The following is a 56,789-nucleotide window of genomic DNA, read 5'->3' as shown; positions in this document are numbered from 1 at the left end:
TTCCGCCCGGCCCTCCGCGCATGTCCTGCCCCGCGCATGTCCTGCCCCGCGCATGTCCCGCCCGCGCATGCCCCGCCCGCGCATGCCCTGCCTCGCGCGCGTCCTGCCCCCGCGCGAGGGGCAGGACCTCCAGGCGCCCCGCCCCCGCGCGAGCCCGCTCCTCCACGCGCCCGCCCTTCCTTGCGCGCGCCCGCCCCTCCTTGCGACCGCCCGTCCTTCTTTGGGCGTTCGGCCCTCGAGACTACGGAAAGCGACGCTTCTCGACGCCGAATGCGTCGGTTTGCGTAGTCTCGGCGGCCCCGCGCACGCGAAAGGCCCCCGCGCGGTGCGCGGGGGCCTTTCGATGCGGGTATCAGCCGCCGCGGCGCGCGCGGAGGGCGGCGAGTGCCTCGTCCAGGAGGGCAGCGCCGTCCTCCTCGGAGCGACGCTCCTTCACGTAGGCGAGGTGAGTCTTGTACGGCTCATTGCGCACTGGCGACGGCGGGTTGGCTTTGTCCTGACCGGCGGGGAACCCGCAGCGCGGGCAGTCCCACGTCTCGGGCGCGTCCTCGGCGGCCTCGGCCGCGAAGCTCGGGCGGCTCTCGTGGCCGTTCGCGCACCAGTAGGAGATCCACACGCGCGGGGCCGCCTCGCCCCGTTCGGCTTCACCCATCGGACCCGCACCGACGCGGGATCCGCGAATCGCGCTTCCGCTTGCCATGGTGTCAGCTCACCCGGGCGATCAGGCCGAGCAGGATGACGGTGAGCGCCCACAACAGGCTGACCCCGACGGTGATCCGGTTCAGGTTGCGCTCGGCGACACCGGAGGATCCGGCGCTGCTGGAGATGCCACCGCCGAACATGTCGGAGAGGCCACCGCCCTTGCCCTTGTGCAGGAGGACGAACAGGACGAGCAGCAAGCTCGTGGCCACCAGGAGGACCTGGAGGACGATGCGCAGGGCAGTCACGGTGGTGTCGTGTCTCTCGATCAGGGCCGACGGGACTGTCGGCCGGGGGGTCGAACTCGGCCCAGGTTAGGCGACATCCGCCGTGATGGGCCAGCTCCGTGCGGCGTGGCGGGCTCGGCAAGGCCGATCAGTCACGCCGCCCGAGTGGTCTCCGGCCGGTGCGCAGGCGATGGTCGCGCACCGGCCGGGTACCGGGATCGTCTGGGTCAGGCGTTGAACCGGGCGATCTTGGCGAACTCCTCGGCGTCCAGCGAGGCACCGCCCACCAGGGCACCGTCCACGTCAGGCTTGCCGATGATCTGCGCGGCATTGCCGGACTTCACCGAGCCGCCGTAGAGCACGCGCACGGCGTCGGCGACCTCAGCGGAGTACAACTCGCCGAGCTTGACGCGGATGGCGGCGCAGACCTCCTGCGCGTCCTCCGGGGTGGCGACCTCGCCGGTGCCGATGGCCCACACGGGCTCGTAGGCGATGACGACGGTCGCAGCCTGCTCCGGGGTGACCCCGGCCAGGGAGCCCTCCAGCTGCGCGAGGGTGTACTCGACGTGGGTGCCCGCCTTGCGGATCTCCAGTCCCTCACCGACGCAGACGATCGGGGTGATCCCCGCGCCCAGTGCGGCAACGGTCTTGGCCGCCACCACCGCGTCGGTCTCGTTGTGGTACTCGCGACGCTCCGAGTGACCGGTGGCCACGTAGGTCACGCCGAGCTTGGCGAGCTGAGTCGCGGAGACCTCACCGGTGTACGCACCGGAGGCGTGCTGCGACACGTCCTGCGCGCCGTAGCCAATCTCCAGCTTGTCCGCATCGACCAGGGTCTGCACGGAGCGGATGTTGGTGAAGGACGGCAGGACGACGACCTCGGCCTGCGAGAAGTCGTGCTTGGCATCCTTGAGGGTCCACGCGAGCTTCTGCACCAGGTGGACAGCCTCCTGGTGGTCCAGGTTCAGCTTCCAGTTGCCCGCGATCAGGGGGGTACGTGCCATCAGAATCAGTCCTCCAGGACAGCGATGCCGGGGAGGGTCTTGCCCTCCAGGAGCTCCAGCGACGCGCCGCCACCGGTGGAGATGTGGCCGAAGCCGGCCTCGTCGAAGCCGAGCAGCCGAACCGCCGCGGCGGAGTCGCCACCGCCGACGATGGAGAAGCCCTCGGTGTCGACCAGTGCCTGCGCGACGGCCTTGGTGCCCTCGGCGTAGGCCGGACGCTCGAACACGCCCATGGGGCCGTTCCAGGCGATGGTCTTCGCGCCCAGGATGGCCTCACGGAACAGCTGGCCGGACTTGGGGCCGATGTCGAGACCCATCTTGTCGGCCGGGATCGCGTCGACCGCCACGACCTCGTAGTCGTCCGAGCCGAACTCCGGCGCGACCAGGGTGTCGACCGGCAGCACGATCTCGACGCCGGCCTCCTTCGCCTGCGCGAGGTAGCCCTTCACGGTGTCGACCTGGTCCTGCTCCAGCAGCGAGGAGCCGACCTCGTGGCCCTGGGCCTTGAGGAAGGTGAACATCATGCCGCCGCCGATGAGCAGCTTGTCGGCCTTGGTGATCAGGTTGCCGATCACGCCCAGCTTGTCGGAGACCTTGGCCCCACCAAGCACGACCACATAGGGGCGCTCCGGGTCCTCGACGGCCTTGCGCAGCGCCTCGACCTCGGTCAGCACCAGCTGACCGGCGGCGTGCGGCAGGCGCAGCGCCACGTCGTAGACCGAGGCCTGCTTGCGGTGCACGACGCCGAAGCCGTCGGAGACGAAGGCGTCGGCCAGCGCAGCGAGCTCGTCGGCCAGCGCACCGCGCTCGGCCTCGTCCTTAGAGGTCTCCCGCGCGTCGAAGCGGATGTTCTCCAGCAGCGCGATCTGTCCGTCCTGCAGCGCGGCGACGGTGGCCTTGGCGGACTCGCCGACCACGTCACCGGCGAGGGCGACGTCCTGGCCGAGCAGCTCACCCAGACGGGCGGCGACCGGGGCGAGCGAGTACTTGGCGTCCGGCGTGCCCTTCGGGCGACCAAGGTGCGCGGTGACAATGACCTTCGCGCCGGAGTCGAGGAGGCGCTTGAGGGTCGGCAGCGCGGCACGGATTCGGCCGTCGTCGGTGATGGTGGTGCCGTCCAGCGGGACGTTGAAGTCGGAGCGGACGAGGACGCGCTTGCCGCGCAGGTCGCCCAGGTCGTCGATGGTCTTCATGCTGCTACTCCTAGGGGGAGGTGCCGTGCGTGGTTCAGAACAGGGCCGGACATGCCGCGTCCGCGGACACCGGGCCGTGATGACCCGGCATCCGCGGACGCATGCTGTTCGACCTGAGGGGGTGCGTCAGAGACGCTCGCCCACGTACTCGGTCAGCTTGACCAGCGAGGAGGAGTAGCCCCACTCGTTGTCGTACCAAGCGATGATCTTGACCTGGTCGCCCATCACCTTGGTGAGCTTGGAGTCGAAGATCGACTGGTGCGGGTCGGTCACGATGTCCGAGGAGACGATCTCGTCCTCGACGTAGGACAGGGTGCCCTTCATCGGGCCCTCGGCGGCAGCCTTGACCGCAGCGTTGACCTCCTCGACCGTGACCTCACGCGAGGCGGTGAAGGTCAGGTCGGTGGCCGAGCCGGTGATGGTCGGCACGCGCAGCGCGAAGCCGTCCAGCTTGCCCTTCAGCTCCGGCAGCACGAGCGCGACGGCCTTGGCGGCACCGGTCGTGGTGGGGACGATGTTCTGCGCGGCGGCACGGGCACGACGCAGGTCGCGGTGCGGGCCATCCTGCAGGTTCTGGTCACCGGTGTAGGCGTGGATGGTGGTCATCAGACCACGCTCGATGCCGATGGCGTCGTTCAGCGCCTTGGCCACCGGGGCCAGGCAGTTGGTGGTGCAGGACGCGTTGGAGATGATGTGCTGCGTCGCGGCGTCGTAGTCGGTGTGGTTCACGCCGACGACGAAGGTCGCGTCCTCGTTCTTCGCCGGAGCGGAGATGATGACCTTCTTGGCACCGGCGTCGATGTGCGCCTTGGCCTTGGTGGCGTCGGTGAAGAAGCCGGTGGACTCGATGACGATGTCCGCACCCAGCTCGGCCCAGGGCAGGTTCGCCGGGTCGCGCTCGGCCAGCGCACGGATCTTCTTGCCGTCGACGATGATGTTCTCGTCATCGAAGTCGACGCTCAGCGGGAAGCGGCCCAGCACGGTGTCGTACTTGAGCAGGTGCGCCAGCGTCTTGTTGTCCGTCAGGTCGTTGACGCCGACGATCTCGATGTCGGCACCGGACGCGACGATCGCCCGGTAGAAGTTGCGTCCAATACGACCGAAGCCGTTGATACCGACCTTGATGGTCACTTGCCCTCCTCGGCACGCGCCGACCCGTGTCGGCACACACGTATAGCGGTGATGGACTGCGCACGACGGTGTACGCGACTGTCGGAAACCTCACGGTCATCTGTTCTTGACCGGAGCAAGGCCTCCGAATGGTTCAAAGCCTATACCCGCTCGGACAGTGGTGCAGGGACCAAGGTCTGCCAGCGACGACGGGTCGTGCGGTTCGGGCGATCCGGGTTCAGAGGTCCAGCAGATCGGGGCTGAGACCGGCCTCGGTGTCCGGGATGCCGAGCTCCTGGGCGCGCTTGTCGGCGGTGGCGAGCAGGCGACGGATCCGCCCGGCCACCGCATCCTTGGTCAGCTGCGGGTCGGCCAGCTTGCCGAGCTCCTCCAGCGACGCCTCCTTGTGCGCCAGCCTGAGCTCCCCCGCCTGGCGCAGATGGTCGGGCACGTCAGCGCCGAGGATCTCGAACGCCCGCTCGACCCGTGCTCCGGCGGCCACAGCGGCCCGTGCGGAGCGGCGCAGGTTCGCGTCGTCAAAGTTCGCCAGGCGGTTGGCGGTGCCGCGGACCTCGCGACGCACCCGTCGCTCCTCCCAGATGAGCAGCGCCTCATGCGCACCGAGCCGGGCGAGCATCGCGGAGATCGCGTCCCCGTCCCGGATCACCACCCGGTCGATGCCCCGCACCTCACGGGCCTTGGCGGGAATCTGCATCCGACGGGCCGCGCCCACCAACGCCAGCGCCGCCTCGGGGCCGGGGCAGGTGACCTCCAGCGAGGACGAGCGACCCGGCTCGGTCAGGGAGCCGTGCGCCAGGAACGCCCCCCGCCAGGCGGCCTCGGCCTCCGCGATCCCGGCGGCGACCACCTGCGGAGGCAGACCGCGGACCGGACGGCCCCGGTTGTCCAGCAGGCCGGTCTGCCGGGCCAGGGACTCACCGTCCTTGACGACCCGGACCACGTACCGGTTCCCGCGGCGGATGCCCGCGCCGGTGACCACGATCAACTCGGACTGGTGCCCATAGACCTCGGCGATCGCCAGCCGGAGTCGTCGCGCGGCGGCGGCGGTGTCCAACTCGGCCTCGATCACGACCCGGCCGGAGATGATGTGCAGTCCCCCGGCGAACCGGAGCATCGCGGCGACCTCCGACTTGCGGCACGAGGTCTTGTCCACCTGGAGACGAGCGAGTTCGTCCTTCACCTGTGCCGTCAGAGCCATGGGCGTCATCTTGCCATTCCCCCCGAGGTGTCAGCGGCCGGATGGGTACCGGTGGGGGTAGGGCTTGCGGGTGCTCCGACGTCACCCAGGTAGTCCTGCACCACATCACTGATGGCAGCGGCCAGCCGTAGGGGGTCATGTTGGGGGGTGCCGTCGCCGCGCCGGACCTGGCGCAGGAGCAGTCGACCCCCGAATCCCTCGGTGCGCTCGGCAAGCTCGTCGACGTCCTCGACCGCACGCGGGTCAGCGATCACCGCATCCAACCGCAGGTCAGGGGCGTGCTGACGGAGCGCGTCCAAGTGCTCGCACGGCCCCATCCCCTCGGTCTCCGACTCGGACTGCAGGTTCATCACGACGATCCGGCGGGCGGGGGTGGTGAGCAGGGCGTCCGCCAGCTCCGGCACCAACAGGTGCGGGATCACCGAGGTGTACCAGGAGCCCGGACCGAGCACGACCCAGTCCGCCGCCCGCACCGCCGCCACCGACTCGGCCAGCGCAGGTGGGCGCTCCGGGGTGAGCCGGACCTGCGCGATCCGGTCCGTGGTGAGCGCCACCTTGGACTGCCCGCGCACCACCCCGTGCGTCCCGTCCGCGTGCACCACATCCGCCTCGATGGCGAGCGGCACCGCGGCCATCGGCAGCACCCGGCCCTTGGCATCCAACAGCCGACCGACCCAGTCCAGGCCGTCGACGGTGTCCCCCAACAGCTCCCACAGCGCCACGATCAGCAGGTTGCCCACCGCGTGCTGATCCAGGTCACCGGCGGAGGTGAAGCGATGTTGGAGCACGTCACGCCAGGTGCGTCCCCAGTCGGAGTCCTCGCACAGCGCGGCCAGCGCCATCCGCAGATCCCCGGGTGGCAGCACATCCAACTCGTCGCGCAGCCGACCGGAGGAGCCTCCGTCGTCGGCGACGGTCACCACCGCGGTGATCCGGTCGGTCAGACGGCGCAGCGCGGACAGGGTGGCACTGAGTCCGTGGCCGCCGCCGAGCGCGACGAAGGCCGCCGGGGTCATTCCTTGCCCAGATCCCGGGCCGCGACCGTCACCCGCTGTCCGCGCTGGCGCAGCCGCTCCGCGATGGCCTCGCTGATCGCCACCGACCGGTGCTTGCCGCCGGTGCAGCCCACCGCAATGGTCACGTAGCGCTTCTCCTCCGCCAGGTACCCGGCCAGCACCGGCTCCAACGCGTCGACGTACCGGTCGACGAAGGTCAGCGCGCCGGGCAGGCCGAGCACATAGTCACGCACCGGCGCGTCCCGGCCAGACATGTGCCGCAGCTCGGTGATCCAGTACGGGTTGGCCAGGAACCGGACATCCACCACGTGATCGGCGTCCAACGGAATGCCGTACTTGAAACCGAAGGAGGTGACGTTGATCCGCAGCTCCTCCTGCTCGGAGCCGGCCACCGCCTCCCGAACCAGACGGGCCAGGTCGTGGACGTTGGTCTCCGAAGAGTCGATCAGCAGGTCGGCGCGCTCCCGGATGTCCTGCAGCAGGTCGCGCTCGGCGGTGATGCCATCCATGATCCGACCATCGCCCTGCAACGGGTGCGGGCGGCGAACCTGCTCATAGCGGCGGACCAGCACCTCGTCCGAGGCATCCAGGAACAAGATCTTGTAGTCGACGCCAGATTCGCGCAGCTGCGCCAACACCTGGGTGATGTCCGGGAAGAACTCGCGCCCACGCACATCCACGATGGCGGCCAGACGCAGGTCCGCCGAGGGCGGGGCACCGTGAGTGAGCATGCCCACGAGGTGGGTCAGCATCTGGGCGGGCAGGTTGTCGACGACGTACCAGCCCATGTCCTCCAGCACCGCGCCCGCCCGGGAGCGGCCCGCCCCGGACATGCCGGTGATGATGATCAGGTGCGGTTCGGTCACACGCGGGGCAGCCGTGGCCGCCTCCATCGCGGGGATGCCGTGCGGGACGGTGATCGGCGAGGTCTCGTCGCTCATGGGTCCAGCATGCCAGTCGCCGGTCACGATGCCGACGGGGTGGTGCCCACCGGCGCGGTCGCCGGGCTCGCCAACGCGTCCACTACGGTCTGGGCGGTCTTGGGTCCCATGCCGGGCACAGCGGCAACCTCCTCCACGCTGGCCGCACGCAGACGCTTCACCGAGCCGAAGTGCTGCAACAGCGCCGCGGCGCGGGACGGTCCCAGACCCGGCACGTCGTCCAGCACCGAGGCGGTCATCCCCTTGGAGCTCTTGCGGCGGTGCGCGGTGATCGCGAACCTGTGCGCCTCGTCGCGGAGCCGCTGCAGCAGGTACAGCCCCTCTGAGGAACGCTGCAGGATCACCGGGTAGTCGTCATGCGGCACCCAGACCTCCTCCAGGCGCTTGGCCAGACCACACAGCGCCACGTCGTCGATGCCCAGCTCGTCCAACGCTCGCTGCGCGGCGGCGACCTGCGGCGGGCCACCGTCGACCACCACCAGGTTCGGTGGGTACGCGAAGCGCTGTGGCTTGCCGGTGGTGGGATCGACCGGGCCGGAGCGCACCGCACCCAGGTCGGCGTCGGCCAGCGCCTCGGCGGTCTGGTCCTCCCCCAGGCCCAGCTCCAGGTCGTCGGCCTTCTCCCGCTCGGCCAGGTACCGGCGGAAGCGTCGGGTGATCACCTCGTGCATCGCCTCGGTGTCGTCCCGTGCACCGTCGCCCTCCGCACCGCGGATGGTGAACTGCCGGTACTCGCTCTTGCGGGCCAGCCCGTCCTCGAAGACCACCATCGAGGCCACCTGGTACGTGCCTTGGTTGTGCGAGACGTCGTAGCACTCGATCCGCAGCGGTGCGGATTCCAGCCCCAATGCCTCCTGGATCTCCTGCAACGCCTGCGACCGGGTGGTCAGGTCACCAGCGCGACGGGTGCGGTGCAGGGCGAGGGCGTGCTCGGCGTTCTTCTGCACCGTCGCCGCCAGCTCGCGTTTGTCGCCACGCTGCGGGATCCGGACCTGTACCCGGGAGCCACGCAGACCGGTCAACCAGGTCTGCACCTGCTCCAGGTCCTCCGGCAGCGTGGGAACCAGCACCTCGCGCGGGACAGTGCCGGTGACACCGGGCTCAGCCTCGCCGTACACCTGCTGGAGCAGACGCTCGATCATCTGCGCGTCGGTGACGTCCTCGACCTTTTCCACCACCCAGCCGCGCTGACCCCGAATCCGGCCATCCCGCACGTGGAAGACCTGCACCGCGGCCTCCAAGTCGTCACCGGCCAGGGCGAAGATGTCCGCATCCGTACCGTCGGAGAGCACCACGGCGTTCTTCTCGGTCGCGCGTTCCAGGGCGGCGATATCGTCCCGGAGCCGAGCGGCCCGTTCGAAGTCGAGCTCCGCGGCGGCCTCCTTCATCCGTGCGGTCAGCCGCCGGGTGAACTTGGCGGTGTCCCCGGCCATGAAGTCGGCGAACTCCTCAGCCAGGACGTGATGGTCTTCTTGACTGATCCGGCCGACGCAGGGCGCCGAGCACTTGTCGATGTACCCCAACAAGCAGGGTCGACCCTGCTGTCCGGCGCGCTTGAACACTCCGGCCGAGCAGGTGCGCACCGGGAAGACCCGCAACAGCAGGTCGACGGTCTCCCGGATCGCCCAGGCATGGGCGTAGGGCCCGAAGTACCGCGTGCCGGGCCGTTTGGCACCACGCATCACCTGCACCCGGGGAAACTGCTCGGCCAGCGTCACTGCCAGGTACGGGTAGGACTTGTCGTCCCGGTACTTCACGTTGAACCGCGGGTCGTACTCCTTGATCCAGGAGTACTCCAACGCCAGAGACTCGACCTCCGTGCCGACCACGGTCCATTGCACGGAGGCGGCGGTGGTGACCATCGCCTGGGTGCGGGGGTGCAGCCCGGCGACGTCCTGGAAGTAGGAGTTCAGCCGCTGACGCAGGCTCTTGGCCTTGCCGACGTAGATCACCCGGCCGTGCTCATCGCGGAACCGGTACACCCCGGGCTGGTCCGGGATCTCCCCGGGCGCGGGACGGTAGGTCGCGGGATCAGCCATGACGTCGAGGGTAATCAGCCCCACCGACACCGGTCGCCTCGGGGGCGGTGGCGTACGACACCCTCTACCGTGTCGGCATGGGGCTGCTGCACAGCTACGACGTCGACGTCATCTGGACCGGAGCCGGCACCGAGGGCACCACCGGGTACACCACGTACACCCGCGACCACGACGTGCGGGTGGAGGGGAAACCAGTGCTGCGCGGATCGGCGGATGCCGCGTTCCGTGGCGACCCGACTCGGCACACGCCGGAGGATCTGCTGGTCGCCTCGCTGTCCCAGTGCCACATGCTGTGGTTCTTGCACCTGGCCGGGGCTGACGGCCTGGTGGTGGTCGACTACGCGGACCGGGCCACCGGGACCATGCGGGTCGAGGCGGCCGGCCACGGCGCGTTCACCGAGGTGGTGCTCCGTCCGCGGGTTCGATTGCGCGGCGACCTGCTGCCCGGTGCGGAGCTGGACGCCCGCCTGGCGGGTGTGCACGAGCGGGCACATGAGCACTGCTTCATCGCGCGCTCGGTGAACTTCCCGGTGCTGGTGGAACCCATCCCCGCGCTGGTGGAGCACTCAATTCGCTGATTCTGCACTCATCGATCGCAGCACAGCACTCACCCGAACCTCCTCGGGCCACGACGCCCCTAACGTGACGCGTGCCCGCGCCCGATCCGGTGTGGGGGAACCGGATGTAAGGGACGCTTCCGCAGATGACCGAGCAGGACGGCGGCACACAGCCGCCCACGCCGCCGTACGATCCGACGCCGACGCCGTCGGCCAACACCACACCGCAGGCACCGAGCGCGCCGCAGTTCTCGGAGCCCACGGCACCGACGCCCGCTGCACCGGAGGCACCGACCGCGCCGCTCTTCTCGGCACCCGCGGCCTCGGCCTACCCGCCGCCGTCGACTCCGCCCGCCTCGGAGCCCACCGCCCCTCAGTACCCGTCACCCACCGGGGCGGGCGTCGGCTACTCGGGCTCCACTGGCACCAGCTACCCGAACGCGACCGGGACCCCCACCGGGTCCGCCTTCCCGGGTGCGACCGGGGCAGCCCCGACCACCCCCGCTGGGTCCGGCGACCCGAGCACCCCGGGCATGTCCAGCAATACGGGCGCGACGTACTCCGACGCGGCAGCCGGGTCACAGCCGCCACAGTGGTCCGCGCCGATGGGTGCCCCCGGGTCTTACCCCGGCCCCTCCGATGGCACCGACGGTGTCGCGCTGGCCTCGCTGATCACCGGTGTGCTGGGCACCGGTCCCGTCGCCTTGGTGCTCGGCATCATCGGACTGAAGCGGACCGGCCCGGGACAGAAGGGTGGCCGCGGCTTCGCCATCGCCGGCACCGTCCTCGGTGGCCTGGGCATGCTCGGCTGGATCATCGTCGCGATCCTGATGATCACCGCGGTGAACACCGTGGACAACGCCATCGAGGAGGCGAACCAGAGCCTCACCGACCTCAACAACGAGTACACCGCCGAGTACGCCGAGGGCTGCCGCTCCGGGGACATGATGGACTGCGACACGCTGTACGTCTGGGCTGAGCCCGGCAGCGAGGAAGAAACTCTCGCCGAGACCTGCAACGGGCGTGGTGACCGCAGCGAGCACGGCAGCTGCTACGCACTGGGCAACGAGCTCGACAAGCCGAGCTCCTACGGCGACGACGCCGAGATGGACGCGCTGTACGACTCGTGCAAGTCCGGTGACATGGCCGCCTGCGACGACCTGTACTACGAGGCCCTGTTCGATTCGCCGGACGATTCCGAGTACCTGGAGTTCAGCTCCACCTGCGGCAACCTCACCACCGCCGAGGACGGGTCGGGGTTGTGCCAGTACCAGAGCGATCTGGGCGCGACCGGTGGTTCCTCGGACTCGGCCGATGCGCTGGACACCTATGACTCGACCTCCGGGGTGTCCTACGAAGAGTGGTTGCAGCTGGTGAAGAACCTGGCGTCGATGGGCGGAACTCCCGAGGCCAGCCAGACCTATGGCGACAACTCGGTGCTCGACGTGTGGTGGGACTCCTGCGCGGAGGGTGCGGACAGCTCGTGCATGACGCTGTGGTTGACCTCCGCTGAGGGCAGCAACTACCGCGCGCACGCCGCGAGCTGTGGTGGTCGCGGCGCTCAGCCGGGTGTCTGCTCGTTCTGATCAGGCAGTAGCCGCTGGTGCCACACACAAGGGCCGCCCCGTTCGGACAGAACGGGGCGGCCCTTGTCATGTGCGGGGTCAGGCGCTCACGGATTCCTGACTCTGTTCCAGCACCTCGGCCAGGAACCGGCCGGTGTGGCTGGCCTCCACAGTGGCCACGTGCTCCGGGGTGCCCTGAGCGACGACCATGCCACCGCCCGAACCGCCCTCCGGGCCCATGTCGATCAGCCAGTCGGCGTTCTTGATCACGTCGAGGTTGTGCTCGATCACGATCACGGTGTTGCCCTTGTCGACCAGTGACTGCAGCACGCCGAGCAACTTGCGAATGTCCTCGAAGTGCAAACCGGTGGTGGGCTCGTCCAACACGTAGACGGTGCGACCGGTGGACCGGCGCTGGAGTTCGGTGGCCAGCTTCACCCGCTGGGCCTCACCGCCGGAGAGAGTGGTGGCGGGCTGCCCGAGACGGACGTAGCCGAGACCGACGTCCACCAGCGTCTTCAGGTGGCGGCTGATCGCGGGAACGGCGGCGAAGAACTCCGCTGCCTCCTCGATCGGCATGTCCAGGACGTCCGCGACGGTCTTGCCCTTGAAGTGCACCTCGAGGGTCTCCCGGTTGTACCGCGCACCGTGGCAGACCTCGCAGGGGACGTAGACATCCGGGAGGAAGTTCATCTCGATCTTGAGCGTGCCGTCACCGGAGCAGGCCTCGCAGCGCCCGCCCTTGACGTTGAAGGAGAACCGGCCCGCGGTGTAGCCGCGCACCTTGGCCTCGGTGGTCTCGGCGAACAGCTTGCGGATCCGGTCCCAGACGCCGGTGTATGTCGCCGGGTTGGACCGTGGGGTGCGGCCGATCGGTGCCTGGTCGACGTGCACCACCTTGTCCAACTGGTCCAGCCCGGTGATCCGCTTGTGTCGACCGGCGACCCGACGGGCGTGGTTCAGCTCGTTGGCCATCACGGTGTACAGGATCGAGTTGACCAGCGTGGACTTGCCGGAGCCGGAGACCCCGGTCACCGCGGTGAACACCCCGAGCGGGAAGCTCACGTCGATGTTGCGGAGGTTGTTCTCCTTGGCACCGATCACCTTGACCTGGCGCTTGCTGTCCGGCTTGCGTCGGCTGGCGGGCATCGGGATCGAGCGCCGCCCGGACAGGTAGGCGCCGGTCACGGACTCCTGCGAGTCCAGCAGGCCCTGGTAGTCACCGGAGTGGATGACCCGTCCGCCGTGCTCCCCCGCCCCCGGGCCGACGTCGACGATCCAGTCGGCGGCGCGGATGGTGTCCTCGTCGTGTTCGACCACGATCAGGGTGTTACCGAGGTCGCGCAGCCGGGTCAACGTGTCGATCAGTCGGCGGTTGTCCCGCTGGTGCAGGCCGATGGACGGCTCATCGAGCACATAGAGCACGCCGACCAGTCCGGACCCGATCTGGGTCGCCAAGCGGATGCGCTGCGCCTCGCCGCCGGACAGGGTGCCGGCCGGTCGCGACAGGCTGAGGTAGTCCAGTCCGACGTCCAGCAGGAAGCCCAGCCGGGCGTCGATCTCCTTCATCACCTGTGCGGCGATCTGGGCCTCGCGCACACCGAGTTGCAGTCCGGTCAAGAAGTCGCGGGCCTCGCCCACCGGGAGGTTCGTCACCTCGGCGATGGACATTCCACCGACCTTGACCGCGAGCACCTCCGGCTTGAGGCGCGCACCACCGCAGACCGGGCAGGGCACCTCCCGCATGTAGGCCTCGTACTTCTCCTTCGACCAGTCGGACTCGGTCTCCTCGTGCCGACGGTGCAGGAAAGTGATGACGCCCTCGAACCCGGTGGAGTACTGACGCTCGCGCCCCCACCGGTTCTTGTACTTGACGTGCACCTGGTGGTCCTTGCCGTGCAGCACGGCATCCTTCGCGCGCTGTGGCAGCGCCCGCCACGGGGTGTCCATCGAGAAGCCCAGGTCATCGGCCAGCGCGCTCAGCACCCGCTGGAAGTACTCCGACGAGGTCAGGTGCCACGGAGCGACCGCACCCTCGGCCAGCGACAGGTCCTCATCCGGCACCACCAGGTCGGGGTCGACCTCCAGTCGGGAGCCGATGCCCGTGCACTCCGGGCAGGCACCGTAGGGCGCATTGAAGGAGAAGGTGCGCGGCTCGATCTCGTCCAGCGACAGCGGGTGGTCATTCGGGCAGGCACGCTTCTCCGAGAACCGCCGGAACCGCTCCGGGTCATCGGCCTCAGCGTCGACCAGCTCGATCACCAGGAGCCCGTCGGCCAGGCCCAGGGCGGTCTCCACCGAGTCGGTCAGGCGGCGCTGGACGCCTTCGCGCGAGACCAGGCGGTCGACGACCACCTCGATGTCGTGCTTGAGCTTCTTCTCCAGCTGCGGCGGGGACGAGAGTTGGACGACCTCACCATCGACCCGCACCCGAGCGAAGCCCTTGGCCTGGAGGTCGGCGAACAGCTCCGCGTACTCCCCTTTACGTCCGCGGATCACCGGGGCCAGGACCTGGAACCGGGTGCCTTCGGGCAATTCCAACAGCCGGTCCACGATCTGCTGCGGCGTCTGCGCGGTCACCCGCTCACCACAGACGGGGCAGTGCTGGGTGCCGGCCCGGGCGAACAGCAGACGCAGGTAGTCGTAGACCTCGGTGATCGTGCCGACCGTCGACCGGGGATTGCGGTTGGTGGACTTCTGGTCGATCGACACCGCTGGGGACAGCCCCTCGATGAAGTCCACGTCCGGCTTGTCCATCTGTCCGAGGAACTGCCGGGCATAGGCGGACAACGACTCCACATAGCGTCGCTGCCCCTCGGCGAAGATGGTGTCGAAGGCCAACGACGACTTGCCGGACCCGGACAGCCCGGTGAAGACCACCAGCTTGTCGCGCGGGAGGTCCAGGTCGACGTTGCGGAGGTTGTGCTCTCGGGCCCCCTGGACCACCAGTCGATCGTTCACGCCGAGCATGCTACGGCTCGGCACCGACATTCGCACACTCGTTCGAACGACATCACGGGTGACGCGGCGAGCCGCATTCACTCACTGGCAGCCTGCAGTCACGGGGAACCGCGGAGACGATCACTCACCGCCGCCCAGCTAACGCCCGTTCCCCGAGCCAGGGCCACCTACCGCTAGGCGGTCGGGTACTCAATTGCCTGGCCAGGCGGCCACGCGAGCCGGAGTCGTTGCTGGTCGTCGCTACCGTGCGGTCGAGTTCGGGAGTGCCCCGGACAGCATCCCGATGATCTGGAGCCCCTGCGCGCATGAGCAACGACGCCACCCCGACGACCCCTGATCCGTACGGCGGCGGGACACCGCAGGAGCCCACCGCTCCGCAGTACCCCGGCGCGGAGTCGACCCCGGCACCCCGCTTCGGCGCGGACACTCCCGCCCCGAGCTATGGCTCCGACGCCCCGGCCCCTGGCTACGGCACCGGCGCGCCGGCCTCGCAGTACCCGGGCAGCCCCGCGCCCGCCCCGTCCGGCGCGACGGCACCGCAGTACGGCGGCGCTCCCACGGGCAGCCCCACTGCTGGACAGGCCCCGCAGTTCTCCGGCGCGAGCCAGTACCCGGCACCCGGAATGCCCACGCAGCCGTTCCAGCCCCCTGCCAAGCGGCCGACCGACGGCATGTCCATCGCAGCCCTCGTCGTCGGTCTGATCGGCGGCTCGCTGATCGCAATCGTGCTCGGCATCCTCGGTCTGCGCCGCACCAAGAACGGCGAGCGCGGCGGACGCGGTATGGCGATCGCAGGCATCATCCTCGGTGCGGTGACCACCGTCGTCTGGACGATCGTCATCATCATCGCGATCGCCGCCTCCACGGCACTGAGTAACGAACGAGCCGAGCTCCGCGACGAATGCGCGTCCGGCGAGATGTCCTCCTGCGACGTGCTGTACCTGCGCGCGGACGCCACCAACGCCGACGAGGAGTTCGGAGCGACCTGCGGCGACCGGACCGGCAGCAGCGACCTCGACATCACCCCCGGCACCTGCTCCTGGTATCAGGTCGAGAACGGCGAGCTCGTCGACCCGCTGGACTTCGGCGACCTGGGCACCGACCTCGGCAGCGATGACACCGCTGACGACCTGGACGACAGCACCGATCTCAGCGACTACGCCGGCATCCTCGACGCCGAGACCTACGGGGACAACGCGGTCCTCGACGGTTACTGGGACGAGTGCGAGGCCGGGGACGACAGCTCCTGCGACACGCTGTACATGGTGGCGCCGTCGGGCTCGGAGTACGAGAGCTTCGGTGACACCTGTGGCGGTCGCCAGGAGGCGAGCACCGGGGAGTACTGCTCCTTCTGATTGTTCTGATTGCGTGACCCAGGGCGCGCCCTTCCCACCAGGAGGGGCGCGTCCTGGCGTCTGGGCACCGGCCACCACCGATCAGACGCACTCACACCGGGGATCGACACCACCAGCGATCCGGATAGACCTACTCAACTCCGGGGCCGCTGTTCTGTGATGGCTCAGGTCGGGCCGACTGACCCCCTACGGTCGAGGTCAGAGCGGTTCTGCCGTGACCGGCCTCGCGATGATCTGGAGCACTGAGCGCATGAGCGACGACGCCACCCCGACGAGTCCTGAGCCTGCTGGCGAGGGCGTCCCCGACGTTCCCAGTCCGGCCACGCCCCCGGGCTACAGCGTCCCGCCCTACCCCAGCGTCCCGGGGCGCTCGGGCGACATCCCGTCGCTGTATCCAGCCGAACCGACGCCACCCCCGTATCCGAGTGCGGGCGCGTGGTACCCGCACGCAACAGCACCGCAGTACACGGGCGTGGCAGGACCGGGCTACGCCGACACCGGCGCGACCTATGGCGGTATGCCGCCCACCGGTGCCTCCGGTTATCAGCCGGTCGGTGCGCCGTATCCCCCGCCCCACAGTCACACCACCGACGGGGTGTCGATCGCCGCGCTGGTCACCGGCATCATCGGCACCGGTCCCGTGGCCCTCGTGCTCGGCATCATCGGCCTCCGTCGCACCGGGGCCGGGCGGCGTGGCGGACGTGGATTCGCCATCGCCGGGACGGTGCTCGGTGCCGTGGGCATCCTCGGCTGGATCGTTGTGGGCCTGTTCGCCCTGTTCGTTTGGAACACCGCCCACAGCGTCATGGACAACTACCGCACCGAGTGCGCCGACGGCGATCTCTACTCCTGCGATTCGCTCTACCTGATGTCCGGCGCGGGCAGCGACAACGAGCACTTCGGCAACACGTGCGGCGAACGAGCGGACAGCAATCAGTACGGGTCCTGCTACCGCTATGACATCGACGAGAACGGCCAGCTGGTCGACCCGTGGGACACCGACGACGCCTCCACCGAGGCGGACGCCTACGGTGACGACCCTGAGCTCGATGCCCTGTGGGGTGCCTGCGACGCCGGCGACGGCGATGCGTGCAACGACCTGTACTTCGACTCCCCGGTGGGATCGGAGTACGAGGAGTTCGGGGACACCTGTGGCGGCCGCCAGGAGGGCGGTGGCTGGTGCAGCTGATCTGCTGACCACCACGACGCGGCACATCCGGCCTGTTTCGGGCGGACGCGTGGCCGTGTTCTGGGCAGGATGAGCGCATGCCCTCCGGATCAGGACCCATCCCGATCGGTGACTACGCGGTGCTCGGCGACGGTCGCACGGCGGCGCTGCTGTCCCGTACGGGCTCCGTGGACTGGTGGTGCCCGCCTCGATTCGACTCCCCGGCGTGCTTCGCGGCGCTGCTCGGCGGGCCGGAGCACGGCCACTGGTCGCTGACCGTTCCGGACGCCATCGAGCGCACCCGACGCTGGCTCGGCGACTCTTTCGTGCTGGAGACCACGGTGCGGACACCGACCGGAGTTGCCGTGCTCATCGATGCCATGCCCGCACGGGAGGATGGTGCGGAGATCGTGCGGGAGCTGCGGGTCACCGCCGGGCACGTCCGGGTCTCGCACGAGTGGGTGGTGCGCCCGGGTTACGGTGCCGTGCTGCCCTGGGTGCATCGAGTGCAGGACGGGAACGGCGCAGCGGTGCAGGCCGTGGCCGGACCGGATCGTCTGCTGCTGCGCGGTGACCGATTGCCGCACCCGGTGACCGAAAGCGGTCAGCACGCGCACCGGGATGAGTTCACCGCGGTAGCGGGCGATGAGCTGCGCTGGTCCCTGCTCTGGACGCCGTCCTGGCAGGCCATCCCACCGCCCGCCGACGGCCATGGTGAGGTGCGGGCCGCCCAGGACGCGTGGGGCCAGTGGGCGCGCCGCAGCCACTACCGGGGGTCATACCGGGAGGAGGTGGTCCGCTCGTTGTTGGTGCTGCGTCTGCTGACCGACCGGGACACCGGCGGGATCGTCGCAGCGGCCACCACGTCACTGCCCGAGGACCCCGGTGGTGTGCGCAACTGGGACTACCGGTTCTGCTGGCTGCGCGATGCGGCGATGACGCTGCACGCACTCCTCGAGCACGGCTACCGCGAGGAGGCCCAGGCCTGGCGGCAGTGGTTGCTGCGCGCGGTGGCCGGTGACCCCGCGGATCTGCAGATCGTCTACGGGGTGGACGGTCGACGGGATCTGGCCGAACGCGAGCTGAGTCACCTGCCGGGCTATGCCGGGTCGACGCCGGTCCGGGTGGGGAATGCTGCCGTCGGACAGGTACAGAACGACGTGCTGGGCGAGGTGATGTGCGCCCTTGCTCTGGCCCGCGATTGCGGCATTCCGGAGAGCCCCGATTCCTGGTCCCTGCAGGTGCATCTGGTCGAGGCGTTGATCGCGACCTGGGACCAGTCGGACCGGGGGATCTGGGAGGTCCGGGGGGCACCACGGCGGTTCACCCACTCCGCGGTGATGGCATGGGCCGCGCTGGACCGCGTGGTGGCGGCGGTGACCGACCACGGCCTTCCCGGTCCGGTGGACCGGTGGACACAGGTCCGGGACCGCATCCGTGCGGAGGTCATGGACTGGGGATGGAATGCGGAACTCGGCACCTTTGTGCAGTCGGCGGGGGCCAGGCACACCGATGCCGCCCTGTTGCAGCTGAGCCAGGTCGGGTTCCTCCCGGCGGACGATCCCCGGATGCGCGGCACCGTAGCCGCGATCCGTGCCGAGTTGGAGGTGGCCCCGGGGTTGCTGCTGCGCTATCGCACGGCATGCGCCGACGACGGCCTGCCGGGCACCGAGCACCCGTTCCTGGCCTGCTCCGGCTGGCTCGCCGACGCCCTGGCCAGAGCCGGAGATGTCGACGGAGCCGAACTCGTGCTCGGCACCCTGACCCACATCGCCACCGACCTCGGTCTGTTGGCCGAGGAGTTCGACCCGAGCACCGGACGGATGATCGGCAATGTGCCGCAGGCGCTCTCCCACCTGGCCTTCGTCCGGGCGGTGCATCAGCACGACCTCGCCACCGGGATGCGGCGATGATCCGCGGCCTGTCCACCGGTGCCCGGGCGTGGGCGGGTGCGGAGGGCGCTGGTGTCCCGCTCCCCATCCCCCGCGACACGGCGAGCGACTCGCGGTCGGCACGCTGGAGTTGCAGGTGATAGCGCTGCGCGGGCACACCCCCGGGGTCAGTGGCGCTGGCCTGGCGGCACGATGACGGTGGGCATCTGTTCACCGGTGACTCGCTGTTTCCTGGTGAACCAGGCAAGACCCGCAGTCCCGCGGAGTTCCGGTTGCTGATGTCGGATCTGACGGATCGGGTGTTCGCTCGATCCGGTGACGCCACGCTCGTCCATCCGGGCCATGGCCTGCCCACCACCCTGGGCGACGAGCGACCGCAGCGTCCCGAGTGGTGGTCGCGGAGGTGGTGACCGATTCTGGCGGTCTGACATAGTTGCGGCGATTCCCGCACGCCGCGGCCCGAGGAGAGCCCCATGTCGACCGACGACGGCACCACCCAACCTGACGGGCCCGCGCAGCCCGCCCCGGAGCACCCGTGGCCGACCTCGGACTCCGACCAGACCGGTGGCACCCCCACCGAACGCATCGCTACCGGAGGCGACGAGCAGCCGGACGCCGACGCAGCAAGCACCGCGCCGCGCGCCGAGCAGGGGTCGCGGTGGGACGGCACACAGCCGACCGGCGCGAGCAGTTCTCCCTCTGGCTCTGCTGCGACCGGGTCGCCCGGCTACGGTCCGTCCGCGCCCGAGGGGACCGGACCCGGATACCCCGGCGGTTCCGCGGGGTCCGGGTATGGCAACACCCCCGGATACGGCAGCACTGAGCAGCCGGGCTACCCACCGGCAGCGCAGCCCGGGTACGGCGCACCGGGACAGACACCGCCCGGCTACGACGTTTCTGGATCGACCCCGTTCAGCCAGCCCGGCTACAGCGCGCCCGGCCAACCCGGCTACAGCACCCCTGGCCAACCCGGCTACAGCGCGTCGGGGCAGCCCGCACCCGCGTGGCCCGGTGACGGCACCCCGGGTTATCCCCCGCCCGGAGCCGGCTATGCCCCCTACCCCGGCCCGGCGTCCTCATGGGACGGGGTCTCCATCGCGGCCTTCGTCACCGCCGTGCTCGGCATGGCCGTCGTCCCTCTGGTGCTGGGCATCATCGGCAATCGGCGCACGCAGCGGAACCGCACCCAGGGCCGATGGATGGCCCTGGTCGGCATCGTGTTGGGCGCGTTGCAGATCGTCGCGTACCTCGCGCTGGCCGTCGTGCTCACCCTGGCCATCTCCCACGACCGCGCGGAGGAACGCGCTGAGTTGGACGCGCTGCACTCCGGTTGCGCCGCAGGTTCGATGGCCGACTGCGATGACCTGTACTGGGCTGCGGACATCGGCTCGGACGAGGAGGAGTTCGCCGACACCTGCGGAGGCCTCACCACCAACGCAGCGGGCAGCTGCTACCTGCTCGATGAGGACTCGACGACCGAGGACGACGCCACGAGCTCGGACGCCCAGCGCTATGGCGACGATCCGGAGCTGGACGCGCTGTGGGACGCCTGCGCGGCGGGGGACGGTGCGGCATGCGACAGCCTGTACATCGACTCCCCGGTCGAATCGGAGTATGAGGAATTCCGGGCGACGTGCGGTAACCGGCTGGACGACGCCTTCCTGTGCGAGGGCAACATCTGACCTGCTCGGCATGCCGGTTCCCCGCCGTGGCGTGTGACTCCGTAGAGTCAGCGGAGCACCACGTTCCGAGGAGAGTCCATGTCCTACCCGCTGCCCGCGCCGCCGATGGGGTATCCGCTGCCCCAGCCCCGGGCACCCCAGGACGGCTGGGGCATCGCGGCCCTGGTGACGGGGATTCTCGGACTCGGCCCGGTCCCGTTGGCGCTCGGTATCGCGGCCACCCGTCGGCGGCGGGCGCGCGGACTGGGCTCGGGCATGGGACTGGCGGGCATCATCCTGGGCAGCATCCAGATCGGCCTGTACCTGCTGGTCGGCGGGGTGCTGCTGGCGGCAACCGCCTCCGGCAACACCGAGCGCGCCGCGCTCCGTGCCGAGTGCGCGGCTGGAGAGATGACCTCCTGCGACGACCTGTACGTCTCTTCGCCGCTGTACTCCGATGACGAGGCCTTCGCTGACACCTGCGCCGGGCGGCATCCGGTCGGCAGCGGGATGAGCTGCGATGAACTGGACAACGCGGCGACGATCCCCTTGGCCTACGGCGATGACCCGACGCTGGACGCGCTGTACGACGACTGCGAGGCCGGCGACCTCACCGCCTGCGACGATCTCTACGCCCAGTCGCCCGGGTCCAGCGCCTACCTCGACTTCGGGGGCAGCTGCGGCGACCGAGGCAGTGACTCCCGCTGGTGCGTGAACGACCGGGGTGACGACCCGGAACTCGACGCCCTGTACGACGGGTGTGCCGCCGGGAACTGGGAGTCCTGCGACACCCTGTACGAGCTGTCCCGTCCAGGCAGCGGCTACGAGGCCTTCGCGGACAGTTGCGGCAACCGGACCGACGGCGGCGAGTGGTGCACGCAGGTCGAGGGGCTCGACCCGAACGTCTGACCTGTCGTCCGGTCCGGTGGGGCTCAGACCGGGCCGAGCACGGCGGTGGCGACGGTGCTGTGCGCGGATTCGTCGTCCGAGGGGTGGAACAGTCCGGCCAGGACGTCCCGGTACAGCCGTCCGAGCTCGTTCCCAGCGAAGTAGCTCCCGCCGCCGCTCACCCGGATCGCCCGGTCGACCACCTCGCGGGCGGTCTCGGTGGCGCGGACCTTGAGGCCGACGACCTGCGCGAACCAGAACGTCCCGTGGTCATAGCCCTGGTCGACGTCCCGGGCCAGGGACCACACCTGTGGCTCGATGCCCTGCTGCAGGATCGCGGCATCCGCGATCCGCCACCGAATGTCCGGGTCGGTGGCATAGGAGGCACCGCCACGCTTCACCGAGGTGCGCCGGTGCGCCGCGGCGACAGCCAGGTCGAGTGCGCGGCGGCCGATGCCGGTGTACACGGCGGCCAGCAGCACCTCGAACACCTGGAACAGCCGCAGGATGTACGGGTCCGGGCTCGGGCCGACCGGCAGGATTCGCACCAGGCGTTCCGGCCGTGACGGTGCTCCGTCCAGCACGGTGGTGCAGCTCTGGGTGCCGCGCATGCCGAGGGTGTCCCAATCGTCGCGGCTGGTGGCACCACCGTCCTCGCGGGCGACCACCGCGTGCACCAGGACGGGATGGTCGGGGTCGGAGTCGTCGCGACCGAAGGTGGCCAGTCGGGTCCAGACCGGGGACAGCGAGGTGAAGATCTTGGTGCCGGTGAACCGGTACCCGCCGTCGTCCTGCCGCTCAGCGCGGGTACGCGAGTCGAACATCACCAAGTCGTTGCCGCCCTCAGAGTTGCCGAAGGCGAAGATCTCCCCCGCTGCGGCCTCCTCCAGGATGAACCGCAGCGAGTCGTCACCACTGCGGTGCAGCAGGGCGGCGATCCCGGTCACCACCAAGTGCATATTCACCGACAGGGCGGTCGCCGGAGCCGCCCCAGCCAAGCGGGCCTGCTCGCGGGCGACCTCCTCCAGTGACAGGTCAGCGCCGCCGAGTGAGGCGGGGACGAAGGCGGTGAGATAGCCGGCGGCGCGCAGATCGGCGAGGTCGTCATGCGGGAAGGTGTTCTCCCGGTCGTGGACCGCGGCGCGAGCGGCGATGTCGGCCAGCAGCTGCTCGGTGAGGATCATGTGCCTCAGCCTGCCAGGTAGCGTGACGCCATGTCGCTCTACGCCGTCACCTATGCCTACGACCAGCGCGCCGACCTGCAGGACCAGGTGCGTCCCGCGCACCGGGCCTACCTGCGCGGTCTCGCCGACCGCGCCAAGCTCCGCGGCTCCGGCCCCTACACCGATGGCGCACCCGGGGCTCTGCTGATCTTCGCGGCGGACGACCGGGCCGAGCTGGACGGTCTGCTCGCCGACGACCCCTTCGCTCAGGCCGGGGTCATCTCCGACACACAGGTGCGGGAGTGGGCGTTGCTGACTGGGCCGTGGGCGGACTGACGCCCCACGCTGCGGTCAGTCGCCGACGCTCGCGCGCTGTTCGTCGCGGCGGGCGGCGGCGATGCTGGTCACCGTGGTGATCGCGAGGATGCCGACGATCACCACCAGCGACACCCAGACGGGCGGCTCCGGTGCCCAGGACACGTTCTCGCCCCCGTTGACGAACGGCAGCGTGTTCTCGGACAGTGCCTGGAACACCAGCTTCACGCCGATGAATCCGAGCAGGAAGCCCAGCCCGATGTTCAAGTAGCGCAGCTTGGACAGCAGCCCGCCGAGCAAGAAGTACAGCTGGCGCAGGCCCATCAGCGCGAAGACGTTGGCCATCAGCACCAGATACGGCTCCTGGGTGACGCCGAAGACCGCCGGGATCGAGTCGAAGGCGAACAGCAGGTCGGTGGCACCGATGGCGACCAGCACCAGCAACATCGGGGTAACCACCCGACGACCGTCGATCCGGGCGGTCAGATGCACGCCGTCGAATCGCTCGGTGGTCGGCAGCACCCGCTGCACGATCCGCACCAGTGCCGGTGGGGTGTACTCCTCGTCCTCACTGTCCCCCATGCCCTCGCGGGCGACCTTGATCGCCGTCCACACCAGGAAGATCCCGAAGAGGTAGAACACCCAGGAGAAGTGCTCGATCACCGCAGCGCCCAGGGCGATGAAGATCCCCCGGAACACCAGCGCCAAGATGATGCCCACCAGCAACGCGGTCTGCTGGAACTGCCGTGGCACCGCGAATCTGGTCATGATCAGCAGGAACACGAAGAGGTTGTCCACCGATAGCGAGTACTCGGTCAACCAGCCGGTGACGAACTCGCCCGCCGGCGCCGTGCCCCAGACCAGGGCGACGACGCCGGCAAACACCAGCGCGAGTCCGATGTAGACCCCCAGGTAGCGCAGGCACTCTGCGGCGCTCGGCACATGCGGTCGTCGACCGACCACCGCCACGTCGACGAACAGGATGGCCAGGGCCAGTCCGATCGAGACGGTCCATACCAGGGGCGAAACATCCATGCGGGGTGGTCAGCTCTCCTTGCCGGTCACGACGGAATCCGACTCGAGAGTATCCGCCTTCTTGTCCCGGCTGGTCTTGATCAGCGAGGCCACCGTGGCGATGGTCAGCGTGCCGAGGATGACCAGCAGCGAGGTCACGGTGGAGATCTCCGGGGCCCACTCGATGTGCTGTCCGCCGTTGATGAACGGCAGCTCGTTCTCGTGCATGGCATGCAGCACCAGCTTGATCCCGATGAAGCCCAGGATGACCGCAAGCCCCTGGGACAGGTACACCAGGCGCTCCAGCAGTCCGCCGAGCAGGAAGTACAGCTGGCGCAGACCCAACAGGGCGAAGGCGTTGGCGGTGAAGACGATGTACGGCTCCTGCGTGATGCCGTAGATCGCGGGGATCGAGTCCAGCGCGAAGATCACGTCGGTGGAGCCGATGGCGACCATCACCAGCAGCATCGGCGTGATGAACATCTTGCCGTTGATCCGGGTGGTCAGCTTGTCATCGTGGTACTCGTCCACTGTGGGCAGCGCGCGCTTGATCAGGCGCACCGTCATGCCGTCCTTGCGCTCACCGGCGTGGTCGACTTCATCCGGCTCGTGCTTCTCCCGGGCCAGGTTGATGCCGGTGTACACCAGGTACGCGCCGAAGAGGTAGAACACCCAGGACCACTGCTCGATGGCGGCGGCACCGATCAGGATGAAGACGGTGCGCAGCACCAGCGCGATGGCCACACCGACCAGCAGCACCTTCTGCTGGTAGATCCGCGGCACCGCGAATTTGGTCATGATGATCAGGAAGATGAAGAGGTTGTCCACCGAGAGAGCCTTCTCGGTGACGTACCCGGTGAAGTACTCGGTGCCGTGGCCCCAGCCCCACACCATGCCCAGTCCGACGCCGAAGACCACGGCCAGACCGATGTACACCGCCGACCAGATCGCCGATTCGCGGAAGGTCGGAGCGTGCGGGGTTTTCACATGCGCGTAGAAGTCGAAGATGACGAGGCCGAGGACGGCGGCGCCGGTGACCAGCCAGACCCACAGGTCAACTGACATGGATGTTTCCTCCGGTACAGGGGTGGACGAAGTACCGGAGGTCTCTCCCTACCCTGACGGGCCGATGCCCCCGGGTCGACGACGCAGGCGACCGTGCTGACGGGAGCACCGTGACGGGATACTCCCCTCCACAGCGGGGATAGCCTAGGCGATAGGTCCCGGGTTCACGACCTCACGTGACGCAGAACTCATTGCCCTCCGGATCGGCGAGTACCACCCAGGCACCCTCCTGCTCGCTGTCGACCTCGGACAGCACGGTGGCTCCGGCGGCGACCAGGACGGCGGCGTGCTCCCGGGCAGCGGCGAGCTTGGCCGGACGGTCAGTCAACGGGATGCCGCGCGTGGCGGAGAACCGGACGTCCAGGTGCACCCGGTTCTTGACCGTCTTGTCCTCCGGCACCTTCTGGAAGAACACCCGGGGGCCGTGCCCGTCGGGGTCGACGATCGCGTAGGCCGGGTCGCGGTCGTCGTCGGGGCCGATCCCCCAGGCGTCCATCGCCTCGTCCCAGGTGCTGAAGGGCGGCGGTGGAGGCTCCTCGACGTAGCCCAGCGCGGTGATCCAGAACGCGCCGAGCGCGCGCGGGTGGTGGCAGTCGATCACGATCTGGACGTCCATCGCGGGGCTCTCCCGGGTCTAGGCGGTGGCGGCGGTCATCTGGCGCAGTTCCTTCTTCAGACCGGAGATCTCGTCCCGCAGCCGGGCGGCTAGCTCGAACTGCAGCTCCGCGGCGGCGGCGTGCATCTGATCGGAGAGCTCCTGGATCAGGTCGCCCAGCTCCCCCGCCGCCGCACCGGCCAGCTTGGCGCGCTCGGTGGTGGGGGCCTTGGAGCCGAGACCGGGCACCGGGGCCTTGCCACGCGACGACTGTCGCCCGGCACCGCCCAGCAGCTCGGCGGTATCGGCGTCCTCCCGGGCCAGCAGATCGGTGATGTCGCCGATCTTCTTGCGCAGCGGCTGCGGGTCGATGCCGTGCTCACGGTTGTAGGCCATCTGGATCTCGCGCCGGCGGTTGGTCTCGTCGATGGCCTTGGCCATGCCCGGCGTGATCTTGTCCGCGTACATGTGGACCTGACCGGAGACGTTGCGGGCGGCACGGCCGATGGTCTGGATCAGCGAGGTGTCGGAGCGCAGGAAGCCCTCCTTATCGGCGTCCAGGATCGCCACCAGCGACACCTCGGGCAGGTCCAGCCCCTCGCGCAGCAGGTTGATGCCGACCAGCACGTCAAACTCGCCCATCCGCAGCTCGCGCAGCAGCTCCACCCGGCGCAGGGTGTCGACCTCGGAGTGCAGGTAACGGACCCGGACGCCCTTCTCCAGGAAGTAGTCGGTGAGGTCCTCGGCCATCTTCTTGGTCAGGGTGGTGACCAGGACCCGCTCGTCCTTCTCCACCCGGGTGCGGATCTCCTCCAGCAGGTCGTCGATCTGCCCCTGGGTGGGCTTGACCACGACCTCGGGGTCGATCAGGCCGGTGGGACGGATGATCTGCTGCACCACGCCGTCGGACATCGACAGCTCGTAGTTGCCCGGGGTGGCCGACAGGTAGACGGTCTGGCCGATCCGGTCGACGAACTCCTCCCAGCGCAGCGGGCGGTTATCGGTGGCGGAGGGCAGCCGGAAGCCGTAGTCGACCAGGTTGCGCTTGCGGGACATGTCGCCCTCGTACATCGCGCCGATCTGCGGGACGGTCACGTGCGACTCGTCGATGACCAGCAGGAAGTCCTCGGGGAAGTAGTCGAGCAGGGTGTTCGGTGCGGTGCCCGGCGCGCGGCCGTCGATGTGCCGGGAGTAGTTCTCGATCCCGGAGCAGCTGCCGATCTGGCGCATCATCTCGATGTCGTAGGTGGTGCGCATCCGCAGTCGCTGGGCCTCCAGCAGCTTGTTCTGCCGCTCCAGCTCGGCCAGCCGCTCCTCCAGCTCGTGCTCGATCCCGGCGATGGCGCGCTCCATCCGTTCCGGACCGGCGACGTAGTGGGTGGCCGGGAAGACGTGCACCTGCTCCTCGTTGCGGACCACGTCACCGGTCAGCGGGTGCAGGGTCTGGATCGCCTCGATCTCGTCGCCGAAGAACTCGATCCGGATCGCCAGCTCCTCGTACACCGGGATGATCTCCACGGTGTCGCCGCGGACCCGGAAGGTGCCGCGGGTGAAGGCCATGTCGTTCCGGCTGTACTGCTGCGCCACGAAGTCCCGGAGCAGCTGGTCGCGGTCCAGGGTGTCGCCCACCGACAGCGTGATCATCCGGTCGACGTACTCCTGCGGTGTGCCCAGGCCGTAGATGCAGGACACCGAGGCCACCACCACCACGTCGCGCCGGGTCAGCAGCGAGGAAGTCGCCGAGTGCCGGAGCCGCTCGACCTCGTCGTTGATCGACGAGTCCTTCTCGATATAGGTGTCCGTCTGCGCGATGTACGCCTCGGGCTGGTAGTAGTCGTAGTAGGAGACGAAGTACTCGACCGCGTTATTCGGCAGCAGCTCGCGGAACTCGTTGGCCAGCTGTGCCGCCAGGGTCTTATTCGGCGCCATCACCAGGGTCGGCCGCTGCAGCTTCTCGATCAGCCACGCGGTGGTCGCCGACTTGCCGGTGCCGGTGGCGCCGAGCAGCACGACATCCTTCTCCCCCGCGGTGATCCGGTCGGCCAGCTCGGCGATGGCGGTCGGCTGGTCACCCGACGGCTGGAACTCGGACACCACCTCGAAGGGGGCGACGGTGCGCTGGAGGTCGGTGACAGGACGCATGGGACGAGCCTACGTCCGGGGTCCGACACGCGGCGGGTCAGCGTCCGAGCAGCGGTGCCGGGTCGATGGTCGAGCCGTTCTGATACACCTCAAAGTGCAGGTGGCAGGCCGTCGACAGCCCCGTGGTTCCGGCGTAGCCGATCAGCTCACCCTGACTGACCTGCTGACCGGCCGACACCGCCACGCTGGTCATGTGGTTGGAGCTGCTCATCAGCGTCGCACCGTCCACCGTGCCGTAGTCCAGCATCACCTGATTGCCGAAGCTGCCCTGCCACTGCGCCCAGCGCACCGTCGCATCCCGGGGCGCATACAGCGGGGTGCCACACCCGGTGCGCAGGTCGATCCCGGCGTGCAACCGCTGGTAGCCCAGGATCGGATGGGTCCGCATGCCATAGGACGAGGTCACGTACATCGGCTGGATCGCGGTGGGATTGGCGAAGAAGACGTCGCCCGACGTGGTGGTGGTGGAGGTGGGAGCAGACGGTACGGGGGTGAGGGCGGCCAGCTCCTGTCGGAGCCGCTCACGCTCGCTCTCGGCCCGGGCCAGCTCGGCCTCCGCTTGCGACCGCATCCCCGTGAGCCGATCCCGGGCCGCGGTCTGCTCGGCGATCAGTGCGGTCAGCGCGCTCTCGGCGGTCATGGCCGCCGCCCGAGCCTGATCCGCGCTGGCCAGTTCTGCCTCCGCCTGCGCGGTCAGGGTGGCGATTCGGTCGGCAACGGCGGTCAGTCGCAGCTCGGCGTTCCGGGCCTCGGCGACCCCGGCGGCGAGCTCCTCCGCCACCTGCGCCTGGGCCCGCTGAGCGGTGGCCGTGGCCTGCCAACCGTCGGTCAGCTCGGCGACATCCCGGGCGTCGATCGCCACCGCCACCGCCGCCAGGGACGCGGCACCACCGGACTGCATCGCCTGGCGTGCCATCGACGCGGCTGACGCCCGCAGTCGCTCCTGCGCGGTCGCAGCGGCAGTCACCTCGGCGTCCAAGGCGGCCCGTTGGTCGGTGGCATCGGTGAGCCGCTGACGCACCAGGGCGAGGCGACGCTCTGCACCGGTCACCGCCTCGCGCGCGGCGGCCGACCGCTGCTGCGCGGCCGGGAGCCGAGCCGCGGTGGCATCCAGGTCGAGCACCGCCCCGGCCAACTCGGTCGACAGTCCCTCAACTTCGGACCGCAACTGCTCCCCGCGCTCCGTGGCTGCCTGCGCTTGCTCCTCCAGGGCGGCACGGTCATCGGTATCAGCGGCGGCGACGGACATCGAGGGGCCGAGCACCAGGGCCAGGACCAGACACACCACCGGCACACGACGGGGGCGGCGCGTGCCGGTGGTGGCTGGGGTGAGGGGAGTCACCACACCGACGCTAGGTCGTCGCAGAGGGGTTCAGGCACGCTCAGAGCGAATGCTCATCAGACCCTCATCGAACCCGGAGCGAGACCGGCAGTCGCACGGTCGCCGTGGTCCCCTGCCCTACTCCGGGGCTGGCCAGCTCGAGCGTGCCGCCATGGGCCTCGACCAGTGCCTTGGCCACGGTCAGCCCGATACCGCTCCCGCCGCCGGACCGGCCAGGGTCGACCCGATAGAACCGATCCAGCACATGCGGCAGATGCTCTGCCGCGATCCCCTGCCCGGTATCGACCACGGCCAGCGACAGCTCCTGCCGGTCGGAGCGCAGCCGCAGCTCCACCGTCCCGCCGGGGCTGGTGTGCCGTAGGGCGTTCCCGAGCAGGTTGGTCAGCACCTGCCCGATCCGGTCCGGGTCCACCAGCAGCGCGACGTCGCCACCGACCGCATCGACGCGCAGTGTCACCTGTTTAGCCGCGAACGCCGGTCCGGCCACCGCCACCGCCGACCGGGCCAGCGCCAGAGTCCCGGTCACCGCAGGGCGCAATGTCGGCCGTCCCTCCTCCGCCGCAGACACCGCCGCCATGTCCTCAGCGAGCCGCGACAACCGGGACACCTGCTCGCGCAGCACCCCGAATGTCGCCGCATCCGGCTGCCGAACCCCGTCCTGCAACGAGTCGATGTACACGCTCAACGTGGTCAGCGGCGTCCGCAGCTCGTGGGCGACGTCGGCCAGCAGGCGACGCCGGGTGGACTCGACCCGGTCCAACCGACCGGCCAGATCGCCGACCGCCGACGCCAGGTCGTCGACCTCCACGCCCAGATGCGGGACGGGGACCGGTTGGTCGTAGGCACCCTGCGCGATCCGGTGAGTGGCGGCGACGACTGGTCGCAGCGACCGCGACAGCCTCCTCGCCACCAGCACGCTCAGCACCGCCGCGACCAGGAGCCCCGCCGCCAGCGCCACCATCATGGTCCGGCTCGCCGCGGTGAGGAGAGCGGCCTCGGCGTGCACCACCGCATCGTCCGGACCGGCACTTTCCTGCCCGTGCCCGCGCAGGGCCGCGTGCACGATATCCGGCCCGATCAGCGCTGCAGTCAGTCCGACCGCCAGCACCGTGACCGCAGCCACCACCGACAACAGCACCAGCAGCCGGGGGGCGATCCCCCACCGTCGACCGGTCATCCGTCCCCCCACCGATAACCCACCCCGCGCACGGTCCGGATGTACCGCTCCCGCTCGACGGGACCACCGAGCTTGCGGCGCAGATGCAGCACATGCTGGTCAACCAGATGGGGGTCCCCGAACCAGGGACCGCCCCGCATCCCCTCGATCAACTCCGCCCGAGTCAACGCCTCATGCGGGCGGGCCAGCAACACGGTGAGCAGCTCGAACTCGGTCGGGGTCACCGACACCGGCTCGCCGCGCAACGTCACCTCCCGTGTCCCGGTGTCGACGGTCAGATCACCGCGCCGCACCGGGGTCGGCGGGAGCGTTCCCGGAGTCCGGGCGCGACGCAACACCGTGTCCACCCGGGCCACCAACTCCCGCGGCCGGAACGGTTTGGTGACGTAGTCGTCGGCACCCGCTGCCAGCCCGGTCAGCACATCGGATTCCTCGGCCCGGGCGGTCACCATGATCACGTAGGCGGTCGAGAAGTCCCGCAGTCGACGACAGACCTCCACACCGTCGACCTCCGGGAGACCCAGGTCGAGCACCAGCACCGCCGGGTCCCACGCCCGCGCGACCTCCAGCGCCTCGTCGCCCGCGCCCACGATCCGTACCTGGTGACCCCCACGGGACAGGTACGCGGCAACCGCCTCCGCCAACGCTGGCTCGTCCTCGACCACCAGAACACGCGCGGGCGGGGTCGGGAGGGACATCGCCCCACCGTGCCATGTGCGCGGGCCCAGCAGAAGACGATCTCAGCGAATCCTCATCAATGCTCGGCACCCGCCGCCATCGGCACGTCCACCGGATGGGCCAGCGCCGATTCGATCACCGCGGTCAGCGCACGCCCGGAGAGCTCCGCCGACAGCGACGGTTGTCCGGTGGGCATCTGCTCCGGCAGACGGGGGACGTGAACGAACCCGCCCCGTGCCCCGGTGGTGGCCAATTCATGCGCGAGGGCGAAGGCGATGGTGTTGCAGACGTAGGTGCCTGCGGTATTGGACACCTCCACCGGCACCCCGACGTCCTGGACCGCGAGGAGGGCGGCCTTGATGGGCAGGCTGCTGAAGTACGCGGTCGGGGCACCGGGAAGCACCGGGACATCCACCGGTTGGGCACCGTCCTCATCCGGGATGCGGGCGTCCTGCACGTTGATCCCGACCCGCTCGATCGACACCCGGCCCCGGCCACCGGCCTCACCCACCGCGACCACCAGCGTCGGACGGTGCTCGACGATCAGCGCGCGCAGTCGCTCCGGGGCCCGGGTGAAGGACACCGGGAGCTGCGCGGTGACCAGCGCCTCCGGACCGGACCAACAGCGGCCGACCTCGGTGACCGCGGCCCACGAGGCGTTCACCGGCTGGCCGTCGAAGGGCTCGAACCCGGTCAGCAGGACGGTCATGACCGCTCCTGCGCCCGCTCGGCGGCGATCCGCGCCCAGAGGTGGTCGACCTGTTCGCGCAGACCCTGGGCGGTGCCATTGCCGTCCAACACCACATCGGCGGCGGCAGCCCGAACCTCGTCGGTGACCTGGGCGGCGATCCGGGCGCGCGCATCGTCCTCGGTCAGGCCGCGGCCCTCGACCAATCGCCGGACCCGGAGCTCGACCTCCGCCCGGACGGTAACCACCAGGTGGAAGGAGTCCTCCCGACCGGATTCGGCCAGCAGGGGGATGTCGTGCACCACGACGGCATCGGGGTCCGCAGTGGCGGCGGACGCCTCCCGCTCGGCGGCCAGGCGGTGCACGATCGGGTGCACGATGTGGTTCAGCCTGGTGCGAGCGGCTTCATCGCCGAAGACGGTCCGGCCGAGCGCCGGACGGTCGAGCGCTCCGTCCGGATCGAGCACCGAGGGACCGAAGGCCGCCACCACCTGGTCCAGCCCGACCGAGCCGGGTGCCACGGCGTCACGAGAGAGCAGGTCGTAGTCGATCACCACCGCCCCGAGCTCGGCGAAGCGGGCCGCGGCGACGGACTTGCCTGCCGCGATGCCCCCGGTCAGTCCGATGCGCTGCATCCGCCCATCGTGCCCTGCCCGTGGCACCGGGCGCATCAGCGGACCGCGAACCCCCGGGACCGCAGGTGGTCTTTCACCTCGGCGATGCTCAGGGTCTGGAAGTGGAAGACGCTGGCGGCCAGCACCGCGTCCGCGCCCGCCTGCGCTGCCTGAGCGAAGTGCTCGACGGTTCCGGCGCCACCGGAGGCGATCAGCGGGATGCGCACCTCGCGGCGGACCGCCCGGAGCATTTCCAGGTCGAAGCCGTCGGTGGTGCCGTCGGCGTCCATCGAGTTCAGCAGGATCTCCCCCGCGCCCAGCTCCGCGGCACGCATGGCCCACTCGACAGCATCGATGCCGGTGCCGCGACGACCGCCGTGGGTGGTGACCTCGTAGCCCGAATCAGTGCGGGCCTCACCCGCGCGCACCCGGCGGGCGTCGACCGAAAGCACCAGCACCTGGGAGCCGAAGCGCTGGGCGATCTCTCCGATCAGCTCCGGGCGGGCAATGGCGGCGGTGTTCACCCCCACCTTGTCCGCGCCCGCCCGCAGCAGACGGTCCACATCGTCCGCGGAGCGCACCCCGCCGCCGACGGTCAGCGGCACGAAGACCTGCTCTGCGGTGCGTCGCACCACGTCGTAGGTGGTCTCCCGGTCCGAGGACGATGCGGACACGTCGAGGAAGGTGACCTCATCCGCGCCGTTCGCGTCGTAGGTCGCCGCCAACTCCACCGGGTCACCGGCATCGCGGAGATTCTCGAAGTTGACGCCCTTGACCACCCGACCGGCGTCCACATCGAGGCACGGGATCACTCGGAGTGCGACCGACATGTCACTGCCCTTCGGTGGAATCGGGTGCCGGGGTCCGAGTAGCCAGCAGGTCGATGACAAAGACCACGGTCTGTCCGGCGAACTCCTCGGACTGGGTGACTCCCAGCGCGTAGGACGGCGGCACAACCACCATCACCTGCGACCCCACCGACTGTTCCAACAGGGCCTCGGACCAGGCCGGCACATCGGAGAGGGTGAAGGTCTGCGGGCTGCCGGAGGTCCAAGTGGAGTCAATCTCCCGCCCGTCGGCCCAGACGAACCCGGAGTACTGCACGGTGATGACGTCGTTGGCCGCGACCTGGCGACCGGTGCCGCGAATCAGCGGCTGCACGGTCAGGTCGGTCGGCGGCTCGCCACCGGTGGCAGTGATGGAGGGTGCGCCGTCCTCACCGAGAGTGACGGTGGGCATGCCCTCGCGCGGGGCGACGGCTTCACCGGTGGCTCGGGTGGGCAGGACGTCCAGCACGGTGACGGTGGGGTACGAGGAGGCCGCGGCGCTGGAGGCCGGGGCCATTTGCACCAGGCGCGCACCCACCTTCTGTCCGCTGAGCGTGGCGTAGAGATCCCGGCCCAGATCCTCCTCAGTCAGCATCCGCGGCGTGGGGCTGGTGGTGTACGACTCCTTGACCAGGCTGGCGTCGTCGGCGTTCTCCAACCAGAAGTCCAGCAGCACCGGACGCCCGTCGACCAGATCCGGCCCCGTGCCCTCCCAGACCGTCTCCCGGGTGGTCTCGGCGACCTCCAGCGGGGTCCGGTAGGTGACGGTGGGGGTGGTGCCCACCTCACCGGTCACCACCACCTCGGGGTCCTGGGGTGTGTCGTCGCCGCAGGCGGTGAGCAACAACACCGCGGCGGCGCACAGGGCCACGATCCGACGCACGTGGGTCCTTTCCGTTCCAGCTGACACGAGCAGTCACCCTACTGGCCACAGGTGTGGGCCTGGTGAGGGCGAGGTGGCTACATCGACTCGATCAGCCGTTCCACCCGCTCGTCGACGCTGCGGAACGGGTCCTTGCAAAGCACGGTGCGCTGGGCCTGGTCGTTCAGCTTCAGGTGCACCCAGTCGACGGTGTAGTCCCGATGCGCCTCCTGGGCGGCCTGCACGAACTCGCCGCGCAGCTTGGCCCGGGTGGTCTGCGGCGGGGTGGACATCGCCTCGAAGACCTCGACGTCGGTGGTGATCCGGTCGACCAGCCCGCGCTGGGCGAGCAGGTTGTACAGGCCCTCGGTCCGGGAGATGTCGTGATAGGCCAGATCCATCCGCTGGATCCGGACATCGGCCAGGTCCAGGTCGTGCTTGGCGCGGTACCGCTCGATCAGCCGGTACTTGATCACCCAGTCCAGCTCGCGGTCGACCAGGGACAGGTCCCCGGTGCGCAGTGCCCGCAGTCCACGCGCCCACAGGTCGAGCACCCGCTCGATCTCCGGTGTGGACCCGCCCTCCGCAGCCAGGAAGTCCGTGACCCGGGTCAGGTACTCCTCCTGCAGGTCGATGGCGGTGACCGTGCGACCGTTCGCGAGCGTGATCGGCTGCATACCGGTCAGATCGTGGCTGATCTCCCGGATCGCCCGGATCGGGTTCTCCAGGGTGAGGTCGCGCATCGGCAGCCCGGCCTCGATCAGGCGCAGCACCAGATCCGTGGCACCGACCTTGAGCATGGTGGTGGTCTCGGACATCGAGGAGTCACCGACGATCACATGCAGGCGGCGGAAGTGCTCGGCGTCGGCATGCGGCTCATCCCGAGTGTTGATGATCGGACGCGAGCGGGTGGTGGCCGAGGACACCGACTCCCAGATGTGGTCGGCGCGCTGACTGAAGCAGAAGGTCGCGCCGCGCGGGGTGGTCAGCACCTTGCCCGCGCCGGTGAGGATTTGCCGGGTGATCAGGAACGGCACCAGCACATCGGAGGTCCGCGCGAAGTCGCCCTGCCGACGCACCAGGTAGTTCTCATGGCAGCCGTAGGAGTTACCGGCCGAGTCGGTGTTGTTCTTGAACAGGTGGATCCGCCCGGGCAGGCCCTCGTGTTCCAGACGTTGCTGGGCGTCCGCGATCAACCCTTCGAGGATGCGTTCCCCGGCCCGGTCGTGGGTGACCAGCTGCCGCCAGTCGTCGCATTCGGCGGTGGCGTACTCCGGGTGCGAACCGACATCCAGGTACAGCCGAGAACCGTTGCGCAGGAAGACGTTGGAGGACCGACCCCAGGCGACCACCTTGCGGAACAGGTAGCGCGCGACCTCGTCGGCGGACAGGCCCCGGCCCTCGTCGGCGGCGCAGGTCACGCCGTACTCGGTCTCCAGGCCGAAGATCCGGCGTTCCATCACTGGCCTCCGAGCAGTTCGGTCAGCACCGGTCCGGTCAGTCGCCGGAAGGCACGCCTCGGGCGGGTGCGGTCCAGCACGGCCACCTCCAACTGCGCGGCCGGGATCACGCGGCGGTCGTCCTCGTCAGCACCCTCCGGCGGGGCACCCAGCACCCGGACGGCCAGGTCCAACACCGCAGCCAGCGGCATCCCCGGGGTCCAGCTGCCGGCGATCTCCTCCCGCAGCCGCTCGGACTGACCGCCCATCACGACGAATCCCTGCTCGTCGGTCACCGAGCCGTCATAGGACAGCCGGTAGATCTGGTCGCTATCCGGGGTATCGCCGACCTCGGCCACCACCAGCTCCACCTCCAGCGGCTTGGACTCGGTGGTGAAGACGGTGCCGAGGGTCTGGGCGTAGGCGTTGGCCAGGCCGCGGGCGGTGACGTCGCGGCGGTCGTAGGAGTAGCCGCGCAGGTCGGCGTAGCGCACCCCGGCCACTCGCAGGTTCTCGAACTCGTTGTACTTGCCCACCGCGGCGAAGGCGATCCGGTCGTAGATCTCGGAGACCTTGTGCAGCGCGCGGGAGGGGTTCTCGGTGGCGAAGGCGATGCCGTCGTCGTAGGCCAGGACGACCACGGAGCGGCCCCGGGCGATGCCCTTGCGCGCGTAGTCGGCCCGGTCCTTCATCAACTGCTCGGGCGAGACGTAGAACGGCATGCTCATGACCGGTGGGCTCCGTTCTCCCGGTGCTGGACCCGGCGGGCAGCCAGCACCTCGGTGACGGTCGCGGTCAGATCCTCCTGCGGCACCCGCAGGTAACCGGCGGCGGTGACCGTGGCCACCACCGGCCAGATCGCGCGGGACTCGTCCGGCCCACCGGTGGCAGAGTCGTCGTCCGCCGCGTCGACCAGGGCCTCCACCGCCACCCGCACCGCCGCGGCGGCGTGCAGGCCGGGACGCCAGAGCTTCTTGAGCGACCCCCGGGCGAAGACCGAACCGGAGCCCACCGAGTGGTGCTGGTGCTCCTCGTAGCGGCCACCGGTGACGTCGTAGCTGAAGATCCGGCCGGTGCCACGGTCGGTGTCGAAGCCCGCGAACAGTGGGATCACCGCCAGACCCTGCATGGCCAGACCGAGGTTGCCGCGGATCATGGTGGACAGCCGGTTGGCTTTGCCGTCCAGGGACAGCAGCGATCCCTCGATCTTCTCGTAGTGCTCCAGCTCCAGCTGGAACAGCCGGACCAGCTCCACCGCCAGTCCGGCGGTGCCCGCGATGCCCACCGCGGAGAACTCATCGGCCGGGAAGACCTTCTCGATCTCCCGCGAGGCGATCTGTGAGCCCATCGTGGCGCGGCGGTCACCGGCCATCACCACGCCCCCGTCGAAGGACAGCGCGACGATGGTGGTGCCATGCGGCGCGGCGGGCACCTCACCGACAGGCAGCGGGGCGCGTCGACCGGGCAGCAGCTCCGGGGCGTACCCGGCCAGGAACTCGGTGAACGACGAGGAGCCCGGGGTGGTGAACGCGGCGGGCAGCCGGCCCGGGATGTCAGCGGCAGTCATCGGCGGTCACTGACCGCCCTTCTGGACGAAGCCCCGCACGAACTGCTCCGCATTGGACTCCAGCACGTCCTCGATGTCATCCAAGAGTGCATCGACGTCGGCGTCGCGCTGCTGAGCGCTGGCCTGGGCCGCCTCGACCCCGGAGTCCTCCGGTCCGACACCGTCGTCCTCGCGGCGAGTGCCCTGTGCGTGCTCCTGACCAGCCATGTTCTTCTCCCTCGGCCGCTGCGTGCTCCTGCTGCTGACCACCCTAGGCCCTGGTGCCGCTCGGCTCGCGGTGGGCACGTCGCCCTGGGGACGACCGGAGGGCCGGGTGATCGGTGGACGGCTCAGTTCCCGAGCTTGGTCAGCAGGGTCGCCGCGTCGGGGCTGGCGTCCAACAGTGGTCCGACATGCTCCCAGGTGCCGCGCAACGGATCGCGCATCGGCACCCGTTGCAGGGTGGGCGCGCCGGGTACGTCGAACACCACCGAGTCCCAGCTGGCAGCAGTGACCTGCGCGCCGTAGCGCGCCATGACCTCGCCCCGGAAGTACGCCCGGGTGTCCACCGGCGGGTGCTGGACTGCCTGCTCGACCTGCTGGTCGGTGGTCAGTCGCTCCACCGCACCCGCAGCGGCCAGCCGGTGGTAGAGCCCGCGCTCCGGCCGCACGTCGGACCACTGCAGGTCGACGGCGTGCAGCTTGGGGTGGTCCCAGGGCAGCTGCTCGCGGCGGCGCATCCCCTCCAGCAGGCGCAGCTTGCCGACCCATTCGACCTCGCGGGCACAGCTGGACGGGTCGGTGGCCAGCCGGTCCAGGATCGACGCCCACCGGTCCAGCACCTCGGCGGTCTCCGGGTCGGGGTCCGGGATCAGGCCGCGGATGGCGTCCAGGTAGACGTGCTGGATGGCCAGGGCGGTCATCGTCCGACCGTCCGCCAAGTCCAGCTCTTCGGTCAGCGACAGGTCGTGGCTGACCCGGCCGAAGGCGTGGACCGGGTCGGCCAGGGTCAGCGAGTCGAGCACCGGGCCTAGGTGAGCGGCCCCAGACCCGGTGGCGATCTGCTCGATCAGCCACAGCACCAACGACGTGCTGCCGGTCTTGAGGAAGGTCGCCACCTCGAACAGGTTCGCGTCGCCGACGATCACATGCAGCCGCCGCCACAGTGTCGGGTCCGCATGCGGCTCGTCCCGGGTGTTGACGATCGGGCGGCGCAGCGTGGTCTCCAGCCCGATCTCCGCCTCGACGTAGTCGGCGCGCTGGGACAGCTGATAGCCCGGGCGCTCGCCGCGCTGACCGAGCCCGACCCGGCCCGATCCGGTGAACACCTGGCGGGTGACCAGGAACGGGGTGATCCATCCGGCCAGGTCACCGAAGGGCACCTCGCGGTCGACCAGGTAGTTCTCATGGGTCCCGTAGGTGGCACCCTTGCCGTCGACGTTGTTCTTGTACAGCGCCACATCCGGCAGCGCCTGCACGCTGGCCAGCGCCCGAACCGAGTCGAGCATGACCCGCTCCCCCGCCACATCCCAGCGCACGAGGTCCCGTGGGGTAGTGACCTCCGGCGAGGAGTACTCCGGGTGCGCGTGGTCCACATACAGCCGGGCACCGTTGGTCAGGATGACGTTCACCGCGCCGGGGTCCTCGTACTCCTCGTAGTCCGGGCGCGGCTTGGCCTGCGGGGCGGAGGGGCCGGTGGCAGCACCGGAGTCCGGGTCGCTGTCGCCGGAGGGCGCGGGACGCGAGGGGTCGTCGGTGAGCTGCGAGGGGTGCGCGGCGGCGCGCTGCAGGTGGAACCCGCGGGCGTCCTGCAACGGGTCCTCGTCGTCGTAGTCCCACCGTGCCTTGGTACGACCGGCGGTCTTGGCCGGAGCGTGCACCGCCACGACGTGCGACGACAGCAGCATCGGGTTGGCCTGCGCCTTCCCCGGTTGCAGAACGCCGTACTCGGTCTCGATTCCCATTACCCGCCGCACAGTCACGGCTTCAGGGTAGGCCGTCCTCGTGTCCCCCTGGCTGGTATGACCACCTGCGATCAGAGGTACTGGCCCGTGCTCTGCACCGTCTCGATCCGGCGCGGCACGTCACTGCCCTTCTTGTCCTGCACGATGGTCCGGATGAAGACGATCCGCTCGCCCTTCTTGCCGGAGATGCGCGCCCAGTCGTCCGGGTTGGTGGTGTTGGGCAGGTCCTCGTTCTCGGTGAACTCGTCCACGCAGGCGGTCAGCAGGTGGTCCACCCGCAGGCCGCGCTGACCGGTGGCCAGGAAGTCCTTGATCGCCGACTTCTTGGCCCGGTCGACGACGTTCTGGATCATCGCGCCGGAGGTGAAGTCCTTGAAGAACAGGATCTCCTTGTCGCCGCTGGCGTAGGTGACCTCCAGGAACCGGTTCACGTCCTCCTCGGAGTACATCCGCTCGACGGTGCGGTGGATCATCGCGTCCACGGCCTCGGCGGCGGAGCCACCGTGTTCGGCCAGGTCGTCGGGGTGGATCGGCAGCTCCGGGGTGAGGTACTTGCCGAAGATCTCCCGGGCACCCTCGATGTCGGGGCGTTCGATCTTGATCTTCACGTCCAACCGGCCCGGACGCAGAATCGCCGGATCGATCATGTCCTCCCGGTTCGAGGCACCGATGACGATCACGTTCTCCAACCGCTCCACGCCGTCGATCTCGGCCAGCAGCTGGGGAACGATGGTGGTCTCGGTGTCCGAGGAGACGCCGGTGCCGCGGGTGCGGAACAGCGACTCCATCTCATCGAAGAACACCACCACCGGGTGACCCTGGGAGGCCTTCTCCCGGGCGCGGGCGAAGATCAGCCGGATGTGTCGCTCGGTCTCCCCGACGTACTTGTTCAGCAGCTCTGGGCCCTTGACGTTGAGAAAGAAGCTGGTGACCCCGATCGGGTCGTCGCCCCGGGCGGCCGCGGCGGTCGCGGCCAGCGAGTGCGCCACCGCCTTGGCGATCAGCGTCTTGCCGCAGCCGGGTGGGCCGTAGAGCAGGACACCCTTCGGCGGCTTGAGTCCGTGCTCGCGGAACAACTCCGGGTGCAGGAACGGCAACTCCACCGCGTCGCGGATCTGCTCGATCTGCGGACCCAGACCACCGATGTCGGTGTAGTCGATGTCCGGCACCTCTTCCAGCACCAAGTCCTCGACCTCCGAGCGAGGCACCCGCTCGAAGACGAACCCGGACCGGGGCTCGATGGTCAGCGCATCGCCGACCCGGACCGTGCCACCGAGCAACGGCCCGGCCAACCGGACCACCCGCTCGTCGTCACCGCGACCGACCACCAGTGCGCGGTCGGGGCCGATCAGCTCTTTGACCGTGACCAGCTCACCGACCCGCTCATAGCCGCCAGCCTCGACAACGGTCATCGCCTCGTTCATCCGGACCTCCTGGCCCGGACGCAGCGCCCGCACATTCACGCTGGGGCTGACCCCCACGTGCATCTTGCGCCCGGCGGAGATCACCTCGACCGTGCCGTCGCTACGCGGAGACAGGAAGACCGCGAAGGTGCCCGGTGGCTTGGCCAAGTCATCGATCTGCCGCTTGAGCTCGATGATCTGATCGCGGGCGGCGACCAGCGCGTCGGAGAGTCGTTGGTTCTTGGCCTGGAGCAGCGTCAACTCACGCTGGAGCTCCATCAGCGTCGGTTCCGTCATCGCGGGCCCTCCTGGCTGCGGCGTGCGGCGGGTGCCATATCGGCAGGCTAACCACGCCCGCGGACATCGCGCGCGATGCGGTCAGTGGGCGGACCGGTGCGTCACTGGTCCTCGGGTGCCTGCCCGACCTCGCGGCGCACTCGGCGCAGCTTCTTCTCCGAGATTGGCCGCTCCCCCATCGCCTCCGGAGTCCAGGCCTCGTCCGGCAGGTCCAGGTGCGAGCGGGTGCTCTCGTCCACGATCCGGTCGCCGGACTCGTCGGTGAGCACATTGCCCGGCGCGGGGCGCCGCTTGCGGTCCGGGGGGATCACGCCATCGGCCAGTCGTCGGGTGGAGATCAGGAACCCGGTGTGCCCGATCATCCGGTGTTCCGGCCGGACGGACAGACCCTCCAGATGCCAGCCACGGATCATCGTCTCCCAGGCCTGCGGCTCAGTGAACCGCCCGTCGGCGCGCAGGTCCTCGGACAGGCGGGACAGCTGCGTGGTGGTGGCGACGTAGCTGATGAACACGCCGCCCGGGGTCAGAGCGTCGGCCACCGCGTCCAGGTTCTCCCAGGGGGCCAGCATGTCCAACACGATCCGGTCCACCGTGCCGGGCTCCTCGGCCACCGGCAGCACGTCGGAGAGGTCACCGACGCTCAGCCGCCACGCCGGGTGCTCCCCGCCGAAGAACGCCTCGACATTGCCCCGGGCGATGGCCGCGAAGTCCTCGCGCCGTTCGATGGAGTGCAGCACGCCACCGTCGCCCACCGCCCGCAGCAGGGACATGGTCAGCGCGCCGGAACCGACACCGGCCTCCACCACTCGCGCACCCGGGAAGATGTCGGCCATCGCCACGATCTGCCCGGCGTCCTTGGGGTACACCACTGCGGCACCGCGCGGCATCGACAGCACGTAGTCCGACAGCAGGGGGCGCATGGCCAAGTACTCGACGCCGCCGGTGTTCGCGATCACGCTGCCCTCCGGGGAGCCGATCAGGTCGGCGTGCCGGAAGTAGCCCTTGTGGGTGTGGAAGGTGGCGTCCGGGTGCAGCGTGATGGTGTGCAGGCGGCCCTTGGGGTCGGTCAGCTGCACCCGCTCACCGACCCGGAACGGTCCGCGGCGCAGGTGGGCGCCGGTGGGGTCGGTGGTCGCGTTGTCGTGGGTCACGGGCGGCAAGTCTAGGAGCGCAGCCGGGCCGCCACGTCCGCGGCGCGCAGCAGGGCCACCACCCGGCCGTCTCGGACCCCGACAATCACCGGAGCGAACCGGCTCACTGCGGCCAGCGCGGACAGCAGGGCCGAACCGGTCAGATCCGCGTCGACCACCGCGCCGGCGGGCAGGCCCACGGCGACCGCGGTCACCGGCACCCGCACCCGGTCCGCACCGGGCACCGCATCGGCGGCAGCCGGATCGACATAGGCGGCGGGCCGACCGTCCGGGCTGAGCAGCACCACCGCATCCGCCCCGGAGATACTGCGTGCGGCGTCGGCCTCCGCCAGGGTCGCGCTGGCCGCCACGGCAACCGCGGGAGTGCCCACACCGGTGACGGTCAGGGCCTCCACCACTCGCTCGGTGCGCGATTCGCGCAGCGCCTGCCCGGCACCCGACCACAGGAACGCACCGACCACCGCGGACCAGGCCACCTGGAACAGGTCGATGCCCCACGGGCTACGCGCCTGCCAGAACAGCACGACGGCGACGAAGACCACCGCCACCACCCGTCCGGCCCACGCCGCCGCCACGGTGCCGGTGCGCGGATTGCGGGTGATCGCCCAGACCACGGACTCCAGCACCTTGCCACCGTCCAGCGGCAGCCCCGGCGCGAGGTTGAGCACACCGACGAACGCATTGGCCGAGGCCGCGGTGAAGAGCACCGCGTAGGCGGCACCGCCACCGTGGACCAGCGCCGCGCCCAGCCCGAGCACGGCGGCCAGCACCAGATTGGCCACCGGACCCGCTGCGGCGATCAGCGCGGACACCCCGGGCCGACCCGGCGCGGTCGTCATCTGGGTGTGCCCGCCGAGCAGGGTGAGTGCGAACTCCCGCACCCGCAGACCGTTGGCCCGGGCCACCAGCCCGTGAGCCAGCTCGTGCACCAGGATCGACAGCAGCAGCACCACCGCGAAGGCCGCCGCCACGCCGTAACCCGCCCCCGTGCTCACCCCCAGCTGGTCACCGAAGGTCGGAGCGAAGAGCAGGGCGATGATCACGGCCATCAGCGCGCTGCTCGGAGTCAGGACGACCGGGGCACCGGCCACTCGGCCGATCACCAGTCCGCGGGTGTGGGGCTGCACGCCCGACAGGCTACGGGTCACTGCTGTGTCAGTGCGCGGGCCTACCCTCGTTGCCGTGAGTGATGCCCTGACTGCCACCGAGATCGACGGACCCGTCGTCGTGCCGGGTGAGACCGCGGCCGATGCGGTCGACGCCGCCGCGCACGAGGGTGTCCGCACCCGGGTGCCGGGGCTGTCCCCCTCCCGGGCGAACGACTTCCAGCAGTGCCCGCTGCTGTTCCGGTTCCGGGTGGTCGACCGACTGCCCGAACCGCCGAGTGCGGCTGCCGCCCGCGGCACGCTGGTGCACACGGTGTTGGAGCGGCTGTACGACCTGCCGCTGGGCCAGCGCACCCCGGCGTCCGCCCACGGACTGGTGCCCGAGGCCTGGGAGCGCCTGGTCGAGCGCCAGCCCCAGGTGGTCGAGCTGTTCCCGGACGAGGCCGCCCGGCAGGAGTGGCTGACCAGTGCCCGCCTGCTGCTGGACACCTACTTCACCTTGGAGGACCCCAACCGGTTGCAGCCCGGCGAGCGGGAGCTGAACGTGCGCACCCAGCTCGCGGACGGTCCGCAGCTGCGCGGGATCGTCGACCGGCTGGACGTGGCACCGGACGGACGGCTGCGGGTGGTCGACTACAAGACCGGCAAGTCGCCGCGGGCCGGGTACGAGGGCAACGCCCTGTTCCAGATGCGGTTCTACTCCTACGTGCTCTGGCGTGAGCGTGGGGTGCTGCCGACCTTGTTGCAGCTGGTGTACCTGGGCGACGGGACCGTGCTGCGCCATGCGCCCAGCGAGGCGGAGATGCACACCCTCGAGCAGCGGCTGCGGGCACTGTGGGAGCGGATCGAGGAGTGTGCCCGCACCGGCGAGTGGCCGACTCGGACTTCGAAGCTCTGCGACTGGTGCGCGCACAAGTCGGTATGCCCGGCTTTCGGCGGTGTCGCCCCAGAAATCCCGGCCGGTGCGGTGGAGTCAGCGCTGGGCGTGACTCAGCTGACCACCTGACCGGCGCTCACCGCGGAAGGAGTTCCAGGGTGGTTTCCACCACGTCCGGTCCGACCACCGAGTTCACGGTTCGTGCTCCATACCGGTCATAGCTGGCGTGGTACGCGGCGTCGATGCGCGCCGCCAGGTCCGATTCCGGCACCACAAATCGCACGTCGCGATCTACCGTCCCGGCTCGGACATGGCTGGTACCGGCTGCATGTGCCCGCCGGAACCACCCGTTGCGCGGACCGTGAGCCGAGCGGATGAACACCCGGTCACCGACGCGCACGGTCCAGATCACCACCTCCGGGCGGCGGGAGCCGTCCGGTCGGTCGCTGGACACAGCCAGCTCGTCAGTGTGCTCGAACGCGACTAGCTCCGCGGCCATGCAGGTCGTCATGAGCGGCCCCGTTTTCCGGTCATGGCGGCGTAGCGCGCTACAACGAACTCGGGGGTCATGCGCCGTACTGCTTATCGGTGACCGGCTCGCCCCACTCCGCGTCTGTGCCGTCGACCTCCCAGAGAGCAATGTGTTCCATGTACTGATCAGGCCCCGCACCGTGCCAGTGCCACTCGCCTGGCGGGCACCACACCGTCTGCCCCGGTCGCAGCTCGACGACCTCGCCGTCCCGGGTACCGACCCGGGCAATGCCCTGCGTGACGTGCAGCGACTGGCCGCCAGGATGCACATGCCAGTGGGTGCGGGCCCTGGGTGCGAAGCGGACAGTGTTGGCACGCAACCGCGCGGGGGCGGGCGGCGCCGCGATCACGTCGAACCAGACCTCACCGGTGAAGAGTGTGTCGGGGGCATGTGTACTCGGGGGAAGCTGCTGAATGTCCATGCCCCTAGCGCACACCCATGGCGCGCTGTCTGGGAGGCCCTACGAGTGCCTCCCAGGGGCGCGCCGAGAGGCCATACCGTGGGGTCATGGACAACCGCGAGGAGGCGCGCGACTTCTTGCGCACACGCCGGGCCCGAATCACCCCTGATCAGGCCGGTCTGCCCGCCTACGGCACCCAACGTCGGGTTCCAGGCCTGCGGCGGGAGGAGGTTGCGATGCTGGCCGGGGTGTCGAGCGACTACTACATCCGGCTGGAGCGGGGGAACCTCCGCGGAGTGTCCGACTCGGTGCTCGAGTCGCTGGCTCGGGTCTTGCAGCTAGACGATGCAGAACGTCGACACCTGCACGATCTGGCTGCGGCGGCCCGTGGACCCCGCACCCCGCGACGCACCGCGAACCCGCAACCAACCGTTCCCGCCAGCGTGCGGGTGCTCCTGGACGCGATCACCGGTACTCCTGCGGTGGTGCGGGACGACCGCCTCACCATCCTGGCGACGAACCCCCTGGCCCGGGCGCTGTACGACCCCCTGATGACCAGCCCGGCGGGTCCGCCAAACCACGCACGGTTCGTGTTCCTGGACGACCGCAGCCGGGACTTCTGGGTCAACTGGGAGCGCGCCGCCGATGACACGGTCGGGGTGTTGCGCTCGGTGGCCGGGCGCATGCCGCAGGACCCGGGCCTGATATCCCTGATCGGGGAGCTGTCCACTCGGTCGGAGGACTTCCGCACGCGGTGGGCTGCGCATCACGTCCACGAGCACATCGGCGGGGTGAAGCAGATCCGGCACCCGGTGGTCGGCCGGGTCGAGCTGATGTACGACGCGCTGTCCATCGCCGCCGCCCCGGAGCTGACGCTGCTGGTGTATACCGCTGTGCCGGGCAGCGCGTCGGCGGATGCGCTGGAGCTGTTGGCCTCCTGGTGGGCCACCGAGAACGCCGATGAGGGGTACTCGCAGTACCCGGAAACGACAGACTCTCCCCGTCCGACCGGACCGGTGGTCGACTGAGGTCCTCATCGTCAGGAGGTCACCATGCACAATCGCACCCTCGGACAGGGTCTCCAGGTCTCGGCCATCGGGCTGGGCGCCATGGGCATGTCGCAGAGCTACGGTCCGAACCCGGGCAGCAGGGAGGACATGATCGGCGTGCTGCGCGGCGCAGTGGAGCGCGGCGTGACGTTCATCGACACCGCGGAGGTCTACGGCCCCTACGTCAACGAGGAACTGGTCGGCGAGGCGCTGGAGCCGATCCGCGACCAGGTGGTCATCGCCACCAAGTTCGGCTGGAACATCGTCGACGGGGCCATGCAGGGCACCGACTCTCGACCCGAGCAGATCCGCCGGGTGGCCGACGAGTCGCTGCGGCGGCTGCGCACCGACGTGATCGACTTGTTCTACCAGCACCGGGTCGACCCGCAGGTGCCGATCGAGGATGTCGCCGGCACGGTGGCGGAGCTGGTCCAGGCGGGCAAGGTGCGGCACTTCGGACTGTCCGAGGCGGGCGCGGTCACGATTCGGCGGGCGCATGCCGTCCACCCGGTGACCGCGGTGCAGTCGGAGTACTCGCTGTGGACCCGCGACCCGGAGCCGGAGGTGCTGCCGACCCTGGCGGAGCTGGGGATCGGGTTCGTGCCGTTCAGTCCGCTGGGCAAGGGGTTCCTGACCGGAACCGTCGACGCCACCACCAGCTTCACCCCGGGTGACATCCGCACCACCATCCCCCGGTTCACCGCGGAGAACCGGGACGCCAACCAGGCGCTGGTCGACCACGTCCGTCGGGTCGCCGCCGCCAAGGAGGCCACGCCAGGTCAAGTGGCGCTCGCCTGGTTGCTCGCCCAGCAGCCCTGGATCGTGCCGATCCCCGGCACCCGTCGGCTCAGCCGGGTCGAGGAGAACGCCGCCGCGACGACGGTGCCGCTGTCCGCGGACGAGCTGGCCGACCTGAACGCGGTGGCCGCGCGGATCGGCGTCACCGGCAACCGGTACAACGACCGTGGGATGGCGATGGTCGGGCTCTGAGCAGCCCCGGGTGTGGCGCGCGACTCAGGCGTCGACCGGCAGACCGCCGATCCGCGCCAGGTCCTCGACGGTGATCGAGCCCAGTGAGTCGGTGATGGTCAGACCCGGCAGATCCGGGATCGGGGTGAAGACCTCCACCGCCAACACCCGACCACCCGCCGCCACCGCCGAACCGATCCCCGAGGGTGAGTCCTCCACGATCACGCACCGGGCGATGTCGACCCCCAACCGCTCCGCGGCGATCAGGTACGGCTCCGGGTGCGGCTTGGCGTGCTGCACGTCATCCCCGGCGACCACCGTGGCGAACACCCCCGCGGCCTCGGCGAAGGGCAGCGCCAGATTCCGGTAGGAGGAGGTGACCAGCGCCTGCGGCACCCCCGCCTCCGCCAGCGTGGTCAGCAGCTCCCGGGCACCCGGCTGCCACGGGGTGTCCGCCGCGACCCCGGCCCGGACCCGCACGCTCAGGTACTCGATGATCTCGTCCACCGGCAGATCCACGCCGCGCCCCTGCAGGATCGTCGCCGAGGTGGTGAGCGGGTTGCCGACCAGGGTCAAGCCGTCCTCATGGGTCCACGTCCCACCCCAGGAGTGCACCAGCTCGGTCTCCGCCGCCATCCACAGCGGCTCGGTGTTGACCAGCGTGCCGTCCATATCCCAGAGCACAGCGGCGGGGAGGGCGGGGTGGGACACGGGTGGCTCCTGTTCGGCTGGGGACTGCGGCTGCGGGCAGGTTAACCCGGGTGGGTGGACAGCAGGTGTCCAGCTCGCTCGACCAGCCGTTCGCGCAGTACCCCGGCCCGCTCGGCGAAGGCGCGCTGCCGCCGCACGTACTCGGCTTTGCCCTCGGGGGTCTCGATCGGCACCGATTCCAGGCCGTAGCTAGACACGTCGTAGGGCGAGGCCTGCATGTCGGTCACCCGGATCTCGGCCGCGAGCTCGAAGCAGTCCAGCAGCAGATCGCCGGGGCACAGCGGACCAAGTTTCTGGGCCCATTTGTACAGGTCCATATTCGCGTGTAAACACCCGCCCTGCTCATCGCGGACCTGTGTCTGCCGGGTCGGTCGCAGTGCGTTCAACGGCGCGGCCTCCGGGGTGAAGAACCGGTAGGCGTCGATATGTGTGCACCTGATCCGGTGGGACTCCACCACCGCGTCGGTGCCGGACTCCCCCAGGCGGAGCGGCAACGGGTGTCGGTGTCCACCCGCGGGCTGCCGGTAGACCATCGCCCACTCGTGCAGGCCGAAGCATCCGGTGGCGATCGGCCGTGCGGCGGTGGCGGACAGCAGCCCGTGGATGAAGCGCACGGTGTCGCCTCGGTCGGCCAGGAATGCCTCGACGTCGAGTTCCACCGCGCCGTCGGGGTCGGTGCGGTACCACCGCCAGTCGGCGTGCGGGGTCGGGTCACTGCCGGGCAGCAGCCGGATACCCGCACCGGGGTGCCAGCGGCGCAGCTGCGCGGGCTTGGCGGAGTAGTAGTCGAAGAGGAAGTCCTCGATGGCGTGCCGTTGCTGGCGGAGAGTCCGGTCGCGGTGTCCGGCGGTCAGGGCATCGGCTCGCTCCGCGTGGGCGCGGGCCAACGGCTGCCAGTCGGCGGCGGACAGGATCACCGGACCAGCCTACGGCGGGCGGGGACGCCCCGGTCGTTCAGGCTGCCTGGTCGTAGGACTCCACGATGGACAGGTCCAACGCGAACTCCACCGGCGCGTCCCCGAACAGCAGCCGTCCGGCCTCCACCGCCGACTCCCGCACCGCCTGCGCCACCGCCTGCGCCTGATCGGCCGGGGTGTGCACCATTAGCTCGTCGTGCAGGAAGAACACCAGGTGGGGCCGACCCGGCAGTCCCCACAACCGCCGACGCAACACGGCCATCCAGCACAGCGCCCACTCCGCGGCGGTGCCCTGCACCACGAAGTTCCGGGTGAACCGGCCCCAGTCCCGGGCGTGTCGTCGGGCCTCGCGTGCGGTGGCCTCGTCGCCGCCCTCCCCTCCGGCGGCTAACCGTTCCGCAAGCCGCGCCGCTGAGGGCCGCGGCGACGAGCGGCCCAGCCAGGTGGTGACCTGTTCGCCGCGTTCACCCGCCCGTGCGGCCTGTTCGACCAGCTCCACCGCGCGGGGATACCCCCGGGCCAGCTGCGGCATCAGGACGGCGCTGGCCCCGGTGGTCGCCCCGTAGATCGCGCCAAGCATGGCGTATTTGGCCTGTTGCCGGTCCTCGACGATGCCCGCCTGCACCACCGCCTGGTACAGGTCGGCGTGCTGGCCCGCGGCGGCCATCGCCTGATCACCAGACATCGCCGCCAACACCCGGGGTTCCAGCTGGGCGGCATCGGCGACCACCAGCAGGTATCCGGGGTCGGCCCGCACCGCTGCGCGCACCCCGGCGGGCAACTGGAGTGCGCCGCCGCCGCTGGAGGCCCAGCGCCCGGTGACGACACCCGCGGGCACGTAGTCGGGGCGGAATCTGCCGTCGGAGACCCAGCGGTCCTGCCAGGCCCAGCCATTCGCGGACAGCAGCCGGGCGAGCTTCTTGTAGGCGAGCAGGGGTTCGATCACCGGGTGGTCGTGCTCGCGCAGCTCCCACTTGCGGGTGCTGGTGACGTCGATCCCGGCCGCGCGCAGCGCCTTGAGCAGTTCTGGCGGAGAGTCGGGATTCAGACCAGGACGTTGAAGCGCGGCGATGATGGTGTCGGCCAGCGCCTGCAACCGAGCCGGGCGGGCACCCTCCGGCGGGCGTGGCCCGAGCAGGTCGTTGAGCAGCGCGTCGTGCACCTCGGTGCGCCAGGGCAGACCGTCGTGGCGCATCTCAGCGGCGATCAACGCCCCGGCGGACTCCGCCGCCAGCAACAGACGAAGCCGCCCGTCGTCACCGGCCTCGGCCAGGCAGACCAGTTGTGCGCGCAGTTCACCGGCCGGGTCGGGCAGTCCGGGGTCTGCGGCCGGAGCGTCCAGATCATCGAACAGACTGGGCGGGGCCTCCTCTACGGGGGCGGCGGCGGGGGCAGCGTCGTCCCACGGGCTGTGCGGACCGGCGGCGAGGCGGGTGCCCACGGTCCGGGTGGAGCGCCGCAGGATCGCATGGCACAGCCGCAGGTCATGGGCCCGTTCCACCCGAACACCCGCGGCCAGCAGCGCCGGGTACCAGCGTTCGGTGTCGTCCCAGACCCAACGCGGGTGCTCCGCCGCCTCGACTGCGGCGACGGTCCGGGGCAGATCCTCGACCGACACCTCGCGCGCCGGGCCCACGCCGTCGTCCACCACTGCGGCGACATCCGCCGCCGCCCTCAACGTCACCACCCCCGGCCGGGCGGGATCGACGCTGATCAGGACGAGGGACACAGGGCCATCTCACCACCTGTCACCGACACCCCGGCGATCAGCGGGCGTTGTCCCCGCCAGCCCCTACGCTGGACGGATGAGCGATCAGTCGACCCCGCCCTCGGTGGAACCGGCACTGCCCGGCAGGGAGCCGATCCTGCTCGCCGCCTTCGAGGGCTGGAACGACGCCGGCTCCGCCGCCAGCCAGGCCCTCGAGCACCTGCACGAGGTGTGGGACGCGGAGCAGATCGACGAGCTCGACCCGGAGGAGTACCACGACTTCCAAGTGAACCGCCCGGTGATCGGTCTCAACGCCGCCGGGGACCGGGAGATCACCTGGCCGTCCACCGCCATCGCCGTCGCCACCGCCCCGCGCACCGGTCGGCAGGTGGTGTTGGTGCACGGCATCGAACCGTCCATGCGCTGGCGCCGGTACTGCGGCGAGCTGCTGGAGATCGCCGCCGGGCTGCACACCGGCACTGTCATCACGCTGGGCGCGCTGCTCGCGGATGTGCCGCACACCCGCCCGATCCCGGTCACCGTCACCAGCGAGGACCGCGCAGTCCGCCAGCTGCTTGATGTCGAGTCCAACAGCTATGAGGGCCCCACCGGCATCGTCGGGGTCCTGCAACACGAGGCCGCTGCCCGTCAGTTGCGCACCCTGTCGCTATGGGCCGCCGTGCCGCACTACGTCGCCCACCCGCCCTCGCCGAAGGCGGTGCTCGCGCTGCTGCACCGGATCGAGGAGCTGATCGGCGAGCCCATCCCGCTGGGCGATCTGCCGGAGGACGCGGCAGCATGGCAGGACGGCGTGGACGAACTCGCCGGGGAGGACAGCGAGATCGCCGAGTACGTGCGTCAGCTGGAGGAGGCCAAGGACACCGCGGACCTTCCGGAGGCGTCCGGTGAGGCGATCGCCCAGGAGTTCGAGCGTTACCTGCGACGACGGGACAAGGGCCTAGGGGGCTGAGCATGGATGCCGCACCGGACTCGCACCAAACGCCGTTGGATGGCGGTCATGTGAACACCGTGGTCCGGGTCGGTGACACCGTGCGTCGCACCGCCGGGCCGTGGACCCCGACGGTGCATGCGGTGCTCGGTTGGGCGCGGGCGCGGGGTGCGTGGATGGTCCCGGCACCGCTCGGTGTGGATGAGCAGGGTCGGGAGATGCTCAGCTGGATCCCGGGCGACACCGGTGACTTCCCGGTGCCGGAGTGGGTGTGGCACCCGCGCACCGTGCAGCAGGCCGGGGCGTTCCTGCGGATCTGGCATGACGCCACCGTCGGCTTCCCGACCGAGGCGGGCCCGTGGCGCATGCGCGCGCACCAACCGGCCGAGGTGATCTGCCTCAACGACGTCGCGCCGTACAACATGGTGCACGCCGCCGGTCGACTGGTCGGGTTCATCGACGTGGACATGGCCTCGCCCGGACCGCGGGTGTGGGACCTGGCGTATCTGGCCTACCGGCTGTGCTCGTTCTGTTCGGACACGCCGACACCAGGGGGGCTGGACCCGCTGCGACGGCTCGACACCCTGCTCGCCTCCTACGGCGACGACGCGCCATCTCGGGCCGACGTGCTGCACGTGATGGTGGACCGGCTCGGTGAACTCGCGGACTGGACGGACCAGCACGCGGACACCAGCGCGCAACCGGAGCTGCACGCGCACGCGGAGATGTACCGCCGGGACGCCCGGCACTTACCCCTCGGCTGACCCTCGCGCGTACTTGCCACTGTCTGCGGGCATTGGCTCAGGCCAGAACGCAGCGCGCTGAGCTCACAACCGCACACCCAGCAGGGCGTTCACCGCCCGAGCGATGACCCCCGGCGCGCCCTCGACCAGCTCCGCATCCGGCACCGACCCGGACAGCGCCCGGTCGGCCCAGGCGTCCACCGCACGCAGGGCCCTCGGGGCGTCCAGATCATCGGCCAGCGCCGCCCGGATCTCCGCCAGCGTGGCATCGGCAGCCGGACCGCCGTTGCCGGAGACCGCGGACCGCCAACGCTCCAACCGGGCCACCGCCTCGGCCAGCACAGCATCGGTCCACTCCCAGTCACCCGCGTAGTGGTGCGCCAGGATCGCCAACCGGACCGCCATCGGGTCGACGCCCTGCGCTCGCAGCCGGGATACCAGCACCAGGTTCCCGAGCGACTTGCTCATCTTCTCCCCGTCGAGGCCGACCATGCCGGTGTGCACATGGGTGCGCGCACCGTGACCGTGGCCGAGCACCCGAGCATGCGAGGTCGACATCTCGTGGTGCGGGAAGCGCAGGTCATTGCCACCGCCCTGCACATCGAAGGGCAGACCGAGCCCGTCACGGGCGATCACCGCGCACTCGATGTGCCAGCCCGGGCGGCCGGGGCCGAGGTCGCCACCGTCCCAGGCGGGCTCGCCGTCGCGGGCCGCGCGCCAGAGCAGCGGGTCCAGCTCATGCCGCTTGCCCGCCCGGTCGGGGTCTCCCCCGCGCTCGGCGAAGAACGCCCGCATGGTGTCGGCGTCCAGTCGGGCCACCTGGCCGAAGTCCGGGTCGACGGACAGGTCCGCGTAGATGTCATCGGCGGCATTGGGGCTGGGCACCCGGTAGGCGGCACCGGCGTCGACCAGGGCCTGCACGGCGGTGACCACATCGGGAACCGACTCGACGGCCCCGGTATACACATCCGGCGGGATGACGCCGAGGGCGGTCATGTCCTCGCGGTAGAGCGCGATCTGGTCGGCGGCGAGCTCCCGCCAGTCGACACCGGTGGCGGTGGCCCGCTCCAGAAGCGGGTCGTCCACATCGGTCACGTTGGAGGCGTAGCGGACCTGCTTGCCCTCGTCGATCCAGCCGCGCAGCAGCAGGTCGAAGGCCACATAGGTCGCGGCGTGCCCCAGGTGGGTGGCGTCGTAAGGAGTGATGCCGCAGACGTAGAGCCGGGCGTCCGGGCCGGGCGCGGCGGTCACCAGCTCACCGGTGCAGCTGTCACGCACCTGGATCGGCCGGCCCTCGCCGGGGAGTTGCGGAATCTGCGGGGCGGGCCAGGTCAGCACGTGGGAAGCCTAACCGGCAGAATGCCCGGGTGGAGACCGCATGGGTGCACGGGCCGCATGGCTGGCAGCAGATCGACAGCGAGGATCTGCTCCCTCGACTGGCCGCCGCCGAGCCACCCGCCGCCTGGGTGCATGTCGACTCGCTCGATGCGCTGGCGGATGCGGCACGGCAGGCGGGCATCCCAGAGTCCGCGGTACGCCGCAGTGTGGCGGTGCCCGGCGACCGCAATCCCCGGCGTGCCCAGCTGCGCAAGCTGCCCGGCGGCGGCCGGTTCCTGCTCAGCCCGACGCTGCACTGGAATCCGGACACCCGGGATGTCACCACCGGACTGTGGGCATGTCTGATCGTGGACGACGTCACCCTCACCGCTGAAGAAGGGCCGGGTCAGCTGCTCCAGGATGTGCTCGACCGGCTGAGCGGCGACGAGCACCTGCCCGAACAACCCGGCACGCAGGTGTTCGCAGCCACCCTGATCGCCCTGGTCGGCCGCGCCGGGGATGTGGAGATGGGCATCGGTGAGGCGGTGGCCGACACCGAGCAGGTGGTCTTCGGTGCCCGAGCCGTCGACGACCCGGCCCAGGTGGTCTACGACCTCAAGCGCGAGATCGCCGAGGCCCGCCGGTCACTGGTCCCGCTGCTCGCGGCGTTCCCAGAACTGATCGCGGACAGTGAAGAGTCCAGCCGCCGGGAGACCCGGACCATGCGCTGGATGCGACGCCTGGACACCGCGCTGGACAAAGTCGACCGGCACCTGGACTCCCATGACGCTCTGCTCGGCGACATGCTGTCGGTGTATCTCTCGCAGGTGTCCGTGCGGCAGAACGAGGACATGCGCAAGATCTCCGGGTGGGCGGCGATCATCGCGGTGCCGACCCTGATCGCGGGGATCTACGGGATGAACTTCCGGCACATGCCGGAGCTGAGCTGGTTGCTCGGCTACCCGGCGTCGCTGGTGCTGATGGCCGGGTCGGCCTTCGTGCTGTTCCGACTGTTCAAGCGGTCAGGATGGCTGTAGCCGGGTCCTCGGCAAGGCCGGCCTCCCACGCGGCCTCGTACGCGGAGGGCGGGTGCAGGAGCCCGGGCTCACGCTCCCAGTACCGATCACCGTGTAGGCGGAGCATCGCCCAGTGCCAGGACTCGTGGTGGAACACCAGGCCCCGGTACGGGTCCGCAGCGCCGAGATACGGGTACTGCTCCACGGCAGCGGATCGAGCAGTGTCGGCCGTGAAGCCGCCGAGCTCGCTCAGCGTCCAGGCGTAGGCCCGACGTTCCGCGTTGAGGTACCGGCAGTACTCCTCCTGCGACCACCCACTGTCCGTCATGCTCCGGCCAAAGGCTCCAGCACCCCGGTCACCAGCAGCAGCACGACCACGGCGGCCAATCCGATCCGGTAGATCACGAACGGCCGGTAGGAGAAGGTCGAGACGATCTTCAGGAACGCGATGATCACCACGTACCCGACCAGGAACGCGACGATGGTGGCGACCAGGGTGGCCAGCACTCCGGGCGTCCCCGCCGACCCGAAGTCCCCGACGCTCTTGCCCAGTTGGTAGAACCCGGAGCCGAGCACCGCGGGCACCGCCAGGAAGAACGAGTACCGGGCGGCGGCCTCCCGGGTGTAGCCCATCAATCGCCCGGCGGTGATGGTGCCGCCGGAGCGGGAGACCCCCGGGATCAGCGCCATCGCCTGCGCCAGGCCGAAGTAGATCGCATGCTTCGGTGTCAGGTCGGTGAGCACCCGGTCGTCGGCACCGCGCCGGTCCGCCCAGTCCAGGATCAGCGCGAAGACCACCAGGGTCCCGGCGATCACCCACAGGCTGCGGAACGGGGCCTCGATGGCGTCCTCGAACAGCACGCCGAGCACCACGATCGGGATCGACCCCAACGCGATGAACCAGGCCATCAACGCATCCGGGTCCTTGGCGGCACCCTCGGGCATGCCGAGCCGGGACTTCCAGTCCGAACCCAGATCGCCGCGGACGGCCCGCCACCAGCGCACACAGATCCGCTTGATGTCGTTGCGGAAGTAGAGCAGCACCGCCAGCTCGGTGCCGATCTGCGTGATCGCGGTGAAGGCCGCGCCAGGGTCCCCGGAACCGATCAGCTCCCCCACGATCCGCAGGTGCGCGCTGGAGGACACCGGCAGGAACTCGGTGAGGCCCTGGACCAGGCCGAGGACGATCGCTTCCCAGATGCTCACGGGGAGTCACCCTAACCGCGCGGCAGTCGGATCAGCGGGAGCCCGGCCGATAGCCTGCCGCCCATGGAACAGCGCCAACTCGGACGCACCGGTCTGCGGGTCTCCCACCTCGGCCTGGGCACCCTCACCTGGTCCCGGGACACCGACGAGCACGACGCAGCCGAGCAGCTGCGTGACTTCGCGGAGGCGGGGGGCACGCTGGTCGACACCTCAGCCTCCTACGCCGATGGCGGTGCCGAGGAGCTGTTGGGTGGGCTGATCGGTCGGGTGGTGGACCGGGAGGACGTGGTGATCTGCACCAAGGCCGGTGCCCGGCACGGCACGGTCGACGCCTCGCGCGGCTCGCTGCTGGACACGCTGGACGCCTCGTTGCGCCGGTTGGGCACCGATCACGTGGACCTGTGGCTGGTGCAGACTCCGGACCCGCGCACTCCGCTGGTCGAGACGGTCTCCGCGCTGCGCCGGGCCGTCGACTCCGGGCGGGCCCGCTACGTCGGCCTGTCGAATCACGCGGGCTGGCAGGTGGCCCGGGCGGCGACGCTGCTCGGTGAGGACCCGGGGCTGGCGGCGGTCGAGGCGGAATACTCGCTGTTGCAGCGCGGTATCGAACGCGAGGTGCTGCCGGCCGCGGCTGATCTGGGGGTGGGGCTGTTGGCGTGGTCACCGCTGGGGCGCGGGGTGTTGACCGGCAAGTACCGCCGGACGGTGCCCGCCGACTCCCGGGCCGCCTCCCCGCACTTGTCCGGATTCGTCGAGCCCTACCTGGGCTCGGCCTCGACCGCCGTGGTGGAAGCCGTGATCACCGCGGCGCGCGGGTTGGACCGTGCTCCGTTGGAGGTCGCCCTGGCCTGGCTCCGAGTGCGCGCCCAGGTGGCGTCGTCCATCGTCGGTGCACGCACCCCGGCGCAGCTGCGGGATTCCCTCAACGCCGAGGACCTGGACCTGCCACCGGAGATCGTGCTGGCGTTGGACGAGGTCAGCGCCCCGGCGTTGGGCTACCCCGAACGCCGGTGACTCAGTCCTCGTCCTCGTCCAGGTGGTCGTCGAGGTCGTAGTCGTCCTCGTCGTCCTCCAGGTCGTCGTCGTCCTCATCACCCTCGTCGTCGCCGAGGTCCTCGTCCTCCAGGAAGAACGGGGTCGACTCACCGTGCTCGTGCAGCAGGGCCTCGTCGTAGACCTCGAAGGCGTCGGCCAGCACGTCGTAGGCGTCGTCCACCTGGGGGTCGTCGTCCGTGCGACGGCTCGTGACGGCGGCGTAGTGCGCCTCGAGAGCAGCGATGAAGCGGTCGAGTGCCGCACGGGGATCGATAGCCATGCTCAGACCGTAGCCCCCCAACAGGCACAATGGCACGGGCATAGGTCATGGCACCGGCGCGTTGGGAGGGGTGATGGCACGCAACCGAGCGACAGACATGCGGCAGTACGAGTACCGGGTGGTCTCCATTCCGCGCCATACCTCACGGAATGACGCCCGTCGGCTGCTGACCGACGAGGCCGAGTACGGCCGGTGGG

At 70.0% G+C, this 56,789-nt stretch carries 55 protein-coding genes (1 of these 55 running past the window's edge); 16 read left to right on the top strand and 39 right to left on the bottom strand.

The features are described 5' to 3' along the window. Positions 1-352: 352 nt before the first annotated feature. The 9 genes from AB0N78_RS00805 to uvrC all read right to left on the bottom strand — a co-directional run bounded on the left by AB0N78_RS00805 (position 353) and on the right by uvrC (position 9,448). Positions 353-700, bottom strand: a complete 348-nt coding sequence (locus tag AB0N78_RS00805; RefSeq protein ID WP_363384539.1) for an RNA polymerase-binding protein RbpA — start codon at positions 698-700, stop codon at positions 353-355. Positions 701-704: 4 nt separating this feature from the next. Then, positions 705-947, bottom strand: coding sequence for a preprotein translocase subunit SecG (gene secG, locus AB0N78_RS00800; protein WP_363384537.1), 243 nt, complete (start codon positions 945-947; stop codon positions 705-707). A 206-nt stretch (positions 948-1,153) separates the two neighbouring features. Next, on the bottom strand, positions 1,154-1,933 hold the full coding sequence (tpiA, locus tag AB0N78_RS00795) for a triose-phosphate isomerase (protein ID WP_363386195.1): 780 nt from the start codon (positions 1,931-1,933) through the stop codon (positions 1,154-1,156). 2 nt (positions 1,934-1,935) lie between these two features. Next, on the bottom strand, positions 1,936-3,123 hold the full coding sequence (locus AB0N78_RS00790; protein ID WP_363384534.1) for a phosphoglycerate kinase: 1,188 nt from the start codon (positions 3,121-3,123) through the stop codon (positions 1,936-1,938). A gap of 126 nt (positions 3,124-3,249) precedes the next feature. Continuing rightward, the gene (gene gap, locus AB0N78_RS00785) at positions 3,250-4,254 is read right to left on the bottom strand and encodes a type I glyceraldehyde-3-phosphate dehydrogenase (RefSeq protein WP_363384531.1); all 1,005 of its coding nucleotides are present in this window, start codon (positions 4,252-4,254) and stop codon (positions 3,250-3,252) included. Positions 4,255-4,471: 217 nt separating this feature from the next. Next, positions 4,472-5,452 carry a DNA-binding protein WhiA gene (gene whiA, locus AB0N78_RS00780; RefSeq protein WP_363384529.1) on the bottom strand — a complete coding sequence of 327 codons (981 nt, stop codon included), beginning with the start codon at positions 5,450-5,452 and terminating at the stop codon, positions 4,472-4,474. Positions 5,453-5,457: 5 nt separating this feature from the next. Next, a complete protein-coding gene (yvcK, locus tag AB0N78_RS00775; protein ID WP_363384526.1) occupies positions 5,458-6,468 on the bottom strand; it encodes a uridine diphosphate-N-acetylglucosamine-binding protein YvcK in 1,011 nt (336 codons plus the stop codon). Continuing rightward, positions 6,465-7,409: an RNase adapter RapZ gene (gene rapZ / locus AB0N78_RS00770; RefSeq protein WP_363384523.1), complete on the bottom strand. Its 945-nt coding sequence runs from the start codon at positions 7,407-7,409 to the stop codon at positions 6,465-6,467. Before rapZ ends, yvcK begins: the two co-directional genes overlap by 4 nt. A gap of 23 nt (positions 7,410-7,432) precedes the next feature. After that, positions 7,433-9,448: an excinuclease ABC subunit UvrC gene (gene uvrC / locus AB0N78_RS00765; RefSeq protein WP_363384520.1), complete on the bottom strand. Its 2,016-nt coding sequence runs from the start codon at positions 9,446-9,448 to the stop codon at positions 7,433-7,435. A gap of 77 nt (positions 9,449-9,525) precedes the next feature. Here uvrC and AB0N78_RS00760 point away from each other — a divergent pair, with 77 nt between their 5' ends. Together AB0N78_RS00760 and AB0N78_RS00755 are read left to right on the top strand one after the other, a co-directional pair. Next, positions 9,526-10,026 (top strand): OsmC family protein, encoded by a 501-nt coding sequence (locus AB0N78_RS00760; RefSeq protein WP_363384517.1) that lies wholly within the window; start codon positions 9,526-9,528, stop codon positions 10,024-10,026. A gap of 125 nt (positions 10,027-10,151) precedes the next feature. Further along, positions 10,152-11,591, top strand: a complete 1,440-nt coding sequence (locus AB0N78_RS00755) for a DUF4190 domain-containing protein (RefSeq protein ID WP_363384514.1) — start codon at positions 10,152-10,154, stop codon at positions 11,589-11,591. Positions 11,592-11,669: 78 nt separating this feature from the next. Here AB0N78_RS00755 and uvrA read toward each other — a convergent pair whose 3' ends face one another. Beyond that, positions 11,670-14,531, bottom strand: coding sequence for an excinuclease ABC subunit UvrA (uvrA, locus tag AB0N78_RS00750; protein ID WP_363384511.1), 2,862 nt, complete (start codon positions 14,529-14,531; stop codon positions 11,670-11,672). Positions 14,532-14,836: 305 nt separating this feature from the next. Between uvrA and AB0N78_RS00745 the strand changes: the two genes are divergently transcribed. The 5 genes from AB0N78_RS00745 to AB0N78_RS00725 all read left to right on the top strand — a co-directional run bounded on the left by AB0N78_RS00745 (position 14,837) and on the right by AB0N78_RS00725 (position 21,516). Beyond that, the gene (locus AB0N78_RS00745; RefSeq protein ID WP_363384508.1) at positions 14,837-15,886 is read left to right on the top strand and encodes a DUF4190 domain-containing protein; all 1,050 of its coding nucleotides are present in this window, start codon (positions 14,837-14,839) and stop codon (positions 15,884-15,886) included. A 472-nt stretch (positions 15,887-16,358) separates the two neighbouring features. Further along, complete coding sequence (locus tag AB0N78_RS00740; protein ID WP_363384505.1) at positions 16,359-17,075, top strand: DUF4190 domain-containing protein; 717 nt, start codon at positions 16,359-16,361, stop codon at positions 17,073-17,075. Positions 17,076-17,152: 77 nt separating this feature from the next. After that, positions 17,153-18,967, top strand: coding sequence for a glycoside hydrolase family 15 protein (locus AB0N78_RS00735; protein ID WP_363384502.1), 1,815 nt, complete (start codon positions 17,153-17,155; stop codon positions 18,965-18,967). A 452-nt stretch (positions 18,968-19,419) separates the two neighbouring features. Then, a complete protein-coding gene (locus tag AB0N78_RS00730; protein ID WP_363384499.1) occupies positions 19,420-20,628 on the top strand; it encodes a DUF4190 domain-containing protein in 1,209 nt (402 codons plus the stop codon). 78 nt (positions 20,629-20,706) lie between these two features. Next, complete coding sequence (locus AB0N78_RS00725; protein WP_363384496.1) at positions 20,707-21,516, top strand: DUF4190 domain-containing protein; 810 nt, start codon at positions 20,707-20,709, stop codon at positions 21,514-21,516. Positions 21,517-21,539: 23 nt separating this feature from the next. On the opposite strand, the gene AB0N78_RS00720 is transcribed toward AB0N78_RS00725, so the two are convergent. Beyond that, the gene (locus AB0N78_RS00720; RefSeq protein ID WP_363384494.1) at positions 21,540-22,679 is read right to left on the bottom strand and encodes an acyl-CoA dehydrogenase family protein; all 1,140 of its coding nucleotides are present in this window, start codon (positions 22,677-22,679) and stop codon (positions 21,540-21,542) included. Positions 22,680-22,709: 30 nt separating this feature from the next. On the opposite strand from AB0N78_RS00720, the gene AB0N78_RS00715 reads away from it, so the two are divergent. Continuing rightward, a complete protein-coding gene (locus tag AB0N78_RS00715; protein ID WP_363384492.1) occupies positions 22,710-22,994 on the top strand; it encodes a YciI family protein in 285 nt (94 codons plus the stop codon). 15 nt (positions 22,995-23,009) lie between these two features. On the opposite strand, the gene AB0N78_RS00710 is transcribed toward AB0N78_RS00715, so the two are convergent. From AB0N78_RS00710 to AB0N78_RS00620, 19 genes are all read right to left on the bottom strand, one after another. Further along, positions 23,010-24,008 carry a TerC family protein gene (locus tag AB0N78_RS00710; RefSeq protein ID WP_363384490.1) on the bottom strand — a complete coding sequence of 333 codons (999 nt, stop codon included), beginning with the start codon at positions 24,006-24,008 and terminating at the stop codon, positions 23,010-23,012. Between the two features lie 9 nt (positions 24,009-24,017). Then, positions 24,018-25,052 (bottom strand): TerC family protein, encoded by a 1,035-nt coding sequence (locus tag AB0N78_RS00705; protein WP_363384487.1) that lies wholly within the window; start codon positions 25,050-25,052, stop codon positions 24,018-24,020. A gap of 172 nt (positions 25,053-25,224) precedes the next feature. Continuing rightward, complete coding sequence (locus tag AB0N78_RS00700; RefSeq protein ID WP_363384485.1) at positions 25,225-25,668, bottom strand: VOC family protein; 444 nt, start codon at positions 25,666-25,668, stop codon at positions 25,225-25,227. 18 nt (positions 25,669-25,686) lie between these two features. Then, on the bottom strand, positions 25,687-27,789 hold the full coding sequence (gene uvrB / locus AB0N78_RS00695) for an excinuclease ABC subunit UvrB (protein ID WP_363384482.1): 2,103 nt from the start codon (positions 27,787-27,789) through the stop codon (positions 25,687-25,689). A gap of 37 nt (positions 27,790-27,826) precedes the next feature. After that, a complete protein-coding gene (locus AB0N78_RS00690; RefSeq protein ID WP_363384479.1) occupies positions 27,827-29,131 on the bottom strand; it encodes a peptidoglycan DD-metalloendopeptidase family protein in 1,305 nt (434 codons plus the stop codon). A gap of 64 nt (positions 29,132-29,195) precedes the next feature. Continuing rightward, positions 29,196-30,308: a HAMP domain-containing sensor histidine kinase gene (locus tag AB0N78_RS00685; protein WP_363384477.1), complete on the bottom strand. Its 1,113-nt coding sequence runs from the start codon at positions 30,306-30,308 to the stop codon at positions 29,196-29,198. Continuing rightward, entirely contained in the window at positions 30,305-31,006 is a 702-nt protein-coding gene (locus AB0N78_RS00680; protein WP_363384474.1) for a response regulator transcription factor, read from the bottom strand. The genes AB0N78_RS00685 and AB0N78_RS00680 overlap by 4 nt, the downstream gene beginning before the upstream one ends. 56 nt (positions 31,007-31,062) lie before the next feature. Continuing rightward, on the bottom strand, positions 31,063-31,695 hold the full coding sequence (pcp, locus tag AB0N78_RS00675) for a pyroglutamyl-peptidase I (protein WP_363384471.1): 633 nt from the start codon (positions 31,693-31,695) through the stop codon (positions 31,063-31,065). After that, complete coding sequence (gene coaE, locus AB0N78_RS00670) at positions 31,692-32,309, bottom strand: dephospho-CoA kinase (RefSeq protein ID WP_363384469.1); 618 nt, start codon at positions 32,307-32,309, stop codon at positions 31,692-31,694. The genes pcp and coaE overlap by 4 nt, the downstream gene beginning before the upstream one ends. A gap of 35 nt (positions 32,310-32,344) precedes the next feature. Next, positions 32,345-33,118, bottom strand: coding sequence for an imidazole glycerol phosphate synthase subunit HisF (hisF, locus tag AB0N78_RS00665; RefSeq protein WP_363384466.1), 774 nt, complete (start codon positions 33,116-33,118; stop codon positions 32,345-32,347). A 1-nt stretch (position 33,119) separates the two neighbouring features. Further along, positions 33,120-33,998, bottom strand: a complete 879-nt coding sequence (locus tag AB0N78_RS00660) for an FKBP-type peptidyl-prolyl cis-trans isomerase (protein ID WP_363384463.1) — start codon at positions 33,996-33,998, stop codon at positions 33,120-33,122. Positions 33,999-34,075: 77 nt separating this feature from the next. Then, positions 34,076-35,437 (bottom strand): Pup--protein ligase, encoded by a 1,362-nt coding sequence (gene pafA, locus AB0N78_RS00655; RefSeq protein ID WP_363384460.1) that lies wholly within the window; start codon positions 35,435-35,437, stop codon positions 34,076-34,078. Further along, positions 35,437-36,144 (bottom strand): proteasome subunit alpha, encoded by a 708-nt coding sequence (gene prcA / locus AB0N78_RS00650; RefSeq protein WP_363384457.1) that lies wholly within the window; start codon positions 36,142-36,144, stop codon positions 35,437-35,439. Before prcA ends, pafA begins: the two co-directional genes overlap by 1 nt. Then, on the bottom strand, positions 36,141-36,983 hold the full coding sequence (gene prcB, locus AB0N78_RS00645) for a proteasome subunit beta (RefSeq protein WP_363384454.1): 843 nt from the start codon (positions 36,981-36,983) through the stop codon (positions 36,141-36,143). Before prcB ends, prcA begins: the two co-directional genes overlap by 4 nt. 6 nt (positions 36,984-36,989) lie before the next feature. Next, on the bottom strand, positions 36,990-37,190 hold the full coding sequence (locus tag AB0N78_RS00640) for a ubiquitin-like protein Pup (RefSeq protein ID WP_363384447.1): 201 nt from the start codon (positions 37,188-37,190) through the stop codon (positions 36,990-36,992). A 122-nt stretch (positions 37,191-37,312) separates the two neighbouring features. Then, positions 37,313-38,944 carry a depupylase/deamidase Dop gene (dop, locus tag AB0N78_RS00635; protein ID WP_363384444.1) on the bottom strand — a complete coding sequence of 544 codons (1,632 nt, stop codon included), beginning with the start codon at positions 38,942-38,944 and terminating at the stop codon, positions 37,313-37,315. Between the two features lie 53 nt (positions 38,945-38,997). Further along, a complete protein-coding gene (gene arc, locus AB0N78_RS00630) occupies positions 38,998-40,626 on the bottom strand; it encodes a proteasome ATPase (protein WP_363384441.1) in 1,629 nt (542 codons plus the stop codon). 101 nt (positions 40,627-40,727) lie between these two features. Continuing rightward, a complete protein-coding gene (locus AB0N78_RS00625; RefSeq protein WP_363384438.1) occupies positions 40,728-41,777 on the bottom strand; it encodes a tRNA (adenine-N1)-methyltransferase in 1,050 nt (349 codons plus the stop codon). Positions 41,778-41,788: 11 nt separating this feature from the next. Then, a complete protein-coding gene (locus tag AB0N78_RS00620; RefSeq protein ID WP_363384435.1) occupies positions 41,789-42,904 on the bottom strand; it encodes a site-2 protease family protein in 1,116 nt (371 codons plus the stop codon). 163 nt (positions 42,905-43,067) lie between these two features. Here AB0N78_RS00620 and AB0N78_RS00615 point away from each other — a divergent pair, with 163 nt between their 5' ends. After that, positions 43,068-43,889, top strand: a complete 822-nt coding sequence (locus AB0N78_RS00615) for a PD-(D/E)XK nuclease family protein (RefSeq protein ID WP_363386193.1) — start codon at positions 43,068-43,070, stop codon at positions 43,887-43,889. A gap of 7 nt (positions 43,890-43,896) precedes the next feature. Here the strand turns inward: AB0N78_RS00615 and AB0N78_RS00610 are convergent, their stop codons facing one another. Both AB0N78_RS00610 and AB0N78_RS00605 read right to left on the bottom strand, forming a co-directional pair. Then, on the bottom strand, positions 43,897-44,271 hold the full coding sequence (locus tag AB0N78_RS00610) for a DUF2255 family protein (protein WP_363384432.1): 375 nt from the start codon (positions 44,269-44,271) through the stop codon (positions 43,897-43,899). Between the two features lie 55 nt (positions 44,272-44,326). After that, positions 44,327-44,713, bottom strand: a complete 387-nt coding sequence (locus AB0N78_RS00605; protein ID WP_363384429.1) for a cupin domain-containing protein — start codon at positions 44,711-44,713, stop codon at positions 44,327-44,329. A gap of 86 nt (positions 44,714-44,799) precedes the next feature. Between AB0N78_RS00605 and AB0N78_RS00600 the strand changes: the two genes are divergently transcribed. Both AB0N78_RS00600 and AB0N78_RS00595 read left to right on the top strand, forming a co-directional pair. Next, positions 44,800-45,720 carry a helix-turn-helix transcriptional regulator gene (locus AB0N78_RS00600; RefSeq protein ID WP_363384426.1) on the top strand — a complete coding sequence of 307 codons (921 nt, stop codon included), beginning with the start codon at positions 44,800-44,802 and terminating at the stop codon, positions 45,718-45,720. A 24-nt stretch (positions 45,721-45,744) separates the two neighbouring features. Next, on the top strand, positions 45,745-46,731 hold the full coding sequence (locus tag AB0N78_RS00595; protein WP_363384424.1) for an aldo/keto reductase: 987 nt from the start codon (positions 45,745-45,747) through the stop codon (positions 46,729-46,731). A 24-nt stretch (positions 46,732-46,755) separates the two neighbouring features. Here AB0N78_RS00595 and AB0N78_RS00590 read toward each other — a convergent pair whose 3' ends face one another. Genes AB0N78_RS00590 through AB0N78_RS00580 form a run of 3 tightly spaced genes read right to left on the bottom strand, consistent with a single transcriptional unit; the run spans position 46,756 to position 50,067 of the window. After that, complete coding sequence (locus tag AB0N78_RS00590) at positions 46,756-47,421, bottom strand: HAD family hydrolase (protein ID WP_363384421.1); 666 nt, start codon at positions 47,419-47,421, stop codon at positions 46,756-46,758. Positions 47,422-47,462: 41 nt separating this feature from the next. Next, a complete protein-coding gene (locus AB0N78_RS00585; RefSeq protein WP_363384418.1) occupies positions 47,463-48,338 on the bottom strand; it encodes a 3-methyladenine DNA glycosylase in 876 nt (291 codons plus the stop codon). A 37-nt stretch (positions 48,339-48,375) separates the two neighbouring features. After that, on the bottom strand, positions 48,376-50,067 hold the full coding sequence (locus AB0N78_RS00580) for a bifunctional 3'-5' exonuclease/DNA polymerase (RefSeq protein ID WP_363384415.1): 1,692 nt from the start codon (positions 50,065-50,067) through the stop codon (positions 48,376-48,378). A 76-nt stretch (positions 50,068-50,143) separates the two neighbouring features. Here AB0N78_RS00580 and AB0N78_RS00575 point away from each other — a divergent pair, with 76 nt between their 5' ends. Together AB0N78_RS00575 and AB0N78_RS00570 are read left to right on the top strand one after the other, a co-directional pair. Beyond that, positions 50,144-51,016: a PAC2 family protein gene (locus AB0N78_RS00575; RefSeq protein WP_363384412.1), complete on the top strand. Its 873-nt coding sequence runs from the start codon at positions 50,144-50,146 to the stop codon at positions 51,014-51,016. Positions 51,017-51,018: 2 nt separating this feature from the next. Further along, complete coding sequence (locus AB0N78_RS00570) at positions 51,019-51,759, top strand: phosphotransferase (RefSeq protein ID WP_363384409.1); 741 nt, start codon at positions 51,019-51,021, stop codon at positions 51,757-51,759. 63 nt (positions 51,760-51,822) lie between these two features. On the opposite strand, the gene mshC is transcribed toward AB0N78_RS00570, so the two are convergent. After that, positions 51,823-53,076, bottom strand: coding sequence for a cysteine--1-D-myo-inosityl 2-amino-2-deoxy-alpha-D-glucopyranoside ligase (mshC, locus tag AB0N78_RS00565; protein ID WP_363384407.1), 1,254 nt, complete (start codon positions 53,074-53,076; stop codon positions 51,823-51,825). 29 nt (positions 53,077-53,105) lie between these two features. On the opposite strand from mshC, the gene AB0N78_RS00560 reads away from it, so the two are divergent. After that, complete coding sequence (locus AB0N78_RS00560) at positions 53,106-54,092, top strand: CorA family divalent cation transporter (protein ID WP_363384405.1); 987 nt, start codon at positions 53,106-53,108, stop codon at positions 54,090-54,092. Here AB0N78_RS00560 and AB0N78_RS00555 read toward each other — a convergent pair. Next, positions 54,070-54,399, bottom strand: a complete 330-nt coding sequence (locus AB0N78_RS00555; protein WP_363384402.1) for a hypothetical protein — start codon at positions 54,397-54,399, stop codon at positions 54,070-54,072. The genes AB0N78_RS00560 and AB0N78_RS00555 overlap by 23 nt on opposite strands. Then, positions 54,396-55,277, bottom strand: coding sequence for an undecaprenyl-diphosphate phosphatase (locus AB0N78_RS00550; RefSeq protein WP_363384399.1), 882 nt, complete (start codon positions 55,275-55,277; stop codon positions 54,396-54,398). Before AB0N78_RS00550 ends, AB0N78_RS00555 begins: the two co-directional genes overlap by 4 nt. Before the next feature lie 63 nt (positions 55,278-55,340). Here AB0N78_RS00550 and AB0N78_RS00545 point away from each other — a divergent pair, with 63 nt between their 5' ends. Next, the gene (locus AB0N78_RS00545) at positions 55,341-56,291 is read left to right on the top strand and encodes an aldo/keto reductase (protein ID WP_363384396.1); all 951 of its coding nucleotides are present in this window, start codon (positions 55,341-55,343) and stop codon (positions 56,289-56,291) included. 1 nt (position 56,292) lies between these two features. Here the strand turns inward: AB0N78_RS00545 and AB0N78_RS00540 are convergent, their stop codons facing one another. Further along, positions 56,293-56,592, bottom strand: a complete 300-nt coding sequence (locus AB0N78_RS00540) for a primosomal protein (protein WP_363384393.1) — start codon at positions 56,590-56,592, stop codon at positions 56,293-56,295. 73 nt (positions 56,593-56,665) lie between these two features. On the opposite strand from AB0N78_RS00540, the gene AB0N78_RS00535 reads away from it, so the two are divergent. Then, positions 56,666-56,789 carry the 5' portion of a DUF5703 family protein gene (locus AB0N78_RS00535; protein WP_363384390.1) on the top strand. 101 nt of this gene lie beyond the right edge of the window, so the window shows 124 of its 225 coding nt (coding positions 1-124); it begins with the start codon at positions 56,666-56,668; its stop codon lies off the right edge, out of view.

Origin of the sequence: Cellulomonas sp. NPDC089187 (assembly GCF_040685135.1) — a bacterium.
GTDB lineage: Bacteria > Actinomycetota > Actinomycetes > Actinomycetales > Cellulomonadaceae > Cellulomonas.
This window is presented reverse-complemented; position numbering and strand designations above follow the sequence as displayed.

Coding starts and splice junctions, on each gene's coding strand:
- AB0N78_RS00805 (WP_363384539.1), bottom strand. CDS start 700: ATGGCAAGCGGAAGCGCGATTCGCGGATCCCGCGTCGGTGCGGGTCCG.
- AB0N78_RS00790 (WP_363384534.1), bottom strand. CDS start 3,123: ATGAAGACCATCGACGACCTGGGCGACCTGCGCGGCAAGCGCGTCCTC.
- whiA (WP_363384529.1), bottom strand. CDS start 5,452: ATGGCTCTGACGGCACAGGTGAAGGACGAACTCGCTCGTCTCCAGGTG.
- yvcK (WP_363384526.1), bottom strand. CDS start 6,468: ATGACCCCGGCGGCCTTCGTCGCGCTCGGCGGCGGCCACGGACTCAGT.
- rapZ (WP_363384523.1), bottom strand. CDS start 7,409: ATGAGCGACGAGACCTCGCCGATCACCGTCCCGCACGGCATCCCCGCG.
- uvrC (WP_363384520.1), bottom strand. CDS start 9,448: ATGGCTGATCCCGCGACCTACCGTCCCGCGCCCGGGGAGATCCCGGAC.
- AB0N78_RS00760 (WP_363384517.1), top strand. CDS start 9,526: ATGGGGCTGCTGCACAGCTACGACGTCGACGTCATCTGGACCGGAGCC.
- AB0N78_RS00755 (WP_363384514.1), top strand. CDS start 10,152: ATGACCGAGCAGGACGGCGGCACACAGCCGCCCACGCCGCCGTACGAT.
- AB0N78_RS00745 (WP_363384508.1), top strand. CDS start 14,837: ATGAGCAACGACGCCACCCCGACGACCCCTGATCCGTACGGCGGCGGG.
- AB0N78_RS00735 (WP_363384502.1), top strand. CDS start 17,153: ATGCCCTCCGGATCAGGACCCATCCCGATCGGTGACTACGCGGTGCTC.
- AB0N78_RS00730 (WP_363384499.1), top strand. CDS start 19,420: ATGTCGACCGACGACGGCACCACCCAACCTGACGGGCCCGCGCAGCCC.
- AB0N78_RS00725 (WP_363384496.1), top strand. CDS start 20,707: ATGTCCTACCCGCTGCCCGCGCCGCCGATGGGGTATCCGCTGCCCCAG.
- AB0N78_RS00720 (WP_363384494.1), bottom strand. CDS start 22,679: ATGATCCTCACCGAGCAGCTGCTGGCCGACATCGCCGCTCGCGCCGCG.
- AB0N78_RS00715 (WP_363384492.1), top strand. CDS start 22,710: ATGTCGCTCTACGCCGTCACCTATGCCTACGACCAGCGCGCCGACCTG.
- AB0N78_RS00710 (WP_363384490.1), bottom strand. CDS start 24,008: ATGGATGTTTCGCCCCTGGTATGGACCGTCTCGATCGGACTGGCCCTG.
- AB0N78_RS00705 (WP_363384487.1), bottom strand. CDS start 25,052: ATGTCAGTTGACCTGTGGGTCTGGCTGGTCACCGGCGCCGCCGTCCTC.
- AB0N78_RS00700 (WP_363384485.1), bottom strand. CDS start 25,668: ATGGACGTCCAGATCGTGATCGACTGCCACCACCCGCGCGCGCTCGGC.
- uvrB (WP_363384482.1), bottom strand. CDS start 27,789: ATGCGTCCTGTCACCGACCTCCAGCGCACCGTCGCCCCCTTCGAGGTG.
- AB0N78_RS00685 (WP_363384477.1), bottom strand. CDS start 30,308: ATGACCGGTCGACGGTGGGGGATCGCCCCCCGGCTGCTGGTGCTGTTG.
- AB0N78_RS00680 (WP_363384474.1), bottom strand. CDS start 31,006: ATGTCCCTCCCGACCCCGCCCGCGCGTGTTCTGGTGGTCGAGGACGAG.
- pcp (WP_363384471.1), bottom strand. CDS start 31,695: ATGACCGTCCTGCTGACCGGGTTCGAGCCCTTCGACGGCCAGCCGGTG.
- coaE (WP_363384469.1), bottom strand. CDS start 32,309: ATGCAGCGCATCGGACTGACCGGGGGCATCGCGGCAGGCAAGTCCGTC.
- hisF (WP_363384466.1), bottom strand. CDS start 33,118: ATGTCGGTCGCACTCCGAGTGATCCCGTGCCTCGATGTGGACGCCGGT.
- pafA (WP_363384460.1), bottom strand. CDS start 35,437: ATGGAACGCCGGATCTTCGGCCTGGAGACCGAGTACGGCGTGACCTGC.
- prcA (WP_363384457.1), bottom strand. CDS start 36,144: ATGAGCATGCCGTTCTACGTCTCGCCCGAGCAGTTGATGAAGGACCGG.
- prcB (WP_363384454.1), bottom strand. CDS start 36,983: ATGACTGCCGCTGACATCCCGGGCCGGCTGCCCGCCGCGTTCACCACC.
- AB0N78_RS00640 (WP_363384447.1), bottom strand. CDS start 37,190: ATGGCTGGTCAGGAGCACGCACAGGGCACTCGCCGCGAGGACGACGGT.
- arc (WP_363384441.1), bottom strand. CDS start 40,626: ATGACGGAACCGACGCTGATGGAGCTCCAGCGTGAGTTGACGCTGCTC.
- AB0N78_RS00610 (WP_363384432.1), bottom strand. CDS start 44,271: ATGACGACCTGCATGGCCGCGGAGCTAGTCGCGTTCGAGCACACTGAC.
- AB0N78_RS00605 (WP_363384429.1), bottom strand. CDS start 44,713: ATGGACATTCAGCAGCTTCCCCCGAGTACACATGCCCCCGACACACTC.
- AB0N78_RS00600 (WP_363384426.1), top strand. CDS start 44,800: ATGGACAACCGCGAGGAGGCGCGCGACTTCTTGCGCACACGCCGGGCC.
- AB0N78_RS00595 (WP_363384424.1), top strand. CDS start 45,745: ATGCACAATCGCACCCTCGGACAGGGTCTCCAGGTCTCGGCCATCGGG.
- AB0N78_RS00575 (WP_363384412.1), top strand. CDS start 50,144: ATGAGCGATCAGTCGACCCCGCCCTCGGTGGAACCGGCACTGCCCGGC.
- AB0N78_RS00570 (WP_363384409.1), top strand. CDS start 51,019: ATGGATGCCGCACCGGACTCGCACCAAACGCCGTTGGATGGCGGTCAT.
- AB0N78_RS00555 (WP_363384402.1), bottom strand. CDS start 54,399: ATGACGGACAGTGGGTGGTCGCAGGAGGAGTACTGCCGGTACCTCAAC.
- AB0N78_RS00545 (WP_363384396.1), top strand. CDS start 55,341: ATGGAACAGCGCCAACTCGGACGCACCGGTCTGCGGGTCTCCCACCTC.
- AB0N78_RS00540 (WP_363384393.1), bottom strand. CDS start 56,592: ATGGCTATCGATCCCCGTGCGGCACTCGACCGCTTCATCGCTGCTCTC.